Source organism: Streptomyces sp. NPDC001732 (assembly GCF_053596315.1).
Genome location: NZ_JBSFFY010000014.1, coordinates 1 through 57,671, shown reverse-complemented (window position 1 = coordinate 57,671; position 57,671 = coordinate 1). Strand labels below are relative to the sequence as shown.

Below are 57,671 nucleotides of genomic sequence, written 5' to 3'. Positions count from 1 at the left end.
ACGGGAAGTCCCTGGCGCACCAGCTCCGTGACGACCGGGTCCTGGTCGGAGGGGTCGATCACGACGGTGCCGTCGAGGGCGACGTTCGACCAGACGTCGTGGCGCGAGGTGGCGGGCAGAATGACGAGGGCGTACCCGCGGGCGAGCGCGGCGGAGGTGGCGGCTCTGGCCATCTCCGCGAAGTACGCGAACTCGGTGAAGGTGAAGGGTTCGTCCCCGTAGGTCGTCACGGTCAGGCCGATCAGGCCGGACTTGCCGGTACGGAGGGTGCGGGCCGCGGCGGAAGGGCGGTAGCCCAGGCGCTCTGCGACCTCGCGGACATGGCGACGGGTGGCGTCCGGGAGCCTGCCCTTGCCGTTGAGCGCGTCGGAGACGGTCGTGATGGAGACGCCGGCGGCGGCGGCCACGTCCCGGATTCCCGCTCGTCCCTGTCGGCCGCCGCCGCGTCGGGGTGTGTCCGTCCGGCTCACCTGGTGCTTCCCTGCTGCTGTCATGGCGAGCCGATAGTAGGGCTCGGACGGGTGGTTGGCCCGATCGCACATTCATCCGTTGACAGGCACGTTTTTGCATGATCATAAAAGGCCAATTGCCTTGTAAGTCAAGGCTGTTGGTGAGTTTATCCATGGCGTGTCAGGTGCCGGACCTGATGGGCCTGTCGAATGGCCGAGGTCTCGAAGAGGTCTCATCTCACCTCTTCGGGGGACGCGCGCCACGGCGCGAGCCACCGGCGCGCGCAGGGGCGGGTGGCGCTCCCCCCATTCCTGGTCGCACCGGACGATTGGGCGCTCGGCCCATTCGCAGCGGCGCCCAATCCTCATAAGGTGAGCAGTATTGATGTGTACAGACGGTCGAGGAGGATCTGCGGTGAGCGAGACGAGCCCCAAGCTGCGCGCCGAGCTGGACGGTGTCCCCGCCTATGTACCGGGCAGGCCGGCTGCTGCCGACGGACCGGTCGCGTTCAAGCTGTCCTCCAACGAGAATCCTTATCCGCCGTTGCCCGGAGTGCTGGAGTCCGCCCTGGCGGCGGCCGCGAACTTCAACCGCTACCCGGACATGGCCTGCACCGCGTTGATGAACGAGCTGTCCGACCGTTTCGGTGTGCCCCTCTCGCACCTCGCCACCGGAACCGGCTCGGTCGGTGTGGCGCAGCAGTTGCTCCAGGCCACGTCGGGCCCCGGCGACGAGGTCATCTACGCCTGGCGTTCCTTCGAGGCGTACCCGATCATCACGCAGGTCAGCGGTGCGACCTCGGTGAAGGTCCCGCTGACCGAGGGCGAGGTGCACGATCTCGACGCGATGGCGGACGCGATCACGGACCGTACCCGGATGATCTTCGTCTGCAACCCGAACAACCCGACCGGCACCGTGGTGCGCCGGGCCGAGCTGGAGCGGTTCCTGGACCGGGTGCCGGGCGACGTCCTGGTGGTGCTCGACGAGGCGTACCGGGAGTTCATCCGCGACACCGAGGTGCCGGACGGCATCGAGATCTACCGGGACCGGCCCAACGTGGCGGTGTTGCGGACCTTCTCCAAGGCGTACGGCCTGGCGGGGCTGCGGGTCGGGTTCGCCGTGGCCCACGAACCGGTGGCGGCCGCACTGCGCAAGACGGCGGTGCCCTTCGGGGTCAGCCAGCTCGCGCAGGACGCGGCGGTCGCCTCGCTGCGTGCCGAGGACGAGCTCCTGGGGCGGGTCGGCTCCCTGGTCTGCGAGCGCGACCGGGTGCAGCGGGCACTGGCCGACCAGGGGTGGACCGTTCCGGAGTCCCAGGCGAACTTCGTCTGGCTGCGGCTCGGGGACCGTACCGCCGACTTCGCCGCGGTGTGCGAGCGGGCCGGTGTGGTGGTCCGGCCGTTCGCGGGCGAGGGCGTGCGGGTCTCGATCGGTGAGGACGAGGCGAACGACCTGTTCCTCAGGGTGACGGAGGCGTACCGCAAGGAGCTGTAGCGCGGCGCGGTCCGCCCGCGCACGACGGCGGTCCCAGGGCCCCGCACCTCGACGGACGAGGTGCGGGGCCCTGGTGCGTGCGGCCCCGGCGGGTGGGAAGGCCGGTGCTGCGCGGCAGCCCGGAAGAGCTTCCTCCGGTTGCCTGGTTCGGGATGATTGGCCGGAACACCGCCGGAACGCCCGAAGAGGGGGACCCCGCCCGAACGTCCCGAAAGTCTGTGCGTCATAATGTTTGTGAATGTGAACGCGTTCACAAGCGTGTCCTTTTCGCTCCGGCGATTAGTCGGACTTAAAGGGCAAACTGCCGGAATGGACACGGCGTAGTAAGGAGAAGACGACGTGGAGCTGGCTCTGGCGCCGGAAACCATGGCGCGATGGCAGTTCGGTATCACCACCGTCTACCACTTCCTGTTCGTTCCCCTGACGATCTCTCTCGCCGCGCTCACCGCCGGCCTGCAGACCGCCTGGGTGCGGACGGACAACGAGAAGTACCTCAGGGCGACGAAGTTCTGGGGCAAGCTCTTTCTGATCAACATCGCCATGGGCGTCGTCACCGGCATCGTCCAGGAGTTCCAGTTCGGCATGAACTGGTCCGACTACTCGCGGTTCGTCGGCGACATCTTCGGTGCCCCGCTCGCGTTCGAGGCGCTGATCGCGTTCTTCTTCGAATCCACCTTCATCGGGCTGTGGATCTTCGGCTGGGACAAGCTGCCGAAGAAGATCCACCTCGCCTGCATCTGGATGGTCTCCATCGGGACCGTCCTGTCCGCGTACTTCATCCTGGCCGCCAACTCCTGGATGCAGCACCCGGTCGGCTACCGGATCAACAAGGAACGCGGCCGGGCCGAGCTCACCGACTTCTGGCACGTGCTCACCCAGAACACCGCGCTCACCCAGTTCTTCCACACCATCACCGCGGCCTTCCTGGTCGGCGGCGCGTTCATGGTCGGCATCGCCGCCTTCCACCTGGCGCGCAAGCGGCACATCCCGGTGATGCGGACCTCGCTGCGGCTCGGGCTGATCACGATCGTGATCGCCGGACTGCTCACCGCCGTCAGCGGTGACCGGCTGGGCAAGGTCATGTTCAAGCAGCAGCCGATGAAGATGGCCGCCGCCGAGGCGCTCTGGGAGGGCGAGAAGGGCGCGCCGTTCTCGATCTTCGCGGTCGGTGACGTGGCCAAGGGCCACAACACCGTGGAGATCTCCATCCCGGGGGTACTGTCCTTCCTCGCGGACGACAGCTTCACCTCGTACGTCCCCGGCATCAACGACATCAACAAGGCCGAGCAGGAGAAGTTCGGTCCCGGCGACTACCGGCCCAACATCCCGGTCGCTTTCTGGAGCTTCCGCTGGATGATCGGCTTCGGGATGGCGTCCTTCGGCCTCGGCATCCTGGGACTGTGGCTGACCCGGAAGAAGTTCATGCTGCCGCCGGGACTGCGGACCGGTGAGGACGAAGTGCCGAACCTGGTCCTCTTCAAGAACAAGGCGCTCAGCCCGAAGTTCGCCAGGTGCTACTGGATCCTCGCGCTCTGGACCCTGCTCTTCCCGCTGATCGCCAACTCCTGGGGCTGGATCTTCACCGAGATGGGCCGCCAGCCCTGGGTCGTCTACGGCGTGCTCCAGACCCGCGACGCGGTCTCCCCCGGCGTCTCGCAGGGCGAGGTCATCACTTCGATGATCGGGTTCACCCTGCTCTACGCCGTGCTCGCGGTCATCGAGGTCAAGCTGCTCGTGAAGTACATCAAGGCGGGACCGCCGGAGCTCACGGAGGCCGACCTCAACCCGCCCACCAAGATCGGCGGCGACCACGAGGACGCCGACCGGCCGATGGCCTTCTCCTACTGAGAGCAGCGGAGCTGAGAGATGGAACTCCACGACGTCTGGTTCGTGCTCATCGCCGTCCTCTGGACCGGCTACTTCTTCCTGGAGGGATTCGACTTCGGAATCGGCGTCCTCACCAAGCTGCTGGCCCGCGACCGCAAGGAACGCCGGGTCCTGATCAACACGATCGGGCCCGTCTGGGACGGCAACGAGGTGTGGCTGCTCACCGCGGGCGGCGCGACCTTCGCCGCCTTCCCCGAGTGGTACGCCACCCTGTTCTCCGGCTTCTACCTGCCGCTGCTGATCATCCTGGTCTGCCTGATCGTGCGCGGCGTCGCCTTCGAGTACCGGGCCAAGCGGTCCGGCGAGAAGTGGCAGACCAACTGGGAACACGCGATCTTCTGGACCTCGTTGATTCCCGCCCTGCTCTGGGGCGTGGCCTTCGGGAACATCGTGCGCGGCGTGAAGATCGACGCCGACATGGAGTACGTGGGCAACTTCTGGGACCTGCTCAACCCGTACGCCGTCCTCGGCGGACTGGTCACGCTCTTCCTCTTCACCTTCCACGGCGCCGTGTTCGCGGGGCTCAAGACCGTCGGGGACATCCGGGAGCGGGCGGGCAGGCTGGCGCTGAAGCTGGGGGTCGTCACCGCGGTGCTCGCGCTCGGTTTCCTGATCTGGACCCAGTTCGACCACGGCAACGGCTGGAGCCTGCTGGCGATGATCATCGCCGCGGTGGCGCTGGTCGCCGCGATCGCCATGATCGCGGCGGGACGCGAGGGCTGGTCGTTCGCGTTCTCCGGGGTGACCGTCGCGGCCGCGGTCGCGATGCTCTTCCTGTCGCTCTTCCCGAACGTCATGCCGTCCTCGCTGAACGACGCCTGGAGCCTCACGGTCACCAACTCCTCGTCCACCCCGTACACGCTGAAGATCATGACCTGGTGTGCCGGGATCGCCACCCCCCTCGTCCTGCTGTACCAGGGCTGGACGTACTGGGTGTTCCGCAAGCGCATCGGTACGCAGCACATCGCCGAAGCGCACTGAACGCATCCGAGGACCGTCCGGCGGAACGCGGCCGGGGCGCGACACCGACCCCGATCCGCCGGACAGGACCTCGTCCACCGACCTAGCTCGCCAGGGGCTGTTTCACGTGAAACCGATCGATCCGCGTCTGCTCCGTCACGCCCGCGCCACCCGCCTCTTCCTGGCCGCCGTGGTGGCGCTCGGGGCTGTCGGGGCGGGGCTGGTCATCGCCCAGGCCATGCTCGTCGCCGAGGTGGTGGTGGGAGGGTTCGAGGACGGGCTGACCGTCGCCGGGCTGCGGACCCCGCTGATCCTGCTCGCCGCGGTTGCGCTGGGGCGGGCGCTGGTCTCCTGGCTGACCGAGCTGGCCGCGTACCGGACCGGCGCGGCGGTCAAGTCCGAGCTCCGGGGCCGGCTGCTGGACCGTGCCGCGGAGCTCGGGCCCGGTTGGCTCGGCGATCAGCGCACCGGCTCCCTGGTGACGCTCGCCACCCGGGGCGTCGACGCGCTCGACGACTACTTCGCGCGCTATCTGCCGCAGCTCGGACTCGCGGTGATCGTGCCGGTGGCGGTCCTCGCCAGGATCGTCACCGAGGACTGGGTCTCGGCGGCGATCATCGTGGTCACCCTGCCGCTCATCCCGCTCTTCATGATTCTGATCGGCTGGGCCACCCAGTCGCGGATGGACCGTCAGTGGCGGCTGCTTTCCCGGCTCTCCGGGCACTTCCTCGACGTGGTCGCCGGACTGCCGACGCTGAAGGTCTTCGGCCGGGCCAAGGCGCAGGCCGAGTCCATCCGCACGATCACCGCGCAGTACCGCAGGGCCACCCTGCGGACCCTGCGGATCGCGTTCCTGTCGTCCTTCGCGCTGGAACTGCTGGCGACCCTGTCGGTGGCCCTCGTCGCCGTCACCATCGGCATGCGGCTGGTGCACGGCGAACTCGACCTCTACACCGGTCTGGTCGTGCTGATCCTGGCCCCCGAGGCGTATCTGCCGATCCGCCAGGTCGGCGCGCAGTACCACGCGGCGGCCGAGGGGCTCTCGGCCGCCGAGGAGATCTTCGCGGTCCTGGAGACCGAGCCCCGGACCGGCGGCACGGCGGACGTTCCCCGGTCGCTGCGGCTGGAACTGGAAGGGGTGACCGTACGGCACGAGGGCCGCACCGCGCCGTCCCTGGACCGGGCCTCGCTGGTGGTGGAGGAGGGGGAGACCGTCGCCCTGGTCGGCCCCAGCGGCTCCGGGAAGTCCACCCTGCTCGACGTGGTGCTGGGGTTCACGGCGCCCGACGAGGGGCGGGTGCGGGTCGGCGGCGTCGATCTGGCGGACCTCGCGCCCGAGCGGTGGCGGGAGCGCATCGCCTGGGTGCCGCAGCGCCCGTACCTGTTCGCGGGCACGATCGCGGAGAACGTACGGCTGGCCCGTCCCGACGCGGACGACGCCGCGGTGGCGGCCGCGCTGCGCGACGCGGGCGCCCACGACTTCGTGGCGGAACTGCCCGACGGCGCGCGGACGCTTCTCGGCGAGGACGGGGCGGGCCTCTCCGCCGGACAGCGGCAGCGGCTCGCCCTGGCACGGGCCTTCCTCGCCGACCGGCCGCTGCTGCTGCTCGACGAGCCGACCGCGAGCCTGGACGGCGAGACGGAGGCGGGCATCGTCGAGGCGGTACGGAGGCTGGCGGCGGGCCGGACCGTTCTGCTGGTCGTGCACCGCCCGGCACTGCTCTCGGCGGCCGACCGGGTGGTGACCCTGGCCCCGGGGGCACCGGAACGGTCCGCCGGGTCCGGGGCTCCGGTGCCGGGGGCGCTCTCGGAGCCGTCGGAGCACTCCGGGGCTCCGGTACGGGTCCCGGAGGGGGCCGGGGAGCCGACGGGGGCGGGTGTTCCTTCCGCCCGGGGCGGCGACACGGCGTCCGGGCACGGAGCGATCCGGGAGACCGCGCCCCGTTCCGGGGACGTCCTGGCCCGGGTCAGGGAGGCCGCAGGGGCACAGCGCGGCCGGCTGGTACTCGCGCTGCTGCTGGGAAGCCTCGCCCTGGGCTCGGCGGTCGGGCTCATGGCGGTGTCCGGCTGGCTGATCTCCCGCGCCTCCGAGCAGCCCCCGGTGCTCTATCTGATGGTCGCGGTGACCGCGACCCGCGCCTTCGGCCTCGGGCGGGCCGTCTTCCGCTACGCCGAGCGCCTGGTGTCGCACGACGCGGTGCTCAAGATGCTCGCCGAGCTGCGCGTCTCGGTCTACCGGGGGCTGGAGCGCATCGCGCCCGCCGGACTGCGCCGGGCCCGGCGCGGAGACCTGCTCTCCCGGCTCGTCGCCGATGTCGACGCCCTGCAGGACTACTGGTTGCGCTGGATGCTGCCCGTCGCGACCGCCGTGGTCGTCGGCACGGCCGCCGCCGGTTTCGTCGGCCTGCTCCTTCCGGCGGCGGGCGCCGTGCTGGCCGCCGGGCTGCTGCTGGCCGGCGCGGGGGTACCGCTGGTCTCAGGTGCCTGCTCCCGTCGCACGGAGCGTCGGCTGGCTCCCGCGCGCGCCGAGCTGGCCACCCGGATCACCGACCTGCTCGGCGGGACCGCCGAACTGACCGTCGCGGGCGCCCTGCCCGACCGCACGGAACGGACCCGGGAGGCCGACGGCGTCCTGACCCGCATCGCCGCCCGTGCGGCGACCGCCACCGCCCTCGGCGGCGGCCTCACCGCGCTGATCGGCGGTCTCACCGTCGTCGCCACCGCACTCGTCGCCCTCCCGGCCGTGCGGGACGGCCGGCTCGCGGGTGTGGAGCTCGCCGTGGTGGTGCTCACGCCGCTGGCCGCCTTCGAGGCGGTGACCGGCCTGCCGCTCGCCGTGCAGTACCGCCACCGGGTCAAGCGGAGCGCGGAGCGGGTGTTCGAGGTACTGGACGCGCCGTTGCCCGTGCACGAACCCGACAGCCCGGCCGAGGCCCCCGCCTCGCCCTTCCCGCTGGAGGTGCGGGGGCTGTCCGCCCGGTACGCGGGAGCGGACCGGGACGCCCTCGACGCCGTGGACCTGACGCTGACGGCCGGTCGGCGCATCGCCGTCGTCGGGCCCTCCGGCTCCGGGAAGACGACCCTGGCCCAGGTCCTGCTCCGCTTCCTGGACGCGCGGACGGGGACGTACCGGATCGGCGGCGTCGAGGCCCGTGCGCTGGAGGGGGACGCGGTGCGGCGGTTCGTCGGGCTGTGCGCCCAGGACGCCCATGTCTTCGACAGCTCCGTCCGGGAGAACCTGCGGCTCGCCCGTACCGACGCGACAGATGACGAACTGCGCGAAGCCCTCGGCCGGGCCCGGCTGCTCGACTGGGTCGAGTCGCTGCCGGACGGGCTGGACACCCTGGTCGGCGAGCACGGCGCACGCCTCTCCGGCGGTCAGCGCCAACGCCTCGCCCTGGGCCGGGCGCTCCTCGCCGACTTCCCCGTGCTCGTCCTGGACGAGCCGGCCGAGCACCTCGACCTGGCGACTGCGGACGCCCTGACCGCGGACCTGCTGGCCGCCACCCGCGGACGCACGACCGTCCTGATCACCCATCGCCTGCAGGGGCTCGAAGCCGTCGACGAGGTGCTGGTGCTGGAGGCCGGCCGGATCGTGCAACGCGGCCCGTACGCCGACCTCGCCGCCGCCGAGGGCCCGCTGCGCCGGATGCTGGAACGCGAACGCGAGCAGGAGGCCCTGGCCGTACGGCGCCCGGGAGCGACCGCGGAGCCGGTGGGGGCCAAGGGCGCCGGGCGGGCGCGTGTGCCCGACGGGGCGGCGGACGTACGGGTGTGAGCCGACCTACGGACGGGGACGGCACGCGGACGTGGGGGGACGGGCGCATGGACGCGAGAGAGGCACGGAGGCGGGGCCGGAAGCAGCGAAGCCGACTTTCCTCGCCAATCGGTGCTAACTACTCTCTGGGTATGTCTGAGCAGGTACCGAAGGACTCACTCGAAGCCGCTGCCCGGGAGCCCCACAGCCTGCAGGGCCTGTCCACCGAGATCACCGCCCGCATCCCGCGCCTGCTGGAGGCCATGCGCTCCGTCGGGGCGGGCCTGGAACTGCACTCCACCCTCGACCGGATCTGCGAGACGGCCGCCGAACTCGCCCACTGCCGCTACGCGGCCATCGGAGTCGTCGACGAGGAGGGCGGGGGACTCTCCGACTTCGTCACGTACGGGGTATCGGACGAGGTGGCGGAGGAGATCGGCCGCCGCCCCGACGGGCATCGGGGGCTGCTCGGTGCCCTGATCCACGACCCGGTGCCGCTGCGGCTGGCCGATCTGACGGCCGACCCGCGGTTCGCCGGATTTCCGCCGGGACACCCCTCGATGCGGACCTTCCTCGGTGTCCCCATCCGGGTGCAGGACGAGATCTTCGGCAATCTCTACCTGGCCGAGAAGGACGACGGCGCCGAGTTCAACGACTACGACCTGCACATGGTGCGGGTACTGGCCACGGAGGCCGGGATCGCCATCGGCAACGCCCGGCTGTACGAGGCGGCGCGCCAGCGCGAGCGCTGGATCGACGGGTCGGTCGCCGTGACCACCGCGCTGCTCTCCGGCGGGGACGCCGACGACGCGCTGTCCGTCGTAGCCGAACAGGCCCGCCGCCTCGCCGACTCGGCCGCCGGGATCGTGCTGCTGCCGACCGAGGACGGCGGCCTGGAGATCGTCGCCGTCTCCACGGACGACCCGGCCGCCTCGCTCGGGACGATCATCGAGCCCGAGAGCCCGGTGGTGGCGAAGCTGCTGAGCGGCGAGGCGGTCTTCGTGGACGATGCCGCCACCGACTTCCGCACGATCACCGAGCTGGCCAATCGTTTCGGCCCGAGCATGCTGCTGCCCCTGCACAGCGGCGGGCGGGTGCTGGGTGCGCTCGTCACCCCCCGCGCCCGTGGCGCCCGTCCGTTCACCGAGACGGAGCGGACCCTCGCCACCCAGTTCGCCTCCCAGGCCGCGCTCGCGCTGATGATGGCCGAGGCGCAGCGGGACCGGGAACGGCTCGCGGTCTACGAGGACCGGGACCGGATCGCCCGCGACCTGCACGACCTGGTCATCCAGCGGCTGTTCGCCACCGGGATGATGCTGGAGAGCGCCCAGCGCAGATCGGCCGAGACGGACGTGCAGACCGGTGTCGGCCGGGCGGTCGACGAACTGGACGTGACCATTCAGGAGATCCGCACCGCGATCTTCGCCCTTCAGCAGGAACCCGCCGAGGCGCCGTCGGGCCTGCGCACCCGCGTCCTGCGCGAGATCAACACGGCGGCGGTCCCCCTGGGCTTCAAGCCCTCGCACCGCTTCCTCGGCCCGGTCGACTCGCTGGTCGGCGAGCTGACCGGCAAGAACCTGATCGCGGCGCTGCGCGAGGCGCTGTCCAACGCCTTCCGGCACGCGGAGGCGTCGTTGATCGACGTGGTCGTCGACGCGACCGCCACGCTGCCCGACGGGAGGGACGCGGTGCGGCTGTCGGTCGCCGACGACGGGGTGGGCATCCCGGAGGGCGGCCGGCGCAGCGGGCTGCGGAACCTGGCGCGCCGGGCGGAGTCGCTCGGTGGCGCGAGCTGGTTCGGTCCCGGCCTCGGGCCGGACGGGGGCGGCGCGACCGTGGTGTGGGAGGTGCCCCTCTGAACTGCCGGGCGGTTCGGACCACCCGGCCCCCGGCGGTGGGAGGCGACGGGACACCGCGGTGGGACGCGACGGGATTCGGCAAGACACCGCGACGGGACGCGGCGGGTGTCAGCGCCTCGCGTCGGCCGTCCGGCGTTCGGCGATGATCCGCTCGATGACGACGGCGACGCCGTCCTCGCCGTTGGTGGCGGTCCGCCCGGAGGCGGCGGCGATCGCGGCCGGATGGGCGTTGCCCATCGCGTACGACGTGCCCGCCCAGCTGAGCATCTCCACGTCGTTGGGCATGTCCCCGAAGGCGACGACCTCGGCGGGCGATATGCCGCGCTCGGCGCAGCACAGCTCCAGCGTGCTGGCCTTGGACACCCCGGCGCCGCTGATCTCCAGCAGGGCCGTGGGACTGGACCGGGTGAAGGAGGCCAGGTTCCCGGCCGCCGCACGGGCCAGGGAGAGGAACTCGTCCGGGGACAGTTCGGTGTGGTGGGCGAGGAGCTTCAGCACGGGTGCGCCGGTGCCGGGCGTCTCCTCGTGCAGCAGCTTCTCGGCGACGGCGACCGTGGCGCCCGGGTCCAGGTGGAAGGGCGGGTAGGCCGGTTCGTAGTGGATGCCGGTGGACAGTTCGACGGCGAACGAGGTGCCGGGGACGGTGGTGCGCAGCGCGTGCACGGTGTCGAGCGCGACGGACCGCTCCAGCGAACGGACCTTGAGCAGCCTGCCACCGTCGTGCAGATCGGCGACCGCCGCGCCGTTCGCACAGATCGCCAGGCCGTGACCGTGGACGTGGTCGCTGACGACGTCCATCCAGCGGGCCGGGCGGCCGGTGACGAAGAAGACCTCGATGCCGACCTCCTCGGCGGCGGCGAGTGCGGCGACCGTACGGTCCGAAACCGTCTTGTCGTCACGCAGCAGAGTGCCGTCCAGATCGGTGGCGATCAGCCGGACAGAGGCAGGCGAAGGCGCTTCGGTAGCTGAGGTCACCCGTCCATTCTCGCGTACGAGGGTGCACGGGCGTGCAGAGGGGCGCGCATTTGAGGATGCGCGCCCCTGACCGGGGAACATGCCCCATGTATATGCCGGCGGGGCGGACGACCCCCGGACGAGTCCACCCCGTGCCGTGACCGGTGACGGTGCCCGTGCCGGGGCCGTCACCGGTGCCAGCGGCCTTTGCCGGTCGACGGTGCCGGCGCCGGTGGCATCACCGTTCACGACGGCCCTTGCCGACCGACGGCCGTGGTCAGTGGCCGAGCTGGGCCAGGCCCTCCGTGGCGATGCGCTCGAAGACCTTCTCGTCCGCCGCGAAGTCGGATTCCTGGACCGGCCAGTGGACGACGATCTCCGTGAAGCCCAGCGCGAAGTGGGTGCCCGCGAAGTCCACGAAGGCGTCGAAGGACTGCAGCGGGCGGTCCGGGGTGAAACCGGTGAGCAGGACCTTGTCCAGCTCGGCGACGTCCCGGCCGGTGGACTCGCAGGCCGCGCCCAGCTTGGTGAGCTGCCCGCGGATGGCCTCCACCGACTGCGCCGGGGTGCCCGTCTCGTACAGCTTCGGGTCGCCCGTGGTGACCCATGCCTGGCCGTACAGCGCGGCGAGTTTCATCCCGCGCGGGCCGGTGGCCGCCACCGCGAACGGCAGCCGGGGCCGCTGCACACAGCCGGGGATGTTCCGGGCCTCGTTCGCCGCGTAGAAGGGCCCCTCGTACGTCACCGAGGGCTCGCGCAGCAGCCGGTCCAGCAGCGGAACGAAGTCGTCGAAGTGGTCGGCCCGCTCGCGCGGCGTCCACGGCTCCTCGTCGCTCCGCCGCAGCGTCGTGGCGTCGAATCCGTTGCCGCCGGCACCGATGCCGAGGGTGACGCGTCCGCCGGAGACGTCGTCGAGGGTGATGAGGTCCTTGGCGAGCGTGACGGGGTGCCGGAAGTTGGGGGAGGTGACGAGAGTGCCCAGACGGATGTGCTCGGTCGCCGCCGCGGCGGCGGTGAGGGTCGGTACCGCGCCGAACCAGGGGCCGTCGCGGAAGGTTCGCCAGGACAGGTGGTCGTAGGTGTAGGCGGCGTGGAACCCGAGTTCCTCGGCGTGCCGCCAGACCTTGCGGCCCTCGCTCCAGCGGTGGATCGGCAGAATCACAGTGCTCAGACGCATGGCTACGACCATACGGACCGGGCTGTACGGAGCCGATGACGGCCGGGGCTCGTGCTGTCCGGTCGGCCGGGATCAGTCCTGGAAGCGCAGGAACTCGGGCGGCACGGCGGTGGTGAGCCAGACGCCGTTGGCGCTGACGCAGAAGATGTGGCCCGCCCGGTGCATCGCGCCGGCGTCCACGGACAGGATGACGGGACGGCCGCGCCGGGCGCCGACCCGGGTCGCGGTCTCGCGGTCGGGGGAGAGGTGGACGTGCGTGCGGTCCATGGGCCGCAGGCCCTCGCTGCGGATCGAGTCCAGCACCCGGCCCACCGTGCCGTGGTAGAGGTACGCGGGCGGTTCGGCCGGCGGCAGATCGAGATCGACGGGAACGGTGTGGCCCTGGCTGGCGCGTATGCGGCCGTTCTCGACAGCGAAGCGCTGCTTGTCGTTGGAGGCGACGACATGGTCGAGCTCGGCCCGGGTGAGGGGGAAGTTGTTGCGGGCCGTGGCGCGCAGCAGCTCGTCGATCGGCACCCATCCATTGGCGTCGAGCGTGATGCCGATCCGTTGCGGCTGGTGCCGCAGATGCTTGGAGAGGTACTTGGACACCTTGACGGTGCGTTTTTCGTCCATCCGGCCAGGGTGCCCGTCACCATTTTCCGGGTGCATCCGAATTTTGCGCCCGGTTTGCTCAAGTGATCCTCGTCCACAGGTTTGATCCACAGTCAACTTGAGTTATCCACAGAAGTATTGGCGATTCTGTGGACAAGTGAATTGAAAATCAACCACTTTGGTCAACTTATTGAGTTTCGATGTTGGATGAGGCAAGTGCGTCCAATGTCCTTGATTGCACCTCTCGTTCTGCGGCTGCTGCGATGAAGGCGGAGACGTTCTGCGCCCCAACCAGTCGTTGTACGGCGCTGATGGTCCCCGGGGGCAGTTCCACCCGGCGCGTTGTCACCGGAGGGGCCTCGGGGGTCAGCGGGGAGTCCGCGCCCAGGTGGTGATGCAGATGACGGGTCGCGAACAGGCGCATCGCACGCGCCAGTTCGGCGTCCACGGTCTGCTGGGCGAGCGGGCGCAGCCTGCGCACCATGGCGGCGGCCTCCGCCGCGTCCGAGTCGGTCGGCGGACGGTGGCCGAGGTAGCGCGCGAAGACATGCTCGGTGGTGAACTCAAGGAAGCGGGAGGCTATTTGCTCGACCTGGCCGCGAAGCTCCCGCAGATGACCGGAGATTGCGCTCAGCGGTACTCCAGCCGCGTACAACTCCACGGCCACGGCCAGCTCCTGGGGGCTCGGCACCAGGAATTCGTCGTCCCTGCCCGGGATCGGTTCGAGCACGCCGAGGTCCATCGCCTCGGCGACCGCCTCGGCGTCCGGTGTCCCGCCGAACATCTCGTTCAGCTCGGCCCGGGTGATCCGGTCGGCCCGCTCGTCCGTCCACGGGCCGTGCACCTCGGCGACGAGCCCGAGCACCCCGCCCAGCCCCCGGCCCGTGTCCCAGGCGTCCAGGAGCTCCTTGATGCTGGCCAGCGTGTAACCCCGGTCCAGCAGATCGGCGATCTGCCGGAGCCGGGCCAGGTGGGTGTCCCGGTACACATTGGCCCGGCCGCGCCGCTCCGGCGTCGGCAGCAGACCGCGGTCCTGGTAGGCGCGGATCGTGCGGACCGTGGCCCCGCTCGCGTGCGCCAGGTCCTCGATCCGGTACTCGGCGACGGCGGCCGGCCGGTCCGTCGTCGGTGACGGCTGCCCGGAGCCGCTCACAGCGGCGGCTTCAGCCGGGCGATCCCACGCAGCGCACCGGGACTGAACCGGGACAGGAGCCGTGCGCCGCGGGCCTCCGGCGTCACCGGCACGACGGCCTGGTTGCGCACCACCGCCTTGAGGATCGCGTCGGCGACCCGCTCCGGCGGGTAGTTGCGGAGCCCGTACAGCCGGCTGGTCCGCTTCTGCAGGCGCTTCTCCTCCGCCGCGTCGGCACCGGCGAAGTGCGTCGTCGCGGTGATGTTGGTGTTGACGATGCCGGGGCAGATGGCGCTGACCCCGATCGACCGATCGGCGAGCTCGGCCCGCAGGCACTCGCTGAGCATCAGCACGGCAGCCTTGGAGGTGCTGTACGCGGGCAACGCCCGGGAGGGCTGGTAGGCGGCGGCGGAGGCCGTGTTGACGATGTGGCCGCCCTGGCCGCGCTCGGCCATCTGCCGGCCGAAGATCCGGCAGCCGTGGATGACTCCCCACAGATTGACGTCGAGGACGTTCTTCCAGTCCTCGCTCGTGGTGTCCAGGAAGGAGCCGGACAGGCCGATCCCGGCGTTGTTGACCAGGACGTCGACGATGCCGTACTCGGCGGCCACCTTCTCGGCGAGCTTCTCCATCGCCTGCTCGTCGCTGACGTCCACGGCTTCGCCCCAGGCGGCCGGGGAGCCGATCAGCCGGGCCATCTCGGCGGTCCGGGCCGCCCCCTCCGCGTCCCGGTCCACGGCCACCACCCGGGCACCCGCCTCGGCGAACGCGAAGGCGGTGGCACGGCCGATGCCGCCGGCCGCCCCCGTCACGAGGACCAGCTGTCCCCCGAACCTGTCCGCGTACGCCCCGGACGGCGCGGTGTCCTGCACCGGCCGGCCGTCCTCCTTGGCGGCCTCGTTGGCGGCGACGAACTCGTTGATCCAGGAGGCGAGCCGGTCGGGCCTGGTGCGCGGCACCCAGTGCTTGCCGGCGAGCGACCTGCGCACCAACTGCGGAGCCCACAGCTCCAGTTGGTCGTACAGCTTCTCCGACAGGAAGATGTCCCCGGTGGGCGTGATCAGCTGGACCGGTACGTGCGCGTAGGCGTCCGTACGCGGCCGGCTCAGCCGGGCACGGACGTTGTCCCGGTAGAGCCAGGCGCCGTGCGCCGCGTCATCGGGCAGCGAGGAGGTCGGGTAGTCGCCCGCGGGCACCTTCTCCATCCGCTGGAGCACTCGCGGCCACCGCTTGCCGAGCGGTCCGCGCCAGGCGAGCTCGGGCAGCACCGGGGTGTGCAGCATGTAGACGTACCAGGACTTGGCGCCCTGGCCGAGCAGCTGGCCGACCCGGCGCGGGGTGGGCCGGGACATCCGCTGCTTGATCCAGTGCCCGAAGTGGTCCAGGGAAGGCCCGGACATCGAGGTGAACGAGGCGATCCGGCCCTCGGTCCGCTCGACCGTGACGAATTCCCACGACTGGACCGACCCCCAGTCGTGCCCCACCAGGTGCACCGGACGGTCCGGGCTCACCGCGTCGACGACGGCCAGGAAGTCGTCGGTGAGCTTCTCCAGGGTGAAGCCGCCGCGCAGCGGCTTCGGGGCGGTGGACCGGCCGTGCCCGCGCACGTCGTACAGCACGACGTGCCACCGGTCGGCCAGCTGCTTCGCCACCTCCGTCCAGACCTCCTTGCTGTCCGGATAGCCGTGCACGAGCACGACCGTCGGCCGCGCCGCGTCCCCCAGCTCGACCACGCACAGCTCGATGCCGCCCGTACGCACCCGGCGCTCGCGCGCCCCCGGCAGATCCAGCAGGCTCATGCCGCCACCCTTTCCTCGGCCCAGCGCCGCACGTGCGGCAGGTCGTCGTCCAGCCAGAAGGCGCTCTGCTCGGGGTCCTTGGAGTCGGTGACCACCAGGATCTCCTCGAACTTGGCACCCGTACCGCGGAACCCGAGATGGGGCTCGACGGCCCACAGCCCCGGCTGCGGCGGATGGTCGGAGAAGCGGTACGGGCTCCACAGCGGCGACCAGCCCTCCCGGTGCCCGTGCAGCGCGTCGCTCATCAGCCCCTTGAGGGACTGGGCGCCGAAGCCGAACACATGCGGGGACCAGCGCCGCTCGCTCACCCGGTCGACCTTGTGGGCGATGACGCCGAACGGATACGCGCGATGCCTGTTGGCGTACCCCTGCCTGATCATCAGGCGCTCGACGTCCTCGTAGATCTCGCGCAGCGGGCGCCGCTCGCGCACCTCGCGCAGGATCAGCTCGCGGTGGTCCTCCAGGTCGGCCAGGAGCCGGTCGTGCAGGGGATTGAGCCCGAGGCAGCCGGAGTAGCCGATGTCCGCCGTGAAGCCCTTGTACACCGGGGCCATGTCGAGGATGAACGGCATCCCCGGCTCCAGCCTCCGGTTGCTCGGGAAGAACTGCAGCGGCACCTTGAACCCGGCGAACGCCGTACGGTCGCCGAACCAGGCGAAGGGGAGGTGGAACCAGTCCCGAACCCCGCGCTCGCGCAGCCAGTCGCGCTGCATGCGGGCCGCCTCGCGCTCGGTCACCCCCGGCCGCAGCCGGCCGGCGACCGCTTCCGCGCAGGCGTACGCGAGCCGCTGGACTTCTCTGAACCCCTCCAGCTCCGGGGCTCGTTGGTCCTTCACTGCCGAGGCCATGCCACCGTCCGTTCCCTGACGTGTGCGGTACGTGTCCGTAACGTGACACTGATGAATGTGACAATGCTCGGCGGCTACGTCAAGAGGCGTGCGGAGACCTGTGGACAACTTCGGGGGAAGGGCGAGCCGTCGCAGCTCCCACCACCGCCTCCACCACCGGCCCCCACCACCGGCCGACCGACGGTGTCATCCCTCGTGGTGTCCCCCTACGGGTCCGTACACCTGGAGTCGGATGCCGATCCAGCCGCCAGGGCTGACGACCGATGTGGCCCACACCACTACTTTCGAATGCGTGACTGTTGTGATCGCAACCGAAAGCCTGAGCAAGCGGTTCCCCCGGGTGACCGCGCTTGACCGGCTCTCCCTGGACATCGGGCCCGGCGTGACCGGCCTGGTGGGTTCCAACGGGGCCGGCAAGTCCACACTGATCAAGATCCTGCTGGGTCTGTCCCCCGCCACCGAGGGCCGGGCCGCGGTGCTCGGGCTCGACGTCGCCACCCATGGCGCCGCCATTCGGGAACGGGTCGGCTACATGCCCGAGCACGACTGCCTGCCGCCGGACGTCTCGGCCACCGAGTTCGTCGTCCACATGGCGCGGATGTCCGGACTGCCGCCGACGGCGGCACGCGAACGCACCGCCGACACGCTGCGCCACGTCGGCCTGTACGAGGAGCGCTACCGCCCCATCGGGGGCTACTCGACCGGCATGAAGCAGCGCGTCAAGCTGGCCCAGGCACTGGTCCACGACCCGCAGCTGGTCCTGCTGGACGAACCGACCAACGGCCTGGACCCGGTCGGCCGGGACGAGATGCTCGGGCTGATCCGCCGCGTCCACAGCGACTTCGGCATCTCGGTCCTGGTCACCTCGCACCTCCTGGGCGAACTGGAACGCACCTGCGACCACGTCGTCGTCATCGACGGCGGCACCCTGCTGCGCTCCAGCTCCACCAGCGACTTCACCCAGACCACCACGACCCTCGCGGTCGAGGTCACCGACAGCGACACCCACCCGGACGGCACCGACGCGCTGCGCCGGACCCTCACCGGGGCGGGCGTGAAGCTGATCGGCCACGACGGTCTGGACGCCCAGGGGCTGCCCGGCGCGGGCCACATCCTGCTGGTCGAGGCGACCGGCGAGGAGACGTACGACATCGTGCGCGACAGCGTCGCCGGGCTCGGGCTCGGCCTCGTGCGGATGGAGCAGCGGCGGCACCACATCGCCGAGGTCTTCCGTGCCGACGAGACACCGCAGGCCGCGTCCACGGCCGCCGACGCCACGAGGCAGAAGGGGGAGCGGCCGTGACGAGCACCGAACACGGGACCGTGACCGGGAGCGACGCCTCCCGCATCCACAACATCGGCTACCGCTCCTACGACGGCCCCCGGCTGGGCCGCGGCTACGCGCGGCGCTCCCTCTACTCGCAGTCCCTGCGGGGCGCCTTCGGGCTCGGCCGGTCCGCCAAGTCCAAGGTGCTGCCGATGCTGCTCCTCGGCGTGATGTGCATGGTCTCGGCGATCATCGTCGCCGTCGCCATCGCCACCCCGGGGACGACGGCGCTGCCGATCAAGTACACGGCGTTCGCGATCTACCTCCAGGCCGTCATCGGCCTCTTCCTCGCCGCGCAGGCGCCGCAGTCGGTCTCCAGGGACCTGCGGTTCAGGAGCGTGCCGCTGTACTTCTCGCGGCCGATCGAGCGCGTCGACTACGTCGTCGCCAAACTCGCGGCGATGGCGTCCGCGCTCTTCGTCCTCACCGGGGCACCGCTCGTCATCCTCTACGCGGGCGCGCTGCTCGGGAAGTTCGACTTCGCCGACCAGACCAAGGGGTTCGGACAGGGGATGGTTTCGGTGGCGCTGCTCTCCGTGCTCTTCGCCGCACTGGGGCTGGTGATGGCGGCGTTGACGCCGCGTCGCGGCTTCGGCGTCGCTGCGGTGATCGCCGTGCTGACCATCTCCTACGGAGCGGTCTCCACGGTCCAGGTCATCGCCTGGGAGACGGGCTCCGCCGGGGCCGTCGAGTGGCTGGGGCTCTTCTCCCCCATCACGCTGATCGACGGTCTGCAGACCGCCTTCCTCGGCGCGAACTCGGCCTTCCCCGGAGGGGAAGGCCCGGGAGCCGGGGTCGGGATGGTCTATCTGATCGTTGTTCTCGCGCTCGTCGCCGGCTCGTACGCCGCACTGATGCGCCGCTACCGGAAGGTCGGGCTGTGACCACCATCGAGATCGACCACACCTCGCGCTGGTTCGGCAACGTGGTCGCCGTCAACGACGTGAGCATGACGGTGGGTCCGGGCGTCACCGGGCTGCTCGGGCCCAACGGCGCGGGGAAGTCCACGCTGATCAACATGATGGCCGGATTTCTCGCCCCGTCGACCGGCACGGTCGCGCTCGACGGCAGGCCGATCTGGCGCAACGAGGCGGTCTACACCGAGATCGGGATCGTGCCGGAACGGGAGGCGATGTACGACTTCCTGACCGGCCGCGAGTTCGTCGTCACCAACGCGGAACTCCAGGGGCTCGGCGACGCGGAGGCGCGGAAGGCGCTGGCCACGGTCGAGATGGAGTACGCGCAGGACCGCAAGATCTCCACGTACAGCAAGGGCATGCGCCAGCGCGTGAAGATGGCGTCCGCCCTGGTCCACGAACCGTCGGTGCTGCTGCTCGACGAGCCGTTCAACGGCATGGACCCGCGCCAGCGGATGCAGCTGATGGAACTGCTGCGACGCATGGGGGCCGAGGGCCGTACGGTGCTCTTCTCCTCCCACATCCTCGAAGAGGTCGAACAGCTCGCCTCGCACATCGAGGTGATCGTGGCGGGACGGCACGCGGCGTCCGGCGACTTCCGGAAGATCCGCCGTCTGATGACGGACCGCCCGCACCGCTACCTCGTACGTTCCAGCGACGACCGGGCCCTGGCCGCCGCGCTGATCGCCGACCCGTCGACGGCCGGCATCGAGGTGGACCTGGGCGAACGGGCCCTGCGCATCCAGGCGGTCGACTTCGGGCGGTTCACCGAGCTGCTGCCGAAGGTCGCGCGGGAACACGGAATTCGCCTTCTGACCGTTTCGCCGTCCGACGAGTCCCTCGAATCGGTCTTTTCCTATCTCGTAGCGGCCTGAGTAGTGGCCTGAAAGGAGCTGTGAAGCGTCATGTACGACCCCACAGTCGCCCGGCTCACCTACCGGGCCCTGCTCGGCCGGCGCCGGGCCGCCATCCTGTTCGTCCTGCCGGCCCTGCTGCTGGTCATCGCCGGTGCGGTACGGATGTTCGCCGGGGCCGACGACCAGATCGCCTCGGACGTGCTGGGCGGCTTCGCCATCGCCACGATGGTGCCGCTGATCGGGGTGATCGCCGGGACCGGGTCGATCGGCCCCGAGATCGACGACGGATCGATCGTCTACCTGCTGGCCAAACCGGTGAAGCGGCCGACGATCATCTTCACCAAGCTGATCGTCTCCATCGCCGTGACGATGGTCTTCTCCGCGGTGCCCACCCTGATCGCCGGACTGATCCTCAACGGCAACGGCCAGCAGATCGCGGTGGCCTACACCATCGCGGCCCTGGTCGCCTCGATCGCGTACAGCGCGCTGTTCCTGCTGCTGGGCACCGTCAGCCGGCACGCGGTCGTCTTCGGCCTCGTCTACGCGCTGGTGTGGGAGGCGCTGTTCGGCTCCCTGGTGCCCGGCGCGCGCACGCTCAGCGTCCAGCAGTGGTCCCTCGCGGTCGCCGAGAAGGTCGGCGGCTCGGGCGCGATCACCTCGGACGTCGGGCTGCCGACCGGGACGATCCTGCTGGTGGCGGTCACGGTGGTGGCCACCTGGTACGCGGGCCAGAAACTGCGCACGCTGAAGCTGGCGGGCGAGGAGTGATCCGGGGCTGACGGGCGGCAGGACGGGGCCTGCGGGGCCTCGGGGTCCGCAGAGTCTGAGGGGGCTCGGGTCCGCGAGGGGCGGGGCCTCCGGCACGGGGCTCCTGCGGCCGTCGTCCTGTGTTGCTTGCCAGGCCACTTCGACCACTGCCTCCCCACCCGTCACCTCACTCACCAACCCTCGCCCTCCGGGCGGGGGTTGGCCCGTTTCGAGGGCTATCCGTTTCGGACAACCGTCGGTCGTACGCGTGACTGCGGGGTTGCCGGTTCGTTGGCCGGGGTGCGTGGAGGCAACTGGAATCCGTGGCGACCTGGCTTTCGTGAAACAAGGGATTGCCGATGCCGGTGCGGGAGAACCCGCCGGGTCGGTCATTGAGTGAGTGGCAACCGTGAGCGTCCTCCACCCTCGGGCCCGGGACAGGGCTGCCCATCGTCGCTCACGGCTGAAAGGCATGTCCATGCCAGCAGAAGTCGCCCTGCTCGAATCACGTGCGCTGCGCGTCGAACGGATGGGGCGCGTCGACATCCTCGACAAGGTGAAGAGCCTTGTCATGCTCCCGGACGGAATTCACCTTCGCACAGAGGACGTGGCGCGGTACTCCGAAGTATCCACAACCACTGTCAGGAGGCTCACCGACCGCCATCGGGGCGAGCTCACGGAAAACGGAATGTGTGTGCTCCGAGGTGCTGAGCTGCAGTCTTTCCATAGCGACATGATGTCGCTATGGGTGGGTGAGGCGCCGGAAAGTTATCCACAGGCAGCGTCCCGGCTCAGGGTCTGCACCCGCAGGACCGTCCTCAACGTTGCGATGCTTCTTCGCGACAGCGACATCGCACGCTGTGTGCGGACCTACCTGCTGGACGCCGAGCGGGAGCTGCGCGCGGGCTATGCCTCGCTCGAACACCGGGTCACCCGGGTCGAGAGCTGCCTCGCCGGGGTCGGCAGCGCGCTGCGGGAGCTCGGGCCGGTCCTCGACCGGATGTCGCACCGGCTCGACAGCCTCGACCGGAGGCTGGACGCCACGCATCAGGTCGTCGGAGCCATGAGCGTGCGGCTGGGACACGTCTCGGAGGACATCGTCCGCCTCGACGGCAGGATGGACGAACTCGCCCGCAACCTGAAGGACCTGCACCGTCGCGGCAACAAGCAGCGCTGATCCGAAGGGGGTTCGCGGTCCTTCGGTACTGCCTGGAGAACGGGTGGTACCGAAGGACCGCCCGGGGCACGGTGGTTGACGGGGCACGCGCCGAAATCCCGTACGGCGTGGACGGTCGGGTGCCGCACTCCGGACGCTGGGGCGCGTTTCGAAAGTGGCGTCGTCCGCCCGGACGTTCCCGGCCGGGCGGGACTTTCGAAACACGCCCTAGAGCAGCCGCTCCAGGACCGCGGCGATGCCGTCGTCCTCGTTGGACGTGGTGACCTCCTGGGCCACGGCCTTCAGGTCCTCGTGGGCGTTGGCCATCGCCACGCCCCGCTGCGCCCAGGCGAACATCGGGATGTCGTTCGGCATGTCGCCGAAGGCCAGGGTGTCCGCGGCCTTCACGCCCAGCCGCCGCGCGGCCAGTGAGAGCCCGGTCGCCTTGCTCAGCCCCAGCGGGAGGATCTCCACCACGCCGGGACCGGCCATGACCACGTCGACCAGGTTGCCGACGGCCGCCCGCGCGGCCTTCGCCAGTGCGTCGTCGTCGAGGTCGGGATGCTGGATGTAGACCTTGTTCAGGGGCGCGGACCACATCTCGGTGGCGTCGTCCACGAAGACGGCCGGAAGCGGTCCGTCCTGCACGCGGTACCCGGGGCCGACCAGCACCTCGCCGTCGAGCCCGTCACGGCTCGCCGCCAGTGCCAGCGGCCCGACCTCGGCCTCGACCTTGGACAGCGCGAGACCGGCGAGCTGCCGGTCCAGCGTCAGCGAGGTCAGCAGCCTGCGCTCGCCCGCGTGGTAGACCTGGGCGCCCTGGCCGCAGACCGCGAGCCCCTCGTACCCCAGGTCCTCCAGGATGTGCCGGGTCCAGGGGACCGAGCGGCCGGTGACGATGATGTGCGCGGCACCGGCCGCGGCGACCGCGGCCAGAGCCGCACGGGTGCGCTCGGAGACCGTGTCGTCGTCGCGCAGCAGAGTGCCGTCGAGATCGGTCGCGACGAGTTTGTACGGGAAGGTCACTGGGCGACCGGCTCCAGTACCTCGCGCCCGCCCAGGTACGGCCGGAGCACCTCGGGCACCCGTACCGAGCCGTCGGCCAGCTGGTGGTTCTCCAGGATCGCCACGATCGTGCGCGGGACGGCGCAGAGCGTGCCGTTCAGCGTGGCCAGCGGCTGGAGGACCTTCTTGCCGTCGCGGGTGTCGCGCATCCGGACGGACAGGCGGCGGGCCTGGAAGCCGTTGCAGTTCGACGCGGACGTCAGCTCGCGGTACTTGCCCTGCGTCGGGATCCACGCCTCGCAGTCGAACTTCCGGGCGGCCGAGGCCCCCAGGTCGCCGGTGGCGACGTCGATCACCTGGAAGGGCAGCTCAAGAGCGGTGAGCCACTGCTTCTCCCACTCCAGGAGCCTGCGGTGCTCCGCCTCGGCGTCCGCCGGGTCGACGTACGAGAACATCTCGACCTTGTCGAACTGGTGGACGCGGAAGATGCCCCGGGTGTCCTTGCCGTACGTGCCGGCCTCGCGCCGGTAGCACGGCGAGAAGCCCGCGTACCGCAGCGGCAGCTTCTCGGCGTCGATGATCTCGTCCATGTGGTAGGCGGCGAGCGGGACCTCGGAGGTGCCGACCAGGTAGTAGTCGTCCTTCTCCAGGTGGTACACGTTCTCCGCGGCCTGGCCGAGGAAGCCGGTGCCCTCCATGGCGCGCGGACGGACCAGAGCCGGGGTCAGCATCGGGACGAAGCCGGCCTCGGTGGCCTGCGCGATCGCCGCGTTGACGAGGGCGAGCTCCAGCAGCGCGCCGACACCCGTCAGGTAGTAGAAGCGCGAACCGGAGACCTTGGCGCCCCGCTCCATGTCGATGGCGCCGAGCTTCTCGCCGAGCTCCAGGTGGTCCCTGGGCTCGAAGCCCTCGGCCCCGAAGTCACGGATCGTGCCGTGCGTCTCCAGGACGACGAAGTCCTCCTCGCCGCCGACCGGCACGTCCTCGTGGACGATGTTGCCGATCTGCAGCATCAGGCTCTTGGCCTCGGCGTCGGCCTCGTCCTGGGCCGCGTCGGCGGCCTTGACGTCGGCCTTCAGCTGCTCGGCCCGCTTGAGCAGCTCGGCGCGCTCCTCGGGCGATGCCTTGGGGATGAGCTTGCCGAGCGACTTCTGCTCGGAGCGGAGTTCGTCGAAGCGGACACCGGACGACCTGCGCCGCTCGTCGGCGGAGAGAAGGGCGTCGACGAGGCCGACGTCCTCTCCACGGGCGCGCTGGGAGGCGCGAACACGGTCGGGGTCCTCACGGAGCAGGCGAAGGTCAATCACCCCTCCAGGCTACCGGTGCGCGCTTCCCCAGCTCGAACCGATATCGCCAAGCGTGTCACTTTGCCCTAATTGACCGAATTGGTAATTCTGGAGGGGATTGCACAGCTGGCGCCGGTCTCTCCCGTCAATAAAAAGAGCACATTCGTCTGAATGGGGCAGAAGCTCTGCCCGCCTTGACGTACCGCCCTTGCGCGGAAGGGAAGTTGGCAGTCGGTTGTCCACAGGTGTTGAGGCTTCCGAAAGTTATCCACAGGCTGTGTGGGTAATCTGTGGAAGTCGGAATGGCTCATTCCGGAAAGGGTGTGGCGGCTCGTATATTTTCCGCTCAAACCCGCTTCATACGCTCGTTCGGGTGGGAATTCGCCGCGTGGAGGCGTCGATCGGGTGGTTGATGTGATGGCGGGCGGCCGGAGTGGGCCGTCGACCTGTGGATGGATCTGGGGCGACTGGGGTGATATGTCGACCATGTCGCACGAGGGTGTCGACTTGTCCCCAGGTGGAGAGCCGTTCCTGTGGATAACTCTGTGGATTACGAAAAGTGGTTCGTCGTATCGACGTCGAGGGTGGGCGGGACCGCGACGCGAGGAGCGTCGGCACCGAGCAGACTCCGGCGGCACCGAGCCGGCTCCGTCAGCCCCGGCCGTCCATGTTCCGGGTCAGCCAGTCGGAGGCGTCCATGAACTCCGCGTCCGACGTACCGGCCCGCAGCGGTCGTACGTCCTCGGGGCTCACCCCCGCCCGCGGATACGAACCCAGGAACCGCACCTTCGGGCAGATCCGCTTCAGCCCCATCAGCGCCTCGCCGACCCGGCGGTCCGCGATGTGCCCCTCGGCGTCCACCGCGAAGCAGTAGTTCCCGATGCCCGCCCCCGTCGGCCGCGACTGGATCAGCATCAGGTTCACCCCGCGCACCGTGAACTCCTGGAGCAGTTCGAGCAGCGCACCGGGGTGGTCCTCGCCCAGCCAGATGACCACCGACGTCTTGTCCGCGCCCGTCGGCGCCGCCGGACGGGCCGGGCGGCCGACCAGGACGAAGCGCGTCTGCGCGTTCGCCGCGTCGTGAATCTCCGTCACCAGCGGTTCGAGCCCGTAGGTCGCCGCCGCGAACTCGCCGGCGAAGGCGGCGTCGTACCGGCCCTCCTGCACCAGTCGGGCGCCGTCCGCGTTGGAGGCCGCCGACTCCCACCCGGCCTCCGGGAGATGGGCGGCCATCCAGTTGCGCACCTGCGGCTGGGCGGCCGGGTGCGCGGTGACCGTCTTGATGTCGGACAGCTGGGTACCGGGCCGCACCAGCAGCGCGAAGCTGATGGAGAGCAGCACCTCGCGGTAGATCATCAGCGGTTCGCCGGTGGTCAGCTCGTCGAGCGTCGCGGTGATGCCGCCCTCGACGGAGTTCTCGATCGGTACGAGCGCTGCCGCGGCGGCACCGTTGCGCACCGCGTCCAGGGCCGCCGGAACCGAGACCATCGGGACGAGTTCGCGGGTGGCGGCTTCCGGGAGCGTACGGAGAGCGACCTCGGTGAAGGTTCCTTCGGGGCCGAGATAGGCGTAGCGCGTGGCGGACATACGGTCACCCTAATGCGCCCCGTCGGCTCAGGACTCCAGGAGCCGTTGCCCCACGTACTCCCCGTCCGCCGCACCGCCCGGCACCGCGAACAGCCCGCTGGCCTCGTGCCGGACGAACGGCGAAAGGGCGTCGCCCCGGTCCAGCTTCCGCTGCACCGGAACGAACCCGCGCAACGGATCCGCCTGCCAGCAGATGAACAGCAGCCCGGCGTCCGGAGTGCCGTCGGCCGAGATGCCGTCGTGGTACGAGAAGGGGCGCCGCAGCATGGCCGCGCCGCTGTTCTTCTCGGGGGAGGAGATCCGGGCGTGGGCGTTGTCCGGGATCAGGAGCCTGCCGTCGGAGCCGGCCTTTTCGAGGTCCATCGGGGTGGTCTCGGTGCCGCCGCTCAGCGGGGCGCCGTCCTTCTTGCGGCGCCCTATGACCCGCTCCTGGTGCTCCACCGGGAGCTTCTCCCAGTCGTCGAGCAGCATCCTGATCCGGCGCACGACCGCGTACGAGCCGCCCGCGAGCCAGTCGTACTTCGCGGCGGTCCCACCGGGCACGAAGACGCGCCGGCCGAAGTCGCTCTCGGTCGGCTTCGGGTTGCCGGTGCCGTCGACCTGGCCCATCAGATTGCGGGCGGTCATCGGTCGCGCGGTGGCGCCGGGGGTGCGGTTGAAACCGTTCATCTGCCAGCGGACCCGGGCGGCGGGGGCGGCCTCCTTCTGCACGGCGCGCAGGGCGTGGAAGGCGACGAGCGCGTCGTCCGCACCGATCTGGACCCAGAGATCGCCCTCGGAGCGCTTGGCATCGAGGTGGTCGGAGGAGAAGGGCGGCAGCGGATCGAGCCCCGGCGGCCGACGGTCGGCCAGGTCCGTGCGCTCGAAGAAGGTCCGGCCGAAGCCGAAGGTGACGGTCAGCGAGGACGGTCCGGCGTCCAGCGCGATCCCGGTGTCATGGGCGGGGCCCTCCGCCGCGCCTCCGGCGGGCTCGCCCGCCATCAGCCGCCGGGCCGTGTCCGACCACCGGCGCATCAGGGCGATCGCTTCCTTCCGCCCGGCGCCCGGGACCAGGTCGAAGGCAACGAGATGGCCGCGCGCCTGAAGCGGAGTGGTGATCCCCGGTTGATGTTTCCCGTGAAACATCACTTCGGTGGAGCCGACCGCGGTCAGCGCGGTCGGCTCGTCGGGCCTGGTCGCCGCGTAGCCCGTCGCCCCGCCCGCCGCGCCCAGCACGAGCCCGGTCGCCCCGGCCGCGCCCGCGCTGCCGAGCAGCCGCCGCCGGGAGATGGCACCGCCGCCGCGTGTCCCGGCGTCCCCGTCCGCACGGTTGCCGCCGCCTCCGCTCCCGCGGCTGTCGGCGTCCCGGCCTCCGGTCCTGCGGTTGTCGGAGTCCTCGCCTCGGGCCCTGCGACTGTCGGCGGGGTTCTTCCTGCTGCCGTTTCCGCTGTTCCTGCTGTTTCCGCTGTTTCTGCTCACGATCCTGCTCAGCCGATCTTCATGTTCTTGTCGACGGTCGTCTGATCGATGTCCGACGTACGGACGGTCACCGAGACCTTCCAGTCACCCGCCATCGGGATCTGGACGCCGCTGGAGGCCCAGTGGCCCTCGGCGAGCCGGTCGGGAAGGACGGGGAGCGGGCCGATGTCCTTGGACTCCAGGGTGAAGGCGACCTTCAGCTCGGGGACGTCCATGGGTTTCCCGTCGGTGCCGTCGATCCAGATGTGGAGTTCGTTGGCGCCGGTGCGGGCGGGATCGATGTCCATCCGCACCTTCCCCTTGCCGTTCTCGCCGCCCGTGTCGAAGGGCAGCGTCAGGTTGACCGGGCCCGCGGAGGCCGGGGCGGCCGCCGCCGTGGACGCGCGGGCCGCCTCCTCGGTACGGGCGGGCTCGGTCGAGGTCAGCACGGTCGTCACCGCCAACAGCGCCACCGCGACCCCGACTTCCGCCAGCACCGAACGGCGGAGCCCGGACCGCTCCGGGTCGGCGTCGCGGATCCGCTTCTTCCTGGCGGTGGCCACGGCGGCCTGCTGCCGGGCGAGTTGGGCCGCCCGCACGGGGTCCTCCACCCCGCCCGCCGCCGAGCCCGCGTCCCCGCCCGCCTCGGCCACATCGCTCTTCTCGACCTCGGCCTTCGCGTCGGCGCCACCCGCCCCGGTTCCGTCCGTCCCGGTTTCGCCTGCCCCGGTTTCGTCCGCCGCCGTCCCGCTCGTGATCAGCCGCGCCGTCCAGCGCCGCGAGAACCAGGCGATCGCGACGAGGGCGGCGACGAGCCCCACCTTCACGAGCAGCAGCTGCCCGTACGTGGTGCCGGTGAGGGCGGACCAGGTGCCGACCTGGCGCCAGGACTGGTAGATCCCGGTCGCGGTGAGCACGAGCACGCTGCCGAACGCGACGTGGGAGAAGCGCCGTACGGCCGTCGCGCCGATGTCGGGCGTCCGGTGGAGCGCCACCAGCAGGGCGACGAGACCGCCCAGCCAGGCGGCGACCGCCAGCAGGTGGAGCACGTCGACCGGCATGGCGATGCCGGGCTGGAGACCGGCCGAGGCGTGCTCGGCGAGCGACCAGGTCCCGGCGATGCCCGCCGCGATCACCGTGCCGCCGATGACCAGCCCGAAGGTGAGGTCCTTCTTCTCGCGCTCGTCCTCGCGCTTCGCGTACGCCCCGAACAGCACGGCGACGAAGAGCGCGGAGGCGCCGAGCAGCAGCAGCCGGGAGACGAGCGCCGCACCGGGCTTGGTGTCGAGGACGGCCTTCAGACCGTCGAGGTCGAAGGCGTCCGCGAGCTTCCCGGAACCGGTGTACGGGTTGCGCAGGAGCAGCATGGCCAGGGTGGCGACGGTGAGGGTCAGCCAGCCGTGCGCGACCAGACGCTGCAGGGGACGTGCGCCCGCCCCGCGCCGCCAGCAGGCGAGCACGAAGGCGGCGCCGCCGGCCAGCAGGATGAAACCGGCGTACGCGGCGTAGCGCGCGATGTCGTAGAGGACGCCGACGAGGCCGCCCCCTGCCTGGTCCGTCGGGAGCGCGACGGTGGTCTTCGAGGGCGCCCCGATGGAGAAGGTGAAGGCGCCGGAGACGGGGTGGCTGTCCGCGGACACGGCCTGCCAGGCGACGGTGTACGTGCCGTCGGGCAGCCCGGAGTGCAGCGGGACGCCGTACTTCACGACGGAGCCGTTCCCCAGATCACGCGGAGCGGCGCCGGTGTCGGCGCGTTTGCCGTCGGGGTCCAGGATCCGGACGGAGTCGTCGCCGAGAGCGACCTGCTCCGAGAAGGTGAGCGTGACCTCCTTGGGAGCGGCGGCGACCACCGCCCCGTCCTGCGGGTCGCTCCCGGTGAGCGCGGCGTGCGCGGACACGGGGCCGGCGCCGCCCAGCAGCAGGGCGAGCACCGCGCCGACGAGGGCGGCGAGGAGCGCGGCCGTGGCGAGCGGGCGGCGTACGGCGGGAGTGGACGGGGAAGGCCCGAAGCGCGGGGCGGTGGCTGTCATGGCGAGTCAGTGCCTCACTGCTTCTTCGGGTTGTAGGTGGTCTCCTTCACGGGAAGGTCGACCTTGATCGGGTCGGCCTTCTCGAAGTGCAGCTCTATGGACACCTTCTCGCCCTGCTTGGGCCGCTGCTTGAGCTTCATGAACATGATGTGGTTCCCGCCGCGCTCCAGGTCCAGTTCGCCGCCCGCGGGCACGTCGAAGGACGTCACCATGCGCATGGCCTGGTTCTTCGTCTCGTGGATCGTGACGTCGTCCGAGAGCGGGCTGGTGACGGAGATGAGCCGGTCGGACGTCTCGCCGTCGTTCTTCACGACGAGGAAGCCGGCCGCCATGTCGCCGACGGGCTGCGGCATGAACGCGCCGCTCACCTTCAGTCGGGGCGCGCCGTCCGACGCGGAGCATCCCGCCAGTGCCGACCCGGTGGTGAGGGCGAGGACGCAGGCGAGGGCGGTGCGGCGGTTCACGGCTTCTCCCCCTTGACGATCTTGGGGAGGTCCTTGGTGTAGTCGTCGGGCGAGGTGTCCTCGCTGTAGACGAGGTAGCCCTTGTCGGTCTTCGGGGAGAAGGCGATGACCTGGGAGCCGTGCATCGAGACGACGGTGCCGTCCTTCTCCTTCTTCGGCGCGTCGATGCCGATGCCGATCTGGCGGGCGCCCGCCTGGATGGCGGGGAAGTCGCCGGTGAGGCCGATGAAGGAGGGGTCCTGGGCCTTGAGCCAGCTGCCGAGCGAGGACGGGGTGTCCCGCTCGGGGTCGGTGGTCACGAAGACGACCTGGAGCTCGTCCTGGTCGGCCTCGGGCAGCGCCTTCTTGGCGATGGCGATGTTGCTCATGATGAGCGGGCAGACGTCGGGGCAGTTGGTGTAGCCGAAGTAGATCAGCGTCGGCTTGCCCTTGGTCCGCTCGCGGAGGTCGTACTTCTTGCCGTGGGTGTCGGTGAGGACCAGATTCGGCTTGGTGAACGGCTGGTCGAGGACGGTCGCGGCCTTGGTCTTCGCCTGGACCGACACGTCGGCGACGGGCTTCTCGGCGTTGTCGTCGCCGCTGCCGCAGGCGGACAGGGTGAGCGCGGCCACGGCGGCGAACGCCGCGGCCAGCACCGTTTTCTTACGCATGGGGCTACGCATGGAGCACTGGTTCCTGGGGGTCGGTGGGACGGGTGGGGCTCGGGGGAGCCCGGAGCCCCGGCTGGTGCGAGGCTCCGGACAAGGTGGGCCCCGGCTGGTGCGGGGCTCCGTACGGTGTGGGGCTCCGGCTGGTGCGGAGCCCCGGATCAGGCGGTGCGGCGGCGGCCGGCGAGGACGCCGAAGGCCACCCCGGCGATACCGATGACGATGCCGACGACGCCGAGGACACGGGCCGTGGTGTCGCTGGAGGACGCCTCCGGGGCAGCCGCGGTCTGCTTGCCGGCCGCCTGGTCGGCGTCGGCGTTCTTGTGGTCGGCGGACGCGCCGTGTTCACCGCCGGTCGCTTCGGACAGGGCGAGGACGGGGGCCGGGGACTCGGGCTCGTCGGCGCCTTCCTTCTGCTCCTCGATCCAGCGGACGACCTCCTTGTTGTCGTACGTCTGGATGGCCTTGAACACCAACTGGTCGGTGTCCTCGGGGAGCTGGCCGACGGAGAGCGGGAACTGCTGGAAGGCGCCGGGGCGGATGCCGCGCTCGTCCTTGTTCCCCTCGGCGGTCCAGGTGACCTTGGAGACGGCCTCGTTGATCTTCTTGCCGTGCATCTCCAGCGGCTTGGCCAGCTTGCTCCTGGTCACCTCGACGTTCCAGCCGGGCACGGCCTGCGGCATGACGGAGGCCAGCGGGTGGTCGGTCGGGAAGTTGACTTCGACCTTGACCGTCGAGGCGTCGTCGCGCTCGTTGGGGACCTTGAAGTTGACGGTGGCGTAACCGCCCTTGGCGGCCTCGCCCTGCGGCTGCACGCTGACGTGCGCGGAGGCCGTACCGGCGAGGAACAGGACGGTGGAGGCGGCGATACCGCCGGCGAGGGCGAGGCGGGAAACGTTCATGACAGGGATCACTCCACGGAAGCACGAGGAAAAGGTGGCCCGGCGCGCGGGTGGCGCGACGGCATCGCGACACCTCTTCCCCGGGTGGGGCGTGCGCGCACTGACGACCGGTACGGCACGGAGAGGTCCGTGCCCCGGGGAGCGTGCGTACGCCGGCGGTGGGTGTCGCGTCAGGCTGCGAGGGCGTACGCGGGGGGCGGCCCGCGCCTGATCACCATGTGCTGCAGGGGGTCCCCGGCGGCGGGCGCCGGGGCGTCGGCCTCGGCGCGGGCGGTGCGCGGTCCGGTCGTCGGGGCTCCGGGAAGCCCGGCACGCAGGGCGTTGACGAGGGCGAGCGCGGTGCGCAGGGCGCGCAGCCGGGCCCCGGCCGCGATCTGCCGACTGCCGTGCGCGGACAGCTGTACCAGCCGGAACAGGGCGATCTCGCCGCGGCGCAGCAGCCAGCCCGTGGCGGTGGCGGCCAGCAGGTGGCCGAGCAGCATGGGCAGGCTGGGCAGCAGCGCGGCGAGGCCGGCCGCCTGCGCACCGGACGCGGAGGCCAGGTGCTGGGGGCCGTCGCCCGCCACCGTCGCCGGGTCGATGCCCGCGGTGGTGACGATGCGGTGGGCCTGGGCGGCGTTCAGCCGGTCCGGGCCCGCGCCGCACACGAGGCTCGCCGCGAACCGGATCAACGCGTCGTCGCCCGCCGCGGTGTGCGCCGGGGCGCTGCTGTGCGTGCCCACGCCGAAGAGGGTGTGCAGGGCGAGCTGCCCGCCGGCCAGTGCGGCGGCGATGGCCGGCAGCGGACGTTCGCGTCCGGCGAGCGGCGCCGCCACCGCGAGGATTCCCAGGAACCCGGCGAGCAGCGCCCACCAGGGGACGGCCGCGTACGAGGCGAGGGAGTGGCCTGCCGCGGACAGCGCGACACAGACCGCGGTGAACACCGCGGCCCTCAGGAGCCGCAGACCGGCTCCGGCGCGTGCGACAGGCATAGACATGGCGCAGCCATCATCGCACCGGCCTCCGCCTCCGGGTACGGCAGGTCCGGAAGGCCGTCCCCGATTCGGCCGGATACGTACCGGCCGCGCACCGGGGCCGCGCCGGTACCGTGTGCGACCGCGCCCGGACACCGACCGGGGCGGCGCGCGACACAGAGGCATCGCATGACACATGGGCATCGCGAGGCACATCGACATCGCACGACACAGGGCATCGCGCGGTACATCGGCCGGAGTGCCGGCCCGGCATACACGGGCGCGCGGAGTGCGGCCATCCGCCGAATGAGCGGTCTCACATCCGGTCCGCGCTTACGAACGGTTCCGCGCGGCAATACACGTATCGGTATGTCGAGCCGCGGCCAGGAGGCTGGAGCATGAGCATCTGGTGGTCCCTCCATCTGCGGCGCGAGGCTGCGAGCGTTCCGCTCGCCCGCCGCTTCCTGCTGGGGACGATGGAGACCGCGGGCGTGGATCCGGACATCTCCTTCGACCTGTCGGTCGCGCTCAGCGAGGCCTGTGCGAACGCCGTCGAGCATGGCGGCGACCACCGGGACGCGGAGGACCGGGAGAGCCGGGAGGGCCGGGGCATCGCCTTCGACCCGTGGGACGCGTGGGACGAGCTGCCCGGGTCGGCCTCCGGGCAGTACCGGGTCACCGCTTATCTGGACGGCGAGAAGTGCCGTATCGAGGTCGCCGATTCGGGCCCCGGCTTCCCCACCCGGCAGCACGAGCCGCAGCCGTACGAGGCGCAGTCGCACGAGTCGCACACAGCGCACCCGTCGCAGCCGTACGGGCCCTCACCGCAGTACCCGTCGCTCAGTGCCGAGGACGGGCGGGGCCTCTGTCTGATCGAGCAGCTCGCCGACCACGTCCACTTCGGCAACCGTCCCGGCCGCGGCGCCGTCGTCAGCTTCGACAAGGTCCTGAAATGGCGGAAGGACGCCCTGCTCATGGTGTCCTGAGCGGAGCGCCCTTCCCCGGGTCCTCCCGGTCCCGACCGGTCCGGTGCCGAACCGGTCGAGCCTGTTCCGGTCTGTTCCGTTCCGATCTGTTCCGGTCCGGAATCAGCCCTTCAGCCCGGCCATCCACGCCTCGACCTCGTCGGCCCGGCGCGGCAGCTTGTCGGAGAGGTTCCGGTTGCCGTCCTCGGTGACGAGGATGTCGTCCTCGATCCGGACGCCGATGCCCCGGTACTCCTCCGGCACGGTCAGGTCGTCGGCCTGGAAGTACAGACCGGGCTCGACCGTGAGGCAGACGCCGGGCTCCAGCGTTCCGTTCACGTACGTCTCGGTGCGTGCGGCGGCGCAGTCGTGGACGTCCATGCCGAGCATGTGACCGGTGCCGTGCAGCGTCCAGCGGCGCTGCAGGCCGAGCTCCAGGACCTTGTCCACGGACAGGTCGCCCAGCAGACCCCATTCGACGAGCTTCTCGGCGAGGACCCGCTGCGCGGCGTCGTGGAAGTCGCGGAAGTCGGCGCCCGGCTTCACGGCCGCGATGCCCGCCTCCTGGGCCTCGTACACCGCGTCGTAGATCTTCCGCTGGAGCGGGGTGAAGGTGCCGTTGATCGGGAGGGTGCGGGTCACGTCGGCGGTGTAGAGGTCGTTGGTCTCCACACCGGCGTCGAGCAGCAGCAGCTCGCCGGAGCGCACCGGGCCGTCGTTGCGCACCCAGTGCAGGGTGGTGGCGTGCGGGCCGGCGGCACAGATCGAGCCGTAGCCGATGTCGTTGCCCTCGACGCGGGCGCGCAGGAAGAAGGTGCCCTCGATGTAGCGCTCGCTCGTCGCCTCGGCCTTGTCGAGGACCTTCACGACGTCCTCGAAGCCGCGCGCGGTGGCGTCGCACGCCTTCTGGAGCTCGGCGATCTCGAAGGCGTCCTTGACCAGCCGGGCCTCGGAGAGGAAGACACGCAGTTCCTCGTCGTGCTCCGCGGTGACCTTGTCGGTCAGCGCGGCCTCGATGCCGGCGTCGTGGCCGCGGACGTTGCGGACGGGGCCGGTGGCCTCGGCCAGCGCGGCCGGGAGCTCGCGCACGTCCTTCGCCGGGATGCCCAGCAGCTGCTCGGCCTCGGCGAGGGAGTGGCGCCGGCCGACCCACAGCTCGCCCTGGCCGTCGAGCCAGAACTCGCCGTTCTCGCGGTTGGAGCGCGGCAGCAGGTGGATGGTGGCCTCGTGGCCGTCCGCGGTCGGCTCCAGGACGAGGACGCCGTCCTGGGTCTGGTCGCCGGTGAGGTACGCGTACTCGGTGGAGGCGCGGAAGGCGTACTCGGTGTCATTGGAGCGGGTCTTCAGGTTGCCCGCGGGGACGACCAGGCGCTCGCCGGGGAAACGCGCGGAGAGCGCGGCGCGGCGGGCGGCCGTGTGGGCGGCCTGGGCGATCGGCTCCAGGCCGTGGAGTTCGGTGTCGGCCCAGCCGGTCTTCATGTTCGCGGCGAGTTCGTCGGAGACGCCCGGGTACAGGCCGTTCTTCCGCTGCTTGACAGTCTGCTCTTCTTCGGTCTCCGGGTTCTCCGGGGTGAGCTCCTCAGCCACGACTTGTCTCTCCTTGATACGACACTGGACCCCGTCCATCGTACGGGCGTACGGAAGGGGGCCCAGGGCCGGAAGACCTGTTACACGACCGGGTCGGCAACGGCCGGACCAGGCAGGGAAGGGCCGGACCGGGGCGGGGAACGGCCGGGGAACGGCCGGGCCGGGAAGGCTGAGGGAGAAGCCGGGGGCGTGCGCCGGGCTCAGTCGAAGCGCGCGGCCAGCAGGGCCACGTCCTCCGTGCCGCCGGACCGGTCGAGCCCGTCCGGCAGTACGGCGCGCAGCACGTGGTCGGCGACGGAACCGGCGTCGTGGCGCAGCGCCTTCGGTACGGAGGCCGCCGCCGAGTGGAGCCGTGCGAACGCCCGGTCCGTGGAGTTGCCGGTGCGGCGCAGCAGTCCGTCGGTGTAGAGCAGAACGGTTTCGCCTTCTGCCGGTGCGATCTCCACGCTGGGCGCCTCCCAGCAGGCGAGCATGCCCAGCGGCGCGGAGAGCGAGGTCTCCACGAATTCGGTGCGCCGCTCGCCGACGACGAGCGGCGGGGCGTGTCCGGCACCGGCCAGCAGGATCTTGCGCCGGGACGGTTCGCAGTAGGCGAACAGGGCGGTCGCGGAACGGGCCGGTTCGGTGAGCCGCAGCAGCAGCTCCAGATCGGAGAGCACGGCGACCGGGTCCTCGCCCTCCATCACCGCGTACGCCCGCAGCCCGGCCCGCAGCCGCCCCGAGGCGGCCAGGGCGCTGGGCCCGGAGCCGCTCACCGAACCCACGGCGAGGCCGAGCGCCCCCTCGGGCAGGGCCAGCGCGTCGTACCAGTCGCCGCCGCCCTGGGGAGCCCTGCGGTGGCGGGCGGCCAGTTGCACGCCGGGGACCCGGGGCATCCGGCTGGGCAGCAGCTCCTCCGAGATCGTGGCGATGTCGGCCCTGGCCCGCTCCAGCTCCAGCAGCCCGGCCAGGTGCTCGCCCGCGTACGCGGCGTAGCGGCCGACGAGGTGGCGCTGGCGTTCCAGCGGTTCGGCGGGCTCGTCGTACAGCCAGACGACCGCCCCGAGCCTGCCGGTCGTCTCGGCGGCGATCGGCAGGGCGTAGCTGGCGGCGTACCCGAGCCGGGCGGCGACCTCGCGGCGGCGCGGGTCCAGGCTGGTGTCGCCGAGCAGGTCGGGGGTGGTCAGCGCGCACTCCGCGTCCGGGAACCCCTCCAGGATCCGGCCGTAGGAGGTGGCGCTGCGCGGCACCGTCTCGATGTGCCCGAGCTCGGCGTGGGCGAGGCCGAGGCCGATGGTGCTGACGGGGCCGCGGCGGTCGGAGGGTTCGAGGACGACCAGGCCGCGGCGGGCGCCGACCAGGGCGGCTCCGGCCTCCAGCAGTTCGTGGAGCGCGTCGTCGAGCGTGCGGGTACCGGCCAGCCGCTCGGTGAGTTCGTGGAGAGTGGTGAGGTCGGAGACCCAGCCGGCGAGGCGGTCCTGGATGAAGGCGCCCGGAGCGGCCGGCACATCGGGCGAAGACCCGGCAGTGTGCGTTGAAACCGGAACTGTGGGATCGATTCCAGCCACTTTCGGCAGGTGTGGGGTACTCATGGCTGTCGGCTTTCCGACCGGCGCGTTTCATGGAATAGCATTGCGAACCCCCATGTCATTCTGCGCCGTTATCAGTGCATCCGCATGTACACGTAGCACCAGATGTACACGCAGAAGTGAGGCGATGTCCAGCATTGTCCCTACGGGTTTTGCGGTGTCCGAACGGCTGCTAAGTTGGCCAAAAAAGCACCCAGCGACAGGGATTTGAGGTCGACTGGGTCTGCTCGACAAGGGGGTGTTCTCGGGGTGAAGTCCCGGAGAGAGCGTCATTTCGGGCATGCTGGGTACGTAAACACTGATGGTCGGGGGCGGTTCTGATCGCCCCGGAACCCGGCAGCGGGCCCGAACGTCCTTTTATGTGACGGTCACGTCCCCACCCCCGAGTGGCGGGGTTTGCACCCTGGGACGGCAGGCGTGAGGCATGCGCTGCTTCCCCCGCCATGTTCCGCGTCCCGACCCGTATCGCCCCTGCACGACTCGGCTCGGCCCGTGCCCGGTACGACGAACCTCCCGTACCGCGGACACGAGAAGCATGTACGCACGGTGAATAGACGCACACGTACGGCAATTTACCCGTGGTGTGATGTGGACCCTCGGCGTTCAACGGAAAGGAACGAGCGCTCATGCGCGAGATCCTCGGAAGGCGACGCAGGCTCCGGTTCCGGCGCAGGGAAAGGCCCGCCGCCCGGCTCGACGCGGCCCTGACCTGTGCCACGGCATGGCGGTGGCCCGTGCTTCCCGGAGTGGGACTCGCCGCGGCCGGTGGCCGCAGTGACCGCGGCCGCGGCTGCGCCTGTCCCGATCCCGAGTGCGCCGTGCCCGGCGCACACCCCTTCGACCCCGGTCTCCTCGCGGCGACCACCGACGAGCGCATGGTGCGCTGGTGGTGGACCAACCGGCCCGCCGCGCCGATCGTGCTGGCCACCGGTGGGCGCGCTCCGTGTGCGCTGAGCCTGCCGGCCGTGGCCGGTGTCCGGGCGCTGGCCGAGCTGGACCGGATGAGAGTGCGGCTCGGCCCCGTGGTGGCGACGCCGACCCGGTGGTCGCTGCTGGTCGCGCCCTACACCCTCGAACGACTCGGTGAACTGCTGTACGCCCAGGACCGGGTGCCCAGCTCGCTGCGGTTCCACAGCGAGGGCGGCTATCTCGTCCTGCCGCCGTCCGAGACGGGGGCGGGGCAGGTGCGCTGGGAGCGGCCCCCGGCCGCCGACCCCCGGGTGCCGTCGTTCGGCTCCCGGTCGTCCTCGCGCGCGGAGAGGTCCGCCTCCGGGGCCGCCGCGCCATGGCTGCCGGACGTGGGGACGGTGCTCGAAGCGCTGGTGGAGGCGAGCAGCAGTGCCCCGGGCGGCGGAAGCCGACTCGCGCACTGACGGGGGAGTGCCGCAGCGGGACGGCCGGCGGGCGCACCGTGCCCGCCGGCCGTCCCGCACTCCGGCGGGTCCTGCACCCGACGGGTGTGAAGCCCCGGAAGATCCGAACTGCGGGACGAAAGGGCGAGCCGTCCGGGGCCGTCCGGAACCGCCCAGGACTTCCGGCCCGCTTATTCGCTCGATATATCCGGCGGACCGTCAGAAATTCACGTGAAGCCGACAGGTGACGCCGAGTGATTACCCGAGATGATCGATATCGCGGACGAGGGCGGACTTCTGGCTGAATCTCGGCCGATGCAAAGTCTGCCGTTGCAAAGCCTTCCGGCCGGTAGCTTTCCGGCGGACTTCTCGGAGCTTCCTTGCGAGATATTTCGAATACTTATTCGAATTACCTGGTGGAGGGGTTATTCCGAGGGGATCGTCCAGTGTTCGACATCTGCCCGACATCTGTCCGAGACCGATCGGTTCTCCCGCGCGATCCACCCGGTGTCGGGGGCTGTGCGCTTCTCCGGGTATTACGGTCCCCGGCTCTCCGGGCCCTGGTGTCCCGCGGGTTCGGAGGCGGCCCACTCGTTGAGCAAGTCGCGGGCGGGGGGCGGGATATGGGCCGGGACCCGTGGTGCGCGGGGTGCCGCGCGACGCCCGGTACGGAGATCCCCTGGCCGGGCGGGCTTCGGCGGAGGGGCGCGCGGGCGGGGCGGCAGGCGGGCGGGCGTCTCCACCGGTGGGGCGCCGGGTGGCAAACCGGCTGTCGTCGCGCCGGGTTGGCGTGCGCGGTGAAGGTGCGGGGGTGCCGGAAGCGTTCGAACGGCGGAGAGGGCCGATGGAGCCGAGACGGATTGGTGCGAGGCGTGTGCGCCGGTACGCGCGCTGCGTCGCGCGCTGTGCGCCGTACCCGGAAATGAGAATGCCCGGTCGCTGGCGACGGGGGATGCACCAGCGACCGGGCTTGTCAGAACGGTAACAAGAGATCTGCCGTTCGCAAATTCGATCTCGCGTATTAGGACAGGGATTTACCTGCGAGTACGGCCAGTTGTGATGCGTGTCACCGACGGCCGGTGGGCGTCACTGTCAGCTGAGCGTCACTTGGCGGTTGGTGAGCCCGCCGCGGGCCCGTCGTTCCTCGGCGGTGAGGGGCGCGTCCGTGGCGAGCGCCGCGGCCAGTCGTTCCGCGAACTCGGCCGCGGGCTTCTCGCACTCCTCGGCACCCATCGCGCTCGGCAGGTCCCAGACCGGGACCATCAGTCCGTGCGCCCTGAAGGAGCCGACCAGCCTGGTCCCTTCGCCCAGCGAGGAGTTCCCGGCGGCGTGCAGCCGGGCGAGCGCGTCGAGGAGCTGCTCCTCGGCGTGCGGCATGACCCAGCGGAGGTGGTTCTTCTCCGGGGTCTCGCACCAGTAGGCGGCGTCCACCCCGGCGAGCCTCGTCGTCGGGATCGCCGCCCCGTTCGCGCGCTCCAGGGAAGCGGTCACCTCGGGCGTGGCGTTCTCCGCGTCCGGCACCCAGAATTCGAAGCCGGAGTGGACCACGGGCTCGAACGCGGCACCGGGGTCGAGCAGGTCCTGCAGCCGCGGACCGTCGGCCGCCACGCGCTGCGCCGCCACGGGCGAACCGGGCTCGGAGCCCAGGGCCCGCAGCAGCGTGTCCGCGAGGTCGCGGCTGAGGTCGCCGGACGGGGTGTCGTTCTGCAGGGCGAGCAGCACCGAGCCGTCGTCGCGGCGCAGGGCCGGCCAGGCCATCGGCAGGACGGTCGCGAGCGTCACGGAGGGAACGCCCTCGGGCAGTCCGTCCTTCAGCGTCAGTTCGGCCGTGGCGGCGGGCACCAGTTCGCGCAGGGCGACCCAGTCGCACTCGCCGGGCAGCCCCTCGAAGGGACGGTGGACGAGCTCGGTCACGGCCTGGGCGGCGGCGCGGCCGTGACACGCCTTGTAGCGGCGGCCCGAACCGCACGGGCAGGGTTCGCGAGCCCCGACCACCGGGATCTCGCCGTCCTTGAGTTGCTGCTTCCCGGCCTTGGTCTGAGGGCGCTTCTTGGCCATGGTGGGCTTTCTCCCGATTGCGACAGTGCGGTCTGGGCCGCGAGCCTAGCCGCCCGTGTCGCGGCGGGGACACACATGCCCGTACGTCCGCCCGTCCCGGGGTACGGAATGCGGTCCGTTGCCGTGTCCGTCCGGGGCGGGGACGTCAGCCCACGTCGTCGAAGACGTCCGTGAAGCCCGGCCCGTCCAGCTCCGACATGCTCGGCACGGCCGACGCACCCGGCAGGCCCGAAGCACCCGACGCCCCGGGCGCCCCCGTTCCATGGGGCCCACGGGACACGCGAGGCACATGCGCCGCACGAGACGTACGAGGACCACCAGGGACCCCCGCCGTGCCTGCGGGAACCGAGGTGCCCGCGACGCCCTGGACACCACGGCCACGCGGGGCACCCGTTTCGCCCGGCAGTCCGGACGATGCCCGGTCGTGCCCCTCGTTGACGAGGACCCAGACCGTGACCTCGCCCGACGAACCGTCGCGTACGCCCCACTCGTCGGCGAGCGCGCTGATGATGTTGAGCCCGCGACCGCCGCGCGCCGTCACCGACGGCGTGGCCGGGACGGGTCTGGTCGGGCCGCCCCCGTCCGTCACTTCGACGGTCAGTCCGCCGGTTCTGTCGACGCGCCATGCGGCGCGGATGTCGCCGTCCCCCATGTCCGTGTGTCGCCCCAGCGGCCTCCCGTGCCGGCAGGCATTGCTGAGCAGTTCGGAAAGGATCAGTACAGCATCGTCGACGACCGAATCCGACACCCCGTGGCTGCGCAACTGCTCGCGCATCCGGTGCCGCGCCTGGCCCACGCCCGCAGGGCCATGGGGTACGGCCATGCTCGACGACGTGGGCACCTCCTGTGCCACCACCAACGCCACCCCCGAGACCTCCTTTGCCCCACGCCACGGTGTGGATGCCCCCCGGGGCCGGACCGGAAACCGGCCAATGGTCTGTCGATGACGCACTCGTGACGATCGAGTACGTTTCGAATGCGCCGGTGTACTCCGTGTGACTGATGTCAGGAGCGTCCCAGTTGTGACAGAACCTGCTTCGGGCGGTTGGTGATGATCGCCTCGACTCCGAGGTCGAGGCAGAGGTCGACGTCCTCCGGCTCGTTGACCGTCCAGACGTGCACGTGGTGTCCCGCGCGGTGCAGCCGCTCGATGTAAGCGGGGTGACTGCGCACGATCCGCATGCCCGGCCCCGCGATCCGCGCCCCGGCCGGCAGCCGCCCGTCGCGCAGGAGCGGCGAGACGAACTGCATCAGGTAGACCGTGGGCAGGGTGGGGGCCGCGGCCTGGACGCGGTGCAGCGAGCGTGCCGAGAAACTCATGATGCGCACTGGCGACGGGCCCTCGGCCGGCGGGGTGTCGAGCCCGAAGCGCTTCAGCAGGTGCAGCAGCCGTTCCTCGACCTGGCCCGCCCAGCGGGTGGGGTGCTTGGTCTCCACGGCCAGCTGGAGCGGGCGGCCGGCGCCCCGGGTCTCGACGACGAGTTCGAGCAGCCGCTCCAGGGTGAGTACGGAGGTGAGCTCGCCGGGCACCGGATCCCAGTCGGGGGACTCCTCGCGGTCCTTCCAGGACCCGAAGTCGAGAGCGGCGAGCTCGGAGAGCTCCAGGGCGGAGACGGCGCCGCGGCCGTTGGACGTGCGGTTCACCCGTCGGTCGTGCACGCACACGAGGTGGCCGTCGGCGGTGAGCCGCACATCGCACTCCAGGGCGTCGGCACCGTCCTCGATGGCCTTCCGGTATGCGGCCAGGGTGTGCTCGGGGGCGTCCTCGGACGCGCCCCGGTGCGCGACGACCTGGGTGGTCTGGGGCGTGGATTGCTGCCGTGCGTGGGTCACCGCGTCATGGTGCCACCGGGAGGCGGCCGCTGTGCACACGTCGCGTGACCCGCGTACGGCCGGGGCGTGCGCGGTGCGTCGCGGGGCGGCCGTGAACTCCGGGCCGGGGCCGCGGTGCGTCATGCACGAGGTGGTCTTTTTGCCCGATGTAAAGATTGGTGTGCGGATGCACAGGTCCTGCTTACAGTGGCCTGACGTGTCTTGGGAAAAGCTGACTCCGGACACGTACACAGCGGATCTCTTGCCGAAAATGATGTGGAACCGAGGAGTAAAGAGCTGTGAGCACAGAGAACGAGGACAACGAGGGCACTGCGGCCGGGGCCGTCCGGCCGTCCGTTCCGTCCGCCCCTCCCGTGCCGGCCGACGCTCCTCGGGAGACGCCCGAAAGCACACCCGCCCCCGGCCCGGCGGGAGCGGCCCCGGCGGAAGGGGCGACGGCCACCACCCCCATGGCTCCCGTCCCGGCGATGCCTCCTCACGTGCCCCCGGCGCCCCCCGCCCCCCAGTCGGCCGCCGAGGCGAACTGGCCGCCCCCCGCCGTCCCCGCGTACGCGCAGCACGGCGCGGACGGCGGCGGTCCGGTCTGGGGCGCCCCGTCCCCGCTCCACTCCCCCGAGAAGCCGCGCAAGCGCGGCGCGGGCGGCCTGGTCGCGGCGGTCGCGGTCGCGGCACTGGTCGCGGGTGGCATCGGCGGCGCACTCGGCTACTGGGCGGCCGACCGCAACGGCTCCGCCAACTCCTCGGGCTCGACCACGGTCGCCGCGTCGTCCACCCCGCAGGACCTCAAGCGCGACCCCGGGACGGTCGCGGGCGTGGCGGCCAAGGCGCTGCCCAGCGTGGTCACCATCGACGCGCAGGGGGGTGACGGCGAGGGCGGCACGGGCACCGGCTTCGTGTACGACAGGGAGGGCCACATCCTCACGAACAACCACGTGGTGGCCTCCGCGGCGGACAGCGGCCAGCTCACGGCGACCTTCTCCAACGGCAAGAAGTACGACGCGGAGGTGATCGGCCGGGCCCAGGGCTACGACGTCGCCGTACTGAAGCTGAAGAACCCGCCGTCGGGCCTCGCCCCGCTGCCGCTCGGCAACTCGGACCGGGTCGCGGTCGGCGACTCCACGATCGCGATCGGCGCGCCGTTCGGCCTGTCCAACACGGTCACCACCGGCATCATCAGCGCGAAGAACCGCCCGGTCGCCTCCGGCGACGGTTCCAGCGGAAGCAACTCGTACATGAACGCCCTGCAGACCGACGCCTCGATCAACCCGGGCAACTCCGGTGGCCCGCTGCTCGACGCGCGCGGCGCGGTGATCGGCATCAACTCGGCCATCCAGTCGACCGGCAGCGGCATCGGCCAGACCCAGTCGGGCTCGATCGGTCTCGGCTTCGCGATCCCGATCAACCAGGCGACGAACGTCGCCCAGCAGCTGATCAAGACCGGTCAGCCGGTCTACCCGGTGATCGGCGCCACGGTCACCATGAACGAGAAGACGGGTGGAGCGGTCATCTCCGACCGGGGCGCGAGCGGTACGGAGGCCGTCTCGAAGAACGGCCCCGCGGACCGGGCGGGCCTGAGAGCGGGCGACGTCATCACCAGGTTCAACGACACGGTGATCGACAGCGGCCCGACCCTGATCGGCGAGATCTGGACCCACAAGCCCGGCGACCGGGTCACCCTGACCTACACGCGCGACGGCAAGTCGTCGACGGCCGAAGTCACCCTGGGCGAGCGCAAGGGCGACAACTGACCGGCCGGGGGCTGCCCCTCGTCCTCCGCCGGCCCCGGACGGGACGGAACGACTGACCCGCCGGAGGAGCCGCGCGGACGCGCCGACTCCGGCGGCCGGTCCACGCGGCTCCGGTACGGAGCCCGTGGGCCCCGTACGGGCCACCGACCCCGCGCGAGGCCGGGGGCCGGTACGCTGTACCCGCTCCGCCCCTGGTGGCCGGGGCGAGGGTGGGTTGCCCGAGCGGCCTAAGGGAACGGTCTTGAAAACCGTCGTGGCAGCGATGTCACCGTGGGTTCAAATCCCACACCCACCGCAGCAGGTCGAAGAACGTGCTGATCAGAAGGGGCGCCCCGGAGAAGGGGCGCCCTTTCGCGTACACGGGCCGTCTCACCTTGGGCCGCCTGTGTCACGCCGTCGTTCATGGTGGGGGGACCGGGCGCGCGAGGGGGCGTGTGTCATGGGCACGGGGTGGGCGGTGGGGATGTCCGCCGGCCCCGGGGCAGGGCGAATTGGGTACGGATACTCACGCCGGAGTCATGATCCGCCAAGAGCATGGGGGCACAACGTCTCCAGGAGGAATCGATGAACGCTCGCGCCCTGTACCGCCTGACCATCGCCAATCCCGCTTCGGCCGTCTACCTGGGGCTCGTCGGTGCGTCCGTCGTGTTCGAGGTGGCTGCCGCGCTGCTCACTGAGCCCGGAATCGTCGGGGTGTGGCCCTTCCTCCTCACCACCCCGACCTCCTTCCTGACGGCAGGGGCCACTGCGGCGGTCGGGGGCAGTGATGCGCCGTTCTGGCTCCTTGCCGCCGGGATCGCCGTCAGTGCCTTGGTCCAGTCGTTCGCCATCGGAGCGGTCCTGGAGACTCTGCGCGGTCGTCGCAGAGTGCTCCCCCGTCCGAGTCGCGGTTGACCGTTCCGTTCTCTGCCCGGCGCTCTCCCCGGTCGACGCCGGGGCGGGCGCCGGAGCGCTTCTCCTCCGGTGCGGGGGTGTTCGGGGCGTCGGCGACCTTGACAGTCACCCCGTATCTGACGGACAGTCAGAAACCAGTCGGGAGAAGCCCTGATCCGTACGCCCGTGTCCGGAAGGCGGCCGCCGTGCATCTCGTCCAGACGGAACGCCAGCGACAGCTGCGCGCCGAACTCCGCGCGTACTTCCGCGAAGTGATGCCTCCCCGGGATGCCGGGGCGGCCCCGGGCACCGAGGATCCGGCCGAGCAGCGGCGACTGCTGCGCAGGATCGGCGCCGACGGGATGCTCGGGCTCGGCTGGCCCGTCGAGTACGGCGGCCAGGGGCGCGGCGCCGACGAGCAGTTCGTCTTCTTCGACGAGGCGTACCGGGCGGGCGCACCCGTCTCGATGGTCACCCTGAACACGGTCGGCCCGACCCTGATGGCCTACGGGACCGAGGAGCAGAAGGCGTACTTCCTGCCCCGGATCCTCAGCGGTGACCTCGTCTTCGCCATCGGTTACAGCGAGCCCGAGGCCGGTACGGACCTCGCCGCACTGCGCACCAGGGCGGTGCGGGAGACGGCCCCGGCTTCCCAGGGGGACGGGGGCGGGGAGCACTGGGTGATCGACGGGCAGAAGATCTTCACCAGCAACGCCCAGAACGCGGACTGGGTCTGGCTCGCCTGCCGTACCGACCCCGACGCGCCCAAGCACCGGGGCATCTCGATCATCGTCGTCCCGACGGATGCGCCGGGGTTCTCCTGGACGCCGATCGAGACCGTGGGCGGGCTGACCACGACGGCCACGTACTACGACGGGGTGCGGGTGCCCGTCACCCATCTGGTCGGCGAGGAGAACGGCGGCTGGGGGCTGATCACCAACCAGCTGAACCACGAACGGGTGGCCCTCGCCGCGATCGGGATGCAGGCCGAGGACTTCTACGAGGCGGCGCTCGCCTTCGCCCGCACTCCCGACCCGGTGACGGGCCGGCGCCCGGCCGACGAGCCGTGGGTGCGCGCCCGGCTGGCGGAGGCGTACGCCCGGCTGGCGGCGACCCGGCTGCTCAACTGGCGGCTGGTGGGCGAGGTCGGGGCGGGTTCACCGGCTCCCGGCGAGGCGAGCGGCGTGAAGTTCGCGGGGACCGAGAGCGCCGTCGAGGTGTACCGGATGTGCCAGGAGATCACGGGAGAGGCCGGTGTGCTGCGGGCCGGTTCGCCCGGCTGTTTCGGGAACGGGGAACTGGAGCGGATGAACCGGGCCGCGCAGATCAACACCTTCGGGGGCGGGGTGAGCGAGGTGCAGCGGGAGATCGTCGCGACGATGCGGCTCGGCATGAAGAGGGGCGAGCGGTGACGGGCATGCGGCAGCAGCGGCCGGAGACCCGGGCGGAGGAATCCCGGACGGAGAAGACCCGGGAGGACGACGGGCTGTACGGGCGGCTCAAGGAGTTCGAGGGCCGGCCGGCCGCGACCGCCGGCGTCGGCAAGGACCCCGTCAACGAGCCGATGATCAGGCACTGGTGCGAGGCGATGGGGGACGAGAACCCCGCGTACACGGGACCCGGGGCGATCGCACCCCCCACGATGCTGCAGGCGTGGACGATGGGCGGCCTGTCGGGGCACACCGACCGTTCCGAGGCGTACGAGGAACTCTTCGGCCTGCTCGACGGCGCCGGGTACACCTCGGTCGTCGCGACCGACTGCGAGCAGGAGTACCTGCGCCCGCTGCGGCCGGGGGCCCGGATCACCTTCGACGCGGTGATCGAATCGGTCTCGGAGCGGAAGACGACCAGGCTGGGTACGGGGTACTTCGTCACGACGCGGATGGACGTCCGGGCGGACGGCGAACCCGCCGGGACGCACCGCTTCCGGATCCTCAAGTACGCACCGGCGGCGGCGAAACGGCCGGTGCGCGACGGTGCGAAGAGCCGCCGCCCCCGGCCGGTGATCAACCGCGACAACGCCGGTTTCTGGCAGGGCGTCGCCGAGCACAGACTGCTGATCCAGCGCTGCGGGTCCTGCCGCACCCTGCGCTTCCCCTGGCTGCCCGGCTGCAACGCGTGCGGCTGCCAGGAGTGGGACACGGTCGAGGCGAGCGGCGAGGGCACCGTCTTCAGCCATGTCGTGATGCACCACCCGCCGTTCCCCGCCTTCGCGGCCGCGGAGACGGGCGGGCCGTACGCGGTGGCGCTGATCGAACTGGCCGAGGGCGTGCGGATGGTCAGCAACGTCGTCGGCGTGCCGTACGACAAGGTGCGCACGGGCATGCCGGTACATCTGGAATTCCTGCGCACGGACCCGGAGTTGGAGCTTCCGGTCTTTCGGGGAGGCGAGGGCTGAGATGGATTTCGCACCCACCGACGAGCAGGCCGCCGCACAGGGCCTGGCGGCGCGGATCTTCACGGATCTGTCGACGCCCGAGCGCCTGGCCGGGGCCGGTACGGGCACGGACGCCGAGCTGTGGAAGAGCCTGTGCACGGCCGGCCTGGTCGCGGCCGTCGAGGAGATCGGCCTGCTCGGCCTGGTGCTCCTGCTGGAGGAACAGGGCCGGACGACGGCGCAGGTGCCGTTCGCGGTGAGCTGTGCGTACGGGGTGCTCGCCGTCGCGCGGCACGGCACCGACGAGCAGCGCGAGCGGCTGCTGCCCGCGCTCCGGGACGGGGGCGCGGTCGCCACCGGGGCGTTCCCGGAACGGGGCGGGGTACGGGCGGACACCGACGGCCGGCTGAGCGGCGGGGTGCCGTACGTGCCGTGGCTGCGGGACGCCGCCCTCGTGCTCGTCCCCGACACGGAGCGGCGGTTGTGGATCGTACGGACGGACGCCCCCGGTGTGGCGGCGGAGCCGGTGGAGACCACGGCGCCGTGGTCGGCGGCCCGGCTCGTCCTGGACGGGGCGTCCGGGGAGCGGATCGGCGGCGCCGGGGCGTACGGGGCGGTGCTGGCCGCGGGCCGGACGGCGTTCGCCGGGCTGCAGGCGGGGGTGTGCGCCGGTTCGCTGGCCCGCGCCGTCGCCCATGTGAACACCAGGGTGCAGTTCGGGCGCCCGCTCTCCACCAAGCAGGGGGTCCTGCTGCGGGCCGCCGACGCCCACATGGACACCGAGGCGATACGGGTCACCGCGTACGAGGCCGCCTGGCGCCACGACGCGGGCCTGCCGTACGGGCGCCAGGCGCTGACCGCCGCCTGGTGGGCCTCGGAGGGCGGCAAGCGGGTGGTGCACAGCGGACAGCATCTGCACGGCGGCACGGGCGCGGACCTCGACCATCCGGTCCACCGCCACTTCCTCTGGGGCCGGCAGCTCGACGCCCATCTGGGCTGCGGCGGCGAAGTGCTCCAGGAACTCGGCGAGTCGCTGGCGAAGGAGGACACGGAATGAGGGCCGGCGAGGAACTGGCGCCGCTGGAGATCGCCGTGACCCGCACCCTGATCGTGGCGGGCGCCATCGCCTCCCGCGACTACCAGGACGTCCACCACGACGCGGAGACCGCCAGAGAGAAGGGGTCCCCGGACGTCTTCATGAACATCCTGACGACCAACGGCCTGGTCGGCCGGTACGTCACCGACCGCTTCGGCCCCTCGGCCGTGCTCCGCAAGGTCGTCATCAGGCTGGGCGTGCCCAACTACCCCGGCGACACCATGGTCCTGAGCGGCCGGGTCACCGCCGTCGGGGAGGACGGGACGGCCGAGGTGGCGGTCGTCGGCACGAACGGACTCGGGCGGCACGTCACCGGCACCGTGACCGTGACCGTGCCCGCGCCTGAACCCGTGCCCGCGCCCGTCGGCGCTCCGACGGGGCCGGAGGAGCGGGAAGAGCCGGAGCAGCGGGACGAGTCGGGAAATCGGGGCGGGGCGGAGGAGGCGGCATGAGCATCCGCAGGGCCGATTCGCTCGGCGGCAGGGCTGCGGTCGTGGGCATCGGGGCGACCGAGTTCTCCAAGGACTCCGGCCGCAGCGAACTCAAGCTGGCCGTCGAGGCGGTGCGGGCCGCCCTGGACGACGCCGGACTGACACCGGCCGACGTGGACGGCCTGGTCACCTTCACCATGGACACCAGCCCCGAGATCACCGTCGCCCAGGCGGCCGGGATCGGCGAGCTGTCGTTCTTCTCCCGCGTCCACTACGGGGGCGGGGCGGCCTGCGCCACCGTGCAGCAGGCGGCGATGGCCGTGGCGTGCGGGGTGGCCGACGTCGTGGTCTGCTACCGCGCGTTCAACGAACGGTCCGGCCGCAGGTTCGGTTCCGGGGTGCAGCGGCGGGAGCCCACCGCGGAGGGCGCGGCGCTCGGCTGGAACCTCCCCTTCGGGCTGCTCACGCCCGCCTCCTGGGTCGCCATGGCGGCCGGGCGCTATCTGCACGCCCACGGGCTGACCCCGGACGCCTTCGGCCATGTCGCGGTCACCGACCGGCGCCACGCGGCCCGCAACCCCGCGGCGTACTTCTACGGGAAGCCGATCACCCTGGCCGACCACGCGGCGTCGCGGTGGATCGTCGAACCGCTGCGACTGCTCGACTGCTGCCAGGAGACCGACGGCGGCCAGGCGATCGTCGTCACGAGCATCGAGCGGGCCCGGGACCTGCCGCGACCGCCCGCCGTGATCGTCGCCGCCGCGCAGGGGGCCGGGCGGGCGCAGGAGCAGATGACCAGCTTCTACCGTGACGACCTGACCGGCCTGCCGGAGATGGGGGTGGTGGCCCGGCAGCTCTGGCGCGGCTCGGGGCTCTCCCCCTCGGACATCGACGTGGGCATCCTCTACGACCACTTCACCCCGTTCGTCCTGATGCAGCTGGAGGAGTTCGGCTTCTGCGCGCCGGGCGAGGCAGCGGACTTCGTCGCGGCGGACGCGCTGCCCCTGAACACTCACGGGGGCCAGCTGGGGGAGGCGTACCTGCACGGCATGAACGGCATCGCGGAGGCGGTCCGGCAGATCCGGGGCTCGTCGGTGAACCAGGTGGCCGGGGCTGCCAGAACCCTGGTCACGGCCGGCACCGGCGTACCCACCTCGGGGCTGATCCTCGGCACGGACGACTGACCGCACGCGGCGCGGGCCGGCATGCGGCGGGGGACGGCACACCGGCTCGGGACCCCACGCGGTACGAGGCCGTACGCGGCACAGGGCGGTACGACGGCACGCGGCACAGGACCCCGCGCCGCACAGGACCGCACGACTGCACGCGGCGCGGATGCCGTGCGGCGCCGGGGTCGCACGGGCGCGGCGGGGCGCGGAAAGGGCGCAGGCGGGGGTGTCCGGGGCGGTCGTGGATGCCGGGAGCGCCCCTGAGCCCCCTACGGCGACGGCTCCACCTTCAGGAGGTGGAGTCCGTACCACCCCTACACCCTGAGGGGGACGCGGTTTCGGGACCTGGGGCCGATCCACGTGGCGGCGCCCGCTCCTAGCGTGGAAGCCATGACCACGCCAGTCCGTACGGGCGGCTCCGGGGGAGCCGCCGCCACCGGTTGTGTACCGCACGGCGGGTACCACCAGCCCGGCTCCCACGCCCCGCAGAGCGCCCACCCGGCGCAGGGCGCGCACGCGTCGCACGGTGCGTGTTCCCCGTACGCCTCACGGCCCCAGTACGTCCCGTATCCGTCGTTCTCCTCCTACGTGCGGGCGAGAGGCCCCGTGCTGCTGCGCACCGCGCGTTCGCTCACCGCCAACCCGAGCGATGCCGAGGACCTGCTGCAGACCGCGCTGGCCAAGACGTACGTCGCCTGGGAGCGGATCGAGGACCACCGCGCGCTCGACGGCTATGTGCGCCGGGCGCTGCTGAACACCCGGACCTCGCAGTGGCGCAAGCGCAAGGTCGACGAGTTCGCCTGCGACGAACTGCCCGAGCAGGAGGCCGCCCCGGCCCCCGACCCGGCCGAGCAGCAGACGCTGCACGACGCGATGTGGCGTGCCGTGCTGAAGCTCCCGGACCGGCAGCGGGCGATGGTGGTCCTGCGCTACTACGAGGACCTGAGCGAGGCCCAGACGGCCGAGGTGCTCGGGGTGTCCGTCGGCACCGTGAAGAGCGCAGTCTCGCGGGCGCTCGGCAAGCTCAGGCAGGACCCGGAGCTGGCCCCGGTCCGCTGACCCGGGGCGGCCACCCGGGCCCGGTGACGCCCGGCAGCACTCCGGTGACCAGGGGCGACGGCCCTCCACCGACCGGCCCGGTTTTGCCGAACGACACCGATTCGTGAGCCCGGGACTAGTGACATACCGCACGGTATGTGCGCAGAATCAGCGGAACCTTACTGCCGCGTAGCGCCCACCGGGAGGACGCCGTGCTGAGCACCATGCAGGACGTACCGCTGACCGTCACCCGCATCCTCACCCACGGGATGACCATCCACGGGAAGTCACAGGTGACGACCTGGACCGGCGAACCCGAGCCGCAGCGGCGCAGCTTCGCCGAGATCGGCCGGCGCGCCACCCGGCTCGCGAACGCGCTGCGCGACGAACTCGGGGTCGAGGACGACCAGCGGGTGAGCACCCTCATGTGGAACAACGCCGAGCACGTCGAGGCGTACCTCGCGATCCCCTCGATGGGCGCGGTGCTCCACACCCTCAACCTCCGGCTCCCCGCCGAGCAGCTGATCTGGGTGGTCAACCACGCCGACGACAAGGTCGTCATCGTCAACGGTTCCCTGCTGCCGTTGCTCGCCCCGGTCCTCCCCCATCTGACGTCGGTAGAGCACGTGGTCGTCACGGGGGCGGGCGACCGTTCCCTCCTGGACGGCGCGGCGCCGCGGGTGCACGACTACGAGGAACTGATCGCCGGCCGCCCGACCACCTACGACTGGCCCGAGCTGGACGAACGCCGGGCCGCCGCCATGTGCTACACCTCCGGCACCACCGGGGACCCCAAGGGCGTCGTCTACTCCCACCGCTCCATCTACCTGCACTCCATGCAGGTCAACATGGCCGAGTCGATGGGTCTGACGGACCAGGACACCACGCTGGTGGTCGTCCCCCAGTTCCACGTGAACGCCTGGGGCCTGCCGCACGCGACGTTCATGTCCGGTGTCAACATGCTCATGCCGGACCGGTTCCTGCAGCCCGCCCCGCTCGCCGAGATGATAGAGAGCGAGAGACCGACCCACGCCGCCGCGGTGCCCACCATCTGGCAGGGACTGCTCGCCGAGGTCACCGCCAACCCGCGCGACCTGTCGTCCATGGCCCGCGTCACCATCGGCGGCGCCGCCTGCCCGCCCTCCCTCATGGAGGCGTACGACAGGCTCGGGGTCCGGCTCTGCCACGCCTGGGGCATGACGGAGACCTCGCCGCTCGGCACCATGGCCCACCCGCCCGCCGGTCTGACCGAGGAGCAGGAGTGGCCCTACCGCGTCACCCAGGGCCGTTTCCCGGCCGGTGTCGAGGCGCGGCTGGTCGGGCCCGGCGGCCAGCACCTGCCGTGGGACAACGAGTCGGCCGGTGAGCTGGAGGTGCGCGGCCCGTGGATCGCCGGTGCCTACTACGGGGGCGCGGACGGCGAGGACCTGCGCCCCGAGGACAAGTTCAGCGAGGACGGCTGGCTGAAGACCGGTGACGTCGGGGTGATCAGCGAGGACGGCTTCCTCACCCTCACCGACCGGGCCAAGGACGTCATCAAGTCCGGCGGGGAGTGGATTTCGAGCGTCGCGCTGGAGAACGCGCTGATGGCGCACCCGGAGGTGGCCGAGGCGGCGGTCGTCGCCGTCCCGGACGAGAGGTGGGGCGAGCGCCCGCTCGCGACCGTGGTCCTCAAGGAGGGGGCCGATGCCGACTACGAGGCGCTGAAGGACTTCCTCGCCGAGTCCGGCATCGCCAAGTGGCAGCTGCCGGAGCGCTGGACGGTCATTCCGGCGGTGCCGAAGACCAGCGTCGGCAAGTTCGACAAGAAGGTGATCCGCAGGCAGTACGCGGAGGGCGAGCTGGACATCACCCGGCTCTGACCGGACCCGGATCCGACCGGCTGACGGACGGATTCGCGTCCGGCGGAACGCGGCGGGGGCGGTACGGGGTCTCCCGTGCCGCCCCCGCCGCGTCGGTGCACCGGCCGGACCGGACAGACCGGCTGCACCGGCTGGATCAGTTCGTGCCGATCTTCGCGAGCAGGTCGACGATGCGTGCCTGGACCTCTTCGCTCGTGGAGCGCTCGGCCAGGAAGAGGACGGTCTCGCCCGAGCCGAGCTTCGGCAGATCCGACCCGGACATGTCGGCGGAGGTGTAGACGACCAGCGGGGTCCGGTTCAACTGCCCGTTGGCGCGCAGCCAGTCGACGATTCCGGCCCGGCGGCGGCGCACCTGCATCAGGTCCATCACCACCAGGTTGGGCCGCATCCGGCCGGCGAGCGAGACCGCCTCGCTGTCGGTGGCGGCCCGCGCCACCTGCATGCCGCGCCGCTCCAGCGCCTCCGTCAGCGCCAGCGCGATCTCCTCGTGCTCCTCGATCAGCAGCACCCGCGACGGGTGCTGCTCGCTGTCGCGCGGGGCGAGCGCCTTGAGGAGCACGGCGGGGTCGGCACCGTACGCCGCCTCCCGCGAGGCCTGCCCCAGACCGGCCGTCACCAGCACCGGGACCTCGGCCGCCACCGCCGCCTGGCGCAGCGACTGGAGGGCCTTGCGGGTGATGGGTCCGGTGAGCGGGTCGACGAAGAGCGCGGCGGGGAACGCCGCGATCTGGGCGTCGACCTCCTCGCGGGAGTGCACGATCACCGGCCGGTAGCCGCGGTCGCTCAGCGCCTGCTGGGTGGAGACGTCGGGCGCGGGCCACACGAGCAGCCGGCGCGGGTTGTCCAGCGGCTCCGGGGGCAGCTCGTCGTCGACCGGCTGTGGGGACGGCCGGTTGGCCACCTCGACCGCACCGCCGGGACCGTCCAGCGGCTCCGGCCCCTCGGCGCCCTCGTCGGGCGCGCCTATGGCGAACGAGCGCCCCTCGGCCTCCGGCGCGGGCAGCCGCTGCCCCGGCACCTGACCGTGCGCGGCCCCGGCCGGACCGTCCGGCACCCCGCCGGACGCGGCCGGCGAGGGCACGGACGGCGACGGCTGGGCCGACGGGGGCCGGCCCTCCTGGGCGCCCTGCGGCGGGGTCGCGGTCTGCGGGGCGCGCTCGTCCTCCGGCGGGGCGGCGAGCTTGCGGCGCCGCCCGGCACCGCCGAGCGTCTGGTTCTGCTGGTGCGCGATGTGCTGGGCGAACGGCACGCCCTGCCCGAGCGTCCGCACGCTGAACGCGCGCCCCTGCGTCGAGTCGGACGAGCCGCCGGGCATCGGGGCCTCCGCGGGCAGGGGCTGCCTGCGCGCGTCCTGCACGGGCGCCGCGCCCTGCGAGGGACCCTCCGCACCGCCCGCGGGAGCGGTGACGGCGGTGGTGCCGGTGGTGTGCGTGGTGTGCCCGGGGACGTCGGCCGTGCCTGCGGCGTTCTCGACGGGGCCGCCGTGGGCCTCGGACGGCTCACCGGGGGCAACCGGAACGGCCGGGTCCTGGCCCGAGGAGCCGTCCTCACCCCAGCCGCCGGGCAGCTGGGCTCCCTGCGGCTGGTGGGGCGGCTGTGCGTGCTGCGGCACGGCCTGCTGCCCCGTGTCCTGCTGTCCCGTGTCCTGCCCCGCCTGCTGGGGAGCCTCGGGGCGGCGGGCCCGACGACGACCGGTCGGCACGGGGTGCGGGTGCGGCGGCGTGTGGTCCTCGCCCGGCGCGAGGCGTACGGCGTCATGACGTCCGGGCAGCGAGGCGTCCGGGTCGGCCGCCTCGGACGAGGGCCGGTCGGCCTCCGCGGGCGGGAGCGCGAACGCCGTACGGGGCCCCGAGGGCTCGGCCTGGGCGGACCGCTCCTGGGCAGCCGCCAGCGCCCGCCGGGCCCTGCGCCCGGTCGGCTGGGGGGCCTGCGCCGGTACGGCCGCGGAATCCGGCACCGGAGCCGGGGCGGGGGCCGTGACCGTACCCGGGGTCTGCGCCGGAACGGGGACGGAGGCGGGCAGGGCCGGCCGGCCCTCCGCGCCGTGCCGCGCCCGGTGACTGCCCGTCGGTACCGGCACCGGTGTCTGCTCCGGCAGCTGCCCCTCGCCCGGGACGCCCTGCGGCGGCACGGCCCGGCCGAGCTGCGGACGGCCGTCGTCGCCCTGCGGGCCCTCGGCAACCGTCACCGCGTCCGGGGCCGCGGGCAGCGCCAGCGCCTGCCCCGGAGCCTGCCGGCCGCCGGGCTGCCCGGCACCGGGCTCCCGCCCCTGCTCGGGCGTCTGGAGCAGCTGGGCGGGCAGCGGGATCTGGGCACCGCTCTCGGCCGGGCTGGGCCGTCCCCGCCTGCGCCCCGAACCCTGGGTCCGCTGGGCGGCGGCAAGTTCCTGCGGGTCGTAGGCGATGCCGCCCTGAGAGTCGTTCGCCCCCGACGCCTCGGGGTCACGACGGGCCCGGCGCCGTCCCGTCGGCTCGGCCGCGGCCGTGTCACCCGCTCCGGCGGCGCCCACCGGGCTCTCCAGGAACGCGTCCGTGGAGGCCCGGCGCGCCCGCCGCCGCCCACCGCCGGTCTGCTGTCCCGCGGCCTCCGGGGCCCCGTCGCCGGACGGCGCCCCGGCCTGCGGTCCGGATTCCGCCTCCGGCCCGGGAGCGGGCGGCACCACCGTGCCCGAGCCCGCGCCCAACGGCACCTCCAGCACGTACGCGCTGCCGCTCGTCCCCGGCACCTCGTGCGTCTGGAGCACGCCGCCGTGTGCCCGCACGATCCCGCGCACGATCGGCTCGTGCACCGGGTCTCCCCCGGCGTACGGCCCGCGCACCTCGATCCGTACGGCCTCGCCGCGCTGTGCCGCCGCCACGACGATCGTCGAGTCGACGTAGCCGCCTCCCGGCGCCACCCGGGCCTTGCCGGTCGAGTCGACCCCGGCGACGTCCGCGATCAGGTGGGCGAGCGCGGTCACCAGCCGGGCCGCGTCCACCTCGGCCTCGATCGGCGGCGCGTGCACCGCGAACTGGGCGCGCCCGGGGCCGATCAGCTCGACGGACGCGTCGATGCCGGCCGTCACGACCGAGTCGAGCAGCACGTTCGACTTGACCAGCTTCTCGGCACCGGCGTCCAGGCGCTGGTAGCCGAGCACGTTGTCGACGAGCGTGGTCATCCGGGCGTAGCCCGCCGCCAGGTGGTGCAGGATCTGGTTGGCCTCGGGCCACAGCTGGCCGGCCGGGTCGGCGGCGAGCGTGGAGAGTTCGCCGCGCAGTTCCTCCAGCGGGCCGCGCAGCGACTCGCCGAGCACGGCGGTGAGCTGGGTGTGCCGGGCGGTCAGCGCCTCCAACTGCTCGGTACGGGCCTCCAGCTCGGCCGCGTACCGCTCGGAGCGGTCGGCCAGTTCCGCGCTGTGCCGTTCGTCGAGTGCGGCGACCTCGGCGGTGTGGTTCCCGGTCAGCTCGGCGACCTCGGTCCGGTGCCGCTCGGTGAGCTCCTCGTACGGCCTGCGGTCGGTGAACGTCATGACGGCGCCGACCAGCTGGTCCCCGTCCCGGACCGGCGCGGTGGTCAGGTCGACCGGCACCCGGGCCCCGCTCTTGGACCACAGGACCTGCCCGCGCACCCGGTGCTTGCGCCCGGACCTGAGGGTGTCGGCGAGCGGCGACTCCTCGTACGGGAACGGCTCGCCCTCCGCCCGCGAGTGCAGGATCAGCGGGTGCAGCTCCTGGCCGCCCAGGTCGCTGGCGCGATAGCCGAGGATCTGTGCGGCGGCGGGGTTGACCAGGACGACCCGGCCGTCGGTGTCCGTGCCGACGACGCCCTCGGCCGCGGCGCGCAGGATCATCTCGGTCTGTCGCTGCGAACGGGCCAGCTCCGCCTCGGTGTCGACGGTGCCCGACAGGTCCCGCACGACGAGCATCAGCAGCTCGTCGCCCGAGTAGCCGCCGCCGTACCCGTTCTGGAAGTCGTTGTACGCGGCCTGCCCGTCCTCCAGGCCGGCGCTGGTGACCTCGACGGGGTACTCGGTGCCGTCGGTCCGGCGCGCGGTCATCCGGGTCGGCTTCGTACGGCCGCGTTCGTCGGCCGCCTCGGGCAGGCGCATCGAACCCGGGATCAGCTTGGAGTCGAACTCCGGCAGCAGGTCGAGGAGCCCGCGCCCGACGAGCGCGGTGCCCGGCGTCTCGAACATTTCGAGCGCGATGGTGTTGGCGTTGACGACGGTGCCGTTGCAGTTGACGAGCAGCAGCCCGTCGGGAAGGGCATCGAGTATGGCTGCGAGGCGAGCAGTGCCTCGGGACGGCCTGCTGCTCACGACGACGCTTCCTCCCTGGTTACCGCACCTTGTCGACAGCGGGCCCCATCTTGCCCCTCGGGCCGCAGGCTGTCACTGGACGAGTCTAAAGGCAGCCGAGGGGCGGGGGACTGCGGATGAGGGGCAGTTCTCACCGAGGACCTGTGCATGGGGTGAAGGACTCCTGCCCGTCGTGTGTGTCCGGTGGACCCGGGCACGGCGCACGCCGTGCCCGCCCGGGATGACGAACCCCTGGTCACAGGGGCCGTAATCCGGCCCGTACCCGGCACGGGCCGGTCCACTCATTCCTTGTCGGATCGTTTCGTCGAACAGTTCGACGGCCGTCTCACCGGACGTCGGGGAGCACCGGTCGCAGATTGTTCCAGCGGGAGATCTCGCAGCCGTTGGTCCGGGTGAAGGCCGCGTCGACGCTCCGCCCGCGCCAGGTTCCGGTGACACGGGCGGTGGCCGGTCCCCCGTGCTGCAGGGTGCACAGCGCGTCCGCGGGCACCGGGGCGAACGGGTTCGGGCCCTCGGCCGCCGGCTCCTCCAGCCGCTCGCAGGCCCGCCCCGCCGCCGGGTGGGTCCCGCCCGCCGGGTCGCACCGCAGCTCGAAGGTGCCCTCGGTCGCGGGGTTCCCCGAGTCCGAGACCGTGACCGTCAGCCGGGTGGGGGCGCCGTGCTCCTCCAGCACGGGCAGCGGGAGCGGCAGCGGCAGGGGGCCGCTGTCCGCGGTCGCGGCCGGCGCGACGGCGGACAGCACGGTGAGGGACACGACGGCGGTGAGGGCGAGGCGGCGCAGCATGCGGGCTCCTGTGCTCGTGCACTCCGGAGGGAGTGCCGGTGGAACGACGTGAACGACCGGAGGGAGATCCTCCGCTCTCACTACTGAGGTTTTCAGGGTGGGGTCGGTGGGTTGATAGCCAGGCCCGTGGCGGTGAGGCAGCCGTCGATCAGGTGGGGCCGGATTTGGATTCTGCGTAACTCGCGGCGAAGTTTGCGGTCGAGGTCGTCGGGTGTGTCGAAGGCGGTGTTGGCCGTGGCTCTGCGCAGGAGTGACCAGACGGCCTCGACGGGGTTCAGGTCGGGTGCATAGGGCGGGAGGCGGATGGTGGTAAGCCAGTCGTTTTCGGCCTCGTACCGTTTCAGCCCAGCAGCCAGGTGGGTGTTCAGATTGTCCCAGACCACCACGATCGGCCCGCCGAGCTGGAT

At 71.6% G+C, this 57,671-nt stretch carries 45 protein-coding genes and 1 tRNA gene (1 of these 46 running past the window's edge); 22 read left to right on the top strand and 24 right to left on the bottom strand.

Features of this window, described 5'->3' with window-relative positions; all coding sequences use genetic code 11:
- On the bottom strand, window positions 1–494 hold the beginning of the coding sequence (locus ACWCXX_RS16665; RefSeq protein WP_283852825.1) for a LacI family DNA-binding transcriptional regulator. 622 nt of this gene lie to the left of the window's left edge; only the first 494 of its 1,116 coding nucleotides appear in the window; the start codon lies at window positions 492–494; its stop codon lies beyond the left edge, outside the window.
- A 370-nt stretch (window positions 495–864) separates the two neighbouring features.
- On the opposite strand from ACWCXX_RS16665, the gene hisC reads away from it, so the two are divergent.
- The 5 genes from hisC (at window position 865) to ACWCXX_RS16640 (ending at window position 10,407) form a co-directional block, all read left to right on the top strand.
- Window positions 865–1,944 carry a histidinol-phosphate transaminase gene (hisC, locus tag ACWCXX_RS16660; protein WP_451127750.1) on the top strand — a complete coding sequence of 360 codons (1,080 nt, stop codon included), beginning with the start codon at window positions 865–867 and terminating at the stop codon, window positions 1,942–1,944.
- A 339-nt stretch (window positions 1,945–2,283) separates the two neighbouring features.
- Complete coding sequence (locus tag ACWCXX_RS16655) at window positions 2,284–3,792, top strand: cytochrome ubiquinol oxidase subunit I (RefSeq protein WP_451127748.1); 1,509 nt, start codon at window positions 2,284–2,286, stop codon at window positions 3,790–3,792.
- Window positions 3,793–3,810: 18 nt separating this feature from the next.
- Complete coding sequence (gene cydB, locus ACWCXX_RS16650) at window positions 3,811–4,812, top strand: cytochrome d ubiquinol oxidase subunit II (protein ID WP_451127746.1); 1,002 nt, start codon at window positions 3,811–3,813, stop codon at window positions 4,810–4,812.
- Between the two features lie 106 nt (window positions 4,813–4,918).
- Entirely contained in the window at window positions 4,919–8,569 is a 3,651-nt protein-coding gene (gene cydD / locus ACWCXX_RS16645) for a thiol reductant ABC exporter subunit CydD (protein WP_451127744.1), read from the top strand.
- A gap of 131 nt (window positions 8,570–8,700) precedes the next feature.
- Complete coding sequence (locus ACWCXX_RS16640) at window positions 8,701–10,407, top strand: sensor histidine kinase (protein WP_451127742.1); 1,707 nt, start codon at window positions 8,701–8,703, stop codon at window positions 10,405–10,407.
- Between the two features lie 108 nt (window positions 10,408–10,515).
- On the opposite strand, the gene ACWCXX_RS16635 is transcribed toward ACWCXX_RS16640, so the two are convergent.
- The 6 genes from ACWCXX_RS16635 to ACWCXX_RS16610 all read right to left on the bottom strand — a co-directional run bounded on the left by ACWCXX_RS16635 (window position 10,516) and on the right by ACWCXX_RS16610 (window position 16,911).
- The gene (locus tag ACWCXX_RS16635; RefSeq protein ID WP_451127740.1) at window positions 10,516–11,382 is read right to left on the bottom strand and encodes a Cof-type HAD-IIB family hydrolase; all 867 of its coding nucleotides are present in this window, start codon (window positions 11,380–11,382) and stop codon (window positions 10,516–10,518) included.
- Window positions 11,383–11,638: 256 nt separating this feature from the next.
- Window positions 11,639–12,538: an LLM class flavin-dependent oxidoreductase gene (locus ACWCXX_RS16630; protein ID WP_451127738.1), complete on the bottom strand. Its 900-nt coding sequence runs from the start codon at window positions 12,536–12,538 to the stop codon at window positions 11,639–11,641.
- A 72-nt stretch (window positions 12,539–12,610) separates the two neighbouring features.
- Window positions 12,611–13,153 (bottom strand): RNA 2'-phosphotransferase, encoded by a 543-nt coding sequence (locus ACWCXX_RS16625; RefSeq protein ID WP_451127736.1) that lies wholly within the window; start codon window positions 13,151–13,153, stop codon window positions 12,611–12,613.
- 166 nt (window positions 13,154–13,319) lie between these two features.
- Window positions 13,320–14,285, bottom strand: coding sequence for a MerR family transcriptional regulator (locus tag ACWCXX_RS16620; RefSeq protein ID WP_451127734.1), 966 nt, complete (start codon window positions 14,283–14,285; stop codon window positions 13,320–13,322).
- The gene (locus tag ACWCXX_RS16615; protein WP_451127901.1) at window positions 14,282–16,054 is read right to left on the bottom strand and encodes an SDR family oxidoreductase; all 1,773 of its coding nucleotides are present in this window, start codon (window positions 16,052–16,054) and stop codon (window positions 14,282–14,284) included. Before ACWCXX_RS16615 ends, ACWCXX_RS16620 begins: the two co-directional genes overlap by 4 nt.
- 5 nt (window positions 16,055–16,059) lie before the next feature.
- Window positions 16,060–16,911, bottom strand: coding sequence for a M24 family metallopeptidase (locus ACWCXX_RS16610; protein WP_451127732.1), 852 nt, complete (start codon window positions 16,909–16,911; stop codon window positions 16,060–16,062).
- Window positions 16,912–17,143: 232 nt separating this feature from the next.
- Between ACWCXX_RS16610 and ACWCXX_RS16605 the strand changes: the two genes are divergently transcribed.
- The 5 genes from ACWCXX_RS16605 to ACWCXX_RS16585 all read left to right on the top strand — a co-directional run bounded on the left by ACWCXX_RS16605 (window position 17,144) and on the right by ACWCXX_RS16585 (window position 21,936).
- Window positions 17,144–18,214 (top strand): ABC transporter ATP-binding protein, encoded by a 1,071-nt coding sequence (locus ACWCXX_RS16605; protein WP_451127730.1) that lies wholly within the window; start codon window positions 17,144–17,146, stop codon window positions 18,212–18,214.
- On the top strand, window positions 18,211–19,122 hold the full coding sequence (locus ACWCXX_RS16600) for an ABC transporter permease (protein WP_451127728.1): 912 nt from the start codon (window positions 18,211–18,213) through the stop codon (window positions 19,120–19,122). The genes ACWCXX_RS16605 and ACWCXX_RS16600 overlap by 4 nt, the downstream gene beginning before the upstream one ends.
- The gene (locus ACWCXX_RS16595) at window positions 19,119–20,030 is read left to right on the top strand and encodes an ABC transporter ATP-binding protein (RefSeq protein ID WP_451127726.1); all 912 of its coding nucleotides are present in this window, start codon (window positions 19,119–19,121) and stop codon (window positions 20,028–20,030) included. Before ACWCXX_RS16600 ends, ACWCXX_RS16595 begins: the two co-directional genes overlap by 4 nt.
- 30 nt (window positions 20,031–20,060) lie before the next feature.
- Window positions 20,061–20,780, top strand: a complete 720-nt coding sequence (locus ACWCXX_RS16590) for an ABC transporter permease (RefSeq protein ID WP_451127724.1) — start codon at window positions 20,061–20,063, stop codon at window positions 20,778–20,780.
- A 457-nt stretch (window positions 20,781–21,237) separates the two neighbouring features.
- Window positions 21,238–21,936, top strand: a complete 699-nt coding sequence (locus tag ACWCXX_RS16585; RefSeq protein WP_451127722.1) for a hypothetical protein — start codon at window positions 21,238–21,240, stop codon at window positions 21,934–21,936.
- 207 nt (window positions 21,937–22,143) lie between these two features.
- On the opposite strand, the gene ACWCXX_RS16580 is transcribed toward ACWCXX_RS16585, so the two are convergent.
- From ACWCXX_RS16580 to ACWCXX_RS16540, 9 genes are all read right to left on the bottom strand, one after another.
- Window positions 22,144–22,941 carry an HAD family hydrolase gene (locus tag ACWCXX_RS16580; protein WP_451127720.1) on the bottom strand — a complete coding sequence of 266 codons (798 nt, stop codon included), beginning with the start codon at window positions 22,939–22,941 and terminating at the stop codon, window positions 22,144–22,146.
- Window positions 22,938–24,227: a serine--tRNA ligase gene (serS, locus tag ACWCXX_RS16575; protein ID WP_451127718.1), complete on the bottom strand. Its 1,290-nt coding sequence runs from the start codon at window positions 24,225–24,227 to the stop codon at window positions 22,938–22,940. Before serS ends, ACWCXX_RS16580 begins: the two co-directional genes overlap by 4 nt.
- A gap of 630 nt (window positions 24,228–24,857) precedes the next feature.
- The gene (pheA, locus tag ACWCXX_RS16570; RefSeq protein ID WP_451127716.1) at window positions 24,858–25,793 is read right to left on the bottom strand and encodes a prephenate dehydratase; all 936 of its coding nucleotides are present in this window, start codon (window positions 25,791–25,793) and stop codon (window positions 24,858–24,860) included.
- Between the two features lie 27 nt (window positions 25,794–25,820).
- Complete coding sequence (gene efeB, locus ACWCXX_RS16565) at window positions 25,821–27,062, bottom strand: iron uptake transporter deferrochelatase/peroxidase subunit (protein ID WP_451127899.1); 1,242 nt, start codon at window positions 27,060–27,062, stop codon at window positions 25,821–25,823.
- A gap of 197 nt (window positions 27,063–27,259) precedes the next feature.
- The gene (locus tag ACWCXX_RS16560; RefSeq protein WP_451127714.1) at window positions 27,260–29,260 is read right to left on the bottom strand and encodes a copper resistance CopC/CopD family protein; all 2,001 of its coding nucleotides are present in this window, start codon (window positions 29,258–29,260) and stop codon (window positions 27,260–27,262) included.
- Between the two features lie 14 nt (window positions 29,261–29,274).
- On the bottom strand, window positions 29,275–29,724 hold the full coding sequence (locus ACWCXX_RS16555) for a copper chaperone PCu(A)C (RefSeq protein WP_451127712.1): 450 nt from the start codon (window positions 29,722–29,724) through the stop codon (window positions 29,275–29,277).
- Window positions 29,721–30,374: an SCO family protein gene (locus tag ACWCXX_RS16550; RefSeq protein WP_451127710.1), complete on the bottom strand. Its 654-nt coding sequence runs from the start codon at window positions 30,372–30,374 to the stop codon at window positions 29,721–29,723. The genes ACWCXX_RS16555 and ACWCXX_RS16550 overlap by 4 nt, the downstream gene beginning before the upstream one ends.
- A 158-nt stretch (window positions 30,375–30,532) precedes the next feature.
- On the bottom strand, window positions 30,533–31,273 hold the full coding sequence (locus ACWCXX_RS16545) for a YcnI family copper-binding membrane protein (RefSeq protein WP_451127708.1): 741 nt from the start codon (window positions 31,271–31,273) through the stop codon (window positions 30,533–30,535).
- A 170-nt stretch (window positions 31,274–31,443) separates the two neighbouring features.
- The gene (locus tag ACWCXX_RS16540; protein ID WP_451127706.1) at window positions 31,444–32,250 is read right to left on the bottom strand and encodes a hypothetical protein; all 807 of its coding nucleotides are present in this window, start codon (window positions 32,248–32,250) and stop codon (window positions 31,444–31,446) included.
- Between the two features lie 374 nt (window positions 32,251–32,624).
- Between ACWCXX_RS16540 and ACWCXX_RS16535 the strand changes: the two genes are divergently transcribed.
- A complete protein-coding gene (locus ACWCXX_RS16535) occupies window positions 32,625–33,212 on the top strand; it encodes an ATP-binding protein (protein ID WP_451127704.1) in 588 nt (195 codons plus the stop codon).
- Between the two features lie 102 nt (window positions 33,213–33,314).
- Here ACWCXX_RS16535 and ACWCXX_RS16530 read toward each other — a convergent pair whose 3' ends face one another.
- On the bottom strand, window positions 33,315–34,778 hold the full coding sequence (locus ACWCXX_RS16530) for an aminopeptidase P family protein (protein WP_451127702.1): 1,464 nt from the start codon (window positions 34,776–34,778) through the stop codon (window positions 33,315–33,317).
- A gap of 200 nt (window positions 34,779–34,978) precedes the next feature.
- Window positions 34,979–36,349 (bottom strand): PP2C family protein-serine/threonine phosphatase, encoded by a 1,371-nt coding sequence (locus tag ACWCXX_RS16525; RefSeq protein ID WP_451127700.1) that lies wholly within the window; start codon window positions 36,347–36,349, stop codon window positions 34,979–34,981.
- Between the two features lie 623 nt (window positions 36,350–36,972).
- On the opposite strand from ACWCXX_RS16525, the gene ACWCXX_RS16520 reads away from it, so the two are divergent.
- Complete coding sequence (locus ACWCXX_RS16520; protein ID WP_451127698.1) at window positions 36,973–37,719, top strand: bifunctional DNA primase/polymerase; 747 nt, start codon at window positions 36,973–36,975, stop codon at window positions 37,717–37,719.
- Window positions 37,720–38,790: 1,071 nt separating this feature from the next.
- Here ACWCXX_RS16520 and ACWCXX_RS16515 read toward each other — a convergent pair.
- The 3 genes from ACWCXX_RS16515 to ACWCXX_RS16505 all read right to left on the bottom strand — a co-directional run bounded on the left by ACWCXX_RS16515 (window position 38,791) and on the right by ACWCXX_RS16505 (window position 41,589).
- Complete coding sequence (locus ACWCXX_RS16515) at window positions 38,791–39,756, bottom strand: DUF5926 family protein (protein WP_451127696.1); 966 nt, start codon at window positions 39,754–39,756, stop codon at window positions 38,791–38,793.
- 145 nt (window positions 39,757–39,901) lie between these two features.
- Window positions 39,902–40,531, bottom strand: coding sequence for an ATP-binding protein (locus ACWCXX_RS16510; RefSeq protein ID WP_451127897.1), 630 nt, complete (start codon window positions 40,529–40,531; stop codon window positions 39,902–39,904).
- 230 nt (window positions 40,532–40,761) lie between these two features.
- The gene (locus ACWCXX_RS16505) at window positions 40,762–41,589 is read right to left on the bottom strand and encodes a glycerophosphodiester phosphodiesterase (RefSeq protein WP_451127694.1); all 828 of its coding nucleotides are present in this window, start codon (window positions 41,587–41,589) and stop codon (window positions 40,762–40,764) included.
- Between the two features lie 278 nt (window positions 41,590–41,867).
- Between ACWCXX_RS16505 and ACWCXX_RS16500 the strand changes: the two genes are divergently transcribed.
- The 10 genes from ACWCXX_RS16500 (at window position 41,868) to ACWCXX_RS16455 (ending at window position 52,183) form a co-directional block, all read left to right on the top strand.
- Complete coding sequence (locus ACWCXX_RS16500) at window positions 41,868–43,337, top strand: S1C family serine protease (RefSeq protein ID WP_451127692.1); 1,470 nt, start codon at window positions 41,868–41,870, stop codon at window positions 43,335–43,337.
- 208 nt (window positions 43,338–43,545) lie between these two features.
- Window positions 43,546–43,632, top strand: a tRNA-Ser gene (locus ACWCXX_RS16495).
- Window positions 43,633–43,901: 269 nt separating this feature from the next.
- Window positions 43,902–44,231, top strand: a complete 330-nt coding sequence (locus tag ACWCXX_RS16490; protein ID WP_451127690.1) for an SCO4225 family membrane protein — start codon at window positions 43,902–43,904, stop codon at window positions 44,229–44,231.
- A gap of 185 nt (window positions 44,232–44,416) precedes the next feature.
- Window positions 44,417–45,622 carry an acyl-CoA dehydrogenase family protein gene (locus ACWCXX_RS16485; RefSeq protein ID WP_451127688.1) on the top strand — a complete coding sequence of 402 codons (1,206 nt, stop codon included), beginning with the start codon at window positions 44,417–44,419 and terminating at the stop codon, window positions 45,620–45,622.
- A 5-nt stretch (window positions 45,623–45,627) separates the two neighbouring features.
- A complete protein-coding gene (locus ACWCXX_RS16480; RefSeq protein ID WP_451127686.1) occupies window positions 45,628–46,608 on the top strand; it encodes a bifunctional MaoC family dehydratase N-terminal/OB-fold nucleic acid binding domain-containing protein in 981 nt (326 codons plus the stop codon).
- Between the two features lies 1 nt (window position 46,609).
- A complete protein-coding gene (locus ACWCXX_RS16475) occupies window positions 46,610–47,644 on the top strand; it encodes an acyl-CoA dehydrogenase family protein (protein WP_451127684.1) in 1,035 nt (344 codons plus the stop codon).
- Window positions 47,641–48,135 carry a MaoC family dehydratase gene (locus ACWCXX_RS16470; protein ID WP_451127682.1) on the top strand — a complete coding sequence of 165 codons (495 nt, stop codon included), beginning with the start codon at window positions 47,641–47,643 and terminating at the stop codon, window positions 48,133–48,135. Before ACWCXX_RS16475 ends, ACWCXX_RS16470 begins: the two co-directional genes overlap by 4 nt.
- Window positions 48,132–49,298 carry a lipid-transfer protein gene (locus ACWCXX_RS16465; protein ID WP_451127680.1) on the top strand — a complete coding sequence of 389 codons (1,167 nt, stop codon included), beginning with the start codon at window positions 48,132–48,134 and terminating at the stop codon, window positions 49,296–49,298. The genes ACWCXX_RS16470 and ACWCXX_RS16465 overlap by 4 nt, the downstream gene beginning before the upstream one ends.
- Window positions 49,299–49,673: 375 nt before the next feature.
- Entirely contained in the window at window positions 49,674–50,342 is a 669-nt protein-coding gene (locus ACWCXX_RS16460; RefSeq protein ID WP_451127678.1) for a SigE family RNA polymerase sigma factor, read from the top strand.
- A gap of 191 nt (window positions 50,343–50,533) precedes the next feature.
- Window positions 50,534–52,183: a long-chain fatty acid--CoA ligase gene (locus tag ACWCXX_RS16455; protein ID WP_451127676.1), complete on the top strand. Its 1,650-nt coding sequence runs from the start codon at window positions 50,534–50,536 to the stop codon at window positions 52,181–52,183.
- A 136-nt stretch (window positions 52,184–52,319) separates the two neighbouring features.
- On the opposite strand, the gene ACWCXX_RS16450 is transcribed toward ACWCXX_RS16455, so the two are convergent.
- From ACWCXX_RS16450 to ACWCXX_RS16440, 3 genes are all read right to left on the bottom strand, one after another.
- Window positions 52,320–56,480, bottom strand: a complete 4,161-nt coding sequence (locus ACWCXX_RS16450; RefSeq protein WP_451127674.1) for a PAS domain-containing protein — start codon at window positions 56,478–56,480, stop codon at window positions 52,320–52,322.
- 325 nt (window positions 56,481–56,805) lie between these two features.
- Window positions 56,806–57,264: an SSI family serine proteinase inhibitor gene (locus ACWCXX_RS16445; protein ID WP_451127673.1), complete on the bottom strand. Its 459-nt coding sequence runs from the start codon at window positions 57,262–57,264 to the stop codon at window positions 56,806–56,808.
- A gap of 92 nt (window positions 57,265–57,356) precedes the next feature.
- Window positions 57,357–57,671: transposase (locus ACWCXX_RS16440; protein WP_451127672.1), on the bottom strand; the 315-nt coding region annotated here is incomplete at its 5' end.

Coding starts and splice junctions, on each gene's coding strand:
- ACWCXX_RS16640 (WP_451127742.1), top strand. CDS start 8,701: ATGTCTGAGCAGGTACCGAAGGACTCACTCGAAGCCGCTGCCCGGGAG.
- cydB (WP_451127746.1), top strand. CDS start 3,811: ATGGAACTCCACGACGTCTGGTTCGTGCTCATCGCCGTCCTCTGGACC.
- ACWCXX_RS16520 (WP_451127698.1), top strand. CDS start 36,973: ATGCGCGAGATCCTCGGAAGGCGACGCAGGCTCCGGTTCCGGCGCAGG.
- ACWCXX_RS16625 (WP_451127736.1), bottom strand. CDS start 13,153: ATGGACGAAAAACGCACCGTCAAGGTGTCCAAGTACCTCTCCAAGCAT.
- ACWCXX_RS16460 (WP_451127678.1), top strand. CDS start 49,674: ATGACCACGCCAGTCCGTACGGGCGGCTCCGGGGGAGCCGCCGCCACC.
- ACWCXX_RS16610 (WP_451127732.1), bottom strand. CDS start 16,911: ATGGCCTCGGCAGTGAAGGACCAACGAGCCCCGGAGCTGGAGGGGTTC.
- pheA (WP_451127716.1), bottom strand. CDS start 25,793: ATGTCCGCCACGCGCTACGCCTATCTCGGCCCCGAAGGAACCTTCACC.
- ACWCXX_RS16475 (WP_451127684.1), top strand. CDS start 46,610: ATGGATTTCGCACCCACCGACGAGCAGGCCGCCGCACAGGGCCTGGCG.
- ACWCXX_RS16525 (WP_451127700.1), bottom strand. CDS start 36,349: ATGAGTACCCCACACCTGCCGAAAGTGGCTGGAATCGATCCCACAGTT.
- ACWCXX_RS16510 (WP_451127897.1), bottom strand. CDS start 40,531: ATGCGCGAGCAGTTGCGCAGCCACGGGGTGTCGGATTCGGTCGTCGAC.
- ACWCXX_RS16490 (WP_451127690.1), top strand. CDS start 43,902: ATGAACGCTCGCGCCCTGTACCGCCTGACCATCGCCAATCCCGCTTCG.
- ACWCXX_RS16560 (WP_451127714.1), bottom strand. CDS start 29,260: ATGACAGCCACCGCCCCGCGCTTCGGGCCTTCCCCGTCCACTCCCGCC.
- ACWCXX_RS16540 (WP_451127706.1), bottom strand. CDS start 32,250: ATGTCTATGCCTGTCGCACGCGCCGGAGCCGGTCTGCGGCTCCTGAGG.
- ACWCXX_RS16585 (WP_451127722.1), top strand. CDS start 21,238: ATGCCAGCAGAAGTCGCCCTGCTCGAATCACGTGCGCTGCGCGTCGAA.
- ACWCXX_RS16590 (WP_451127724.1), top strand. CDS start 20,061: ATGTACGACCCCACAGTCGCCCGGCTCACCTACCGGGCCCTGCTCGGC.
- ACWCXX_RS16445 (WP_451127673.1), bottom strand. CDS start 57,264: ATGCTGCGCCGCCTCGCCCTCACCGCCGTCGTGTCCCTCACCGTGCTG.
- ACWCXX_RS16545 (WP_451127708.1), bottom strand. CDS start 31,273: ATGAACGTTTCCCGCCTCGCCCTCGCCGGCGGTATCGCCGCCTCCACC.
- ACWCXX_RS16465 (WP_451127680.1), top strand. CDS start 48,132: ATGAGCATCCGCAGGGCCGATTCGCTCGGCGGCAGGGCTGCGGTCGTG.
- ACWCXX_RS16630 (WP_451127738.1), bottom strand. CDS start 12,538: ATGCGTCTGAGCACTGTGATTCTGCCGATCCACCGCTGGAGCGAGGGC.
- ACWCXX_RS16535 (WP_451127704.1), top strand. CDS start 32,625: ATGAGCATCTGGTGGTCCCTCCATCTGCGGCGCGAGGCTGCGAGCGTT.
- ACWCXX_RS16550 (WP_451127710.1), bottom strand. CDS start 30,374: ATGCGTAAGAAAACGGTGCTGGCCGCGGCGTTCGCCGCCGTGGCCGCG.
- ACWCXX_RS16515 (WP_451127696.1), bottom strand. CDS start 39,756: ATGGCCAAGAAGCGCCCTCAGACCAAGGCCGGGAAGCAGCAACTCAAG.
- ACWCXX_RS16480 (WP_451127686.1), top strand. CDS start 45,628: ATGCGGCAGCAGCGGCCGGAGACCCGGGCGGAGGAATCCCGGACGGAG.
- ACWCXX_RS16605 (WP_451127730.1), top strand. CDS start 17,144: ATGCCGATCCAGCCGCCAGGGCTGACGACCGATGTGGCCCACACCACT.
- ACWCXX_RS16470 (WP_451127682.1), top strand. CDS start 47,641: ATGAGGGCCGGCGAGGAACTGGCGCCGCTGGAGATCGCCGTGACCCGC.